Annotated in this window: 19 protein-coding genes and 1 pseudogene (1 of these 20 cut by a window edge); 14 read left to right on the top strand and 6 right to left on the bottom strand. The window is 74.2% G+C overall.

The window, feature by feature from the left end; genetic code table 11:
* Together C7C46_RS35985 and C7C46_RS24300 are read left to right on the top strand one after the other, a co-directional pair.
* A pseudogene (locus tag C7C46_RS35985) lies at nucleotides 1-181 on the top strand (hypothetical protein); the annotation flags it as partial.
* A gap of 24 nt (nucleotides 182-205) precedes the next feature.
* The gene (locus tag C7C46_RS24300; RefSeq protein ID WP_110672034.1) at nucleotides 206-1,042 is read left to right on the top strand and encodes an ATP-grasp domain-containing protein; all 837 of its coding nucleotides are present in this window, start codon (nucleotides 206-208) and stop codon (nucleotides 1,040-1,042) included.
* Nucleotides 1,043-1,159: 117 nt separating this feature from the next.
* Here C7C46_RS24300 and C7C46_RS24295 read toward each other — a convergent pair whose 3' ends face one another.
* From C7C46_RS24295 to C7C46_RS24285, 3 genes are read right to left on the bottom strand one after another with little or no spacing between them, the layout of a single operon-like run.
* The gene (locus C7C46_RS24295) at nucleotides 1,160-1,489 is read right to left on the bottom strand and encodes an STAS domain-containing protein (protein ID WP_110672033.1); all 330 of its coding nucleotides are present in this window, start codon (nucleotides 1,487-1,489) and stop codon (nucleotides 1,160-1,162) included.
* Complete coding sequence (locus tag C7C46_RS24290; RefSeq protein WP_110672032.1) at nucleotides 1,486-2,850, bottom strand: PP2C family protein-serine/threonine phosphatase; 1,365 nt, start codon at nucleotides 2,848-2,850, stop codon at nucleotides 1,486-1,488. The genes C7C46_RS24295 and C7C46_RS24290 overlap by 4 nt, the downstream gene beginning before the upstream one ends.
* Nucleotides 2,850-3,653: an alpha/beta fold hydrolase gene (locus tag C7C46_RS24285; RefSeq protein WP_110672031.1), complete on the bottom strand. Its 804-nt coding sequence runs from the start codon at nucleotides 3,651-3,653 to the stop codon at nucleotides 2,850-2,852. Before C7C46_RS24285 ends, C7C46_RS24290 begins: the two co-directional genes overlap by 1 nt.
* A gap of 136 nt (nucleotides 3,654-3,789) precedes the next feature.
* Here C7C46_RS24285 and C7C46_RS24280 point away from each other — a divergent pair, with 136 nt between their 5' ends.
* The 12 genes from C7C46_RS24280 (at nucleotide 3,790) to C7C46_RS24220 (ending at nucleotide 55,831) form a co-directional block, all read left to right on the top strand.
* A complete protein-coding gene (locus tag C7C46_RS24280) occupies nucleotides 3,790-3,960 on the top strand; it encodes a hydrophobic protein (protein ID WP_110672044.1) in 171 nt (56 codons plus the stop codon).
* Between the two features lie 781 nt (nucleotides 3,961-4,741).
* On the top strand, nucleotides 4,742-5,950 hold the full coding sequence (locus tag C7C46_RS24275; RefSeq protein WP_110672030.1) for a cytochrome P450: 1,209 nt from the start codon (nucleotides 4,742-4,744) through the stop codon (nucleotides 5,948-5,950).
* Nucleotides 5,951-6,055: 105 nt separating this feature from the next.
* Nucleotides 6,056-7,399 (top strand): serine hydrolase domain-containing protein, encoded by a 1,344-nt coding sequence (locus tag C7C46_RS24270; protein ID WP_110672029.1) that lies wholly within the window; start codon nucleotides 6,056-6,058, stop codon nucleotides 7,397-7,399.
* 131 nt (nucleotides 7,400-7,530) lie between these two features.
* Complete coding sequence (locus tag C7C46_RS24265; protein WP_110672028.1) at nucleotides 7,531-24,729, top strand: non-ribosomal peptide synthetase; 17,199 nt, start codon at nucleotides 7,531-7,533, stop codon at nucleotides 24,727-24,729.
* A gap of 13 nt (nucleotides 24,730-24,742) precedes the next feature.
* Entirely contained in the window at nucleotides 24,743-44,743 is a 20,001-nt protein-coding gene (locus C7C46_RS24260; RefSeq protein WP_110672027.1) for a non-ribosomal peptide synthase/polyketide synthase, read from the top strand.
* A gap of 92 nt (nucleotides 44,744-44,835) precedes the next feature.
* Nucleotides 44,836-45,039: an MbtH family protein gene (locus C7C46_RS24255; protein WP_110672026.1), complete on the top strand. Its 204-nt coding sequence runs from the start codon at nucleotides 44,836-44,838 to the stop codon at nucleotides 45,037-45,039.
* Nucleotides 45,040-45,131: 92 nt separating this feature from the next.
* Nucleotides 45,132-45,644 carry a GNAT family N-acetyltransferase gene (locus tag C7C46_RS24250; protein ID WP_110672025.1) on the top strand — a complete coding sequence of 171 codons (513 nt, stop codon included), beginning with the start codon at nucleotides 45,132-45,134 and terminating at the stop codon, nucleotides 45,642-45,644.
* The gene (locus C7C46_RS24245; protein WP_110672024.1) at nucleotides 45,641-46,906 is read left to right on the top strand and encodes an MFS transporter; all 1,266 of its coding nucleotides are present in this window, start codon (nucleotides 45,641-45,643) and stop codon (nucleotides 46,904-46,906) included. The genes C7C46_RS24250 and C7C46_RS24245 overlap by 4 nt, the downstream gene beginning before the upstream one ends.
* A 634-nt stretch (nucleotides 46,907-47,540) precedes the next feature.
* Nucleotides 47,541-52,127, top strand: coding sequence for a HAMP domain-containing protein (locus tag C7C46_RS24235; RefSeq protein WP_110672023.1), 4,587 nt, complete (start codon nucleotides 47,541-47,543; stop codon nucleotides 52,125-52,127).
* Nucleotides 52,128-52,357: 230 nt separating this feature from the next.
* On the top strand, nucleotides 52,358-54,688 hold the full coding sequence (locus tag C7C46_RS24230) for a SpoIIE family protein phosphatase (RefSeq protein ID WP_245984784.1): 2,331 nt from the start codon (nucleotides 52,358-52,360) through the stop codon (nucleotides 54,686-54,688).
* Nucleotides 54,689-54,796: 108 nt separating this feature from the next.
* Entirely contained in the window at nucleotides 54,797-55,204 is a 408-nt protein-coding gene (locus C7C46_RS24225; RefSeq protein WP_110672021.1) for an STAS domain-containing protein, read from the top strand.
* Nucleotides 55,205-55,360: 156 nt separating this feature from the next.
* Complete coding sequence (locus C7C46_RS24220) at nucleotides 55,361-55,831, top strand: ATP-binding protein (protein ID WP_146259195.1); 471 nt, start codon at nucleotides 55,361-55,363, stop codon at nucleotides 55,829-55,831.
* A gap of 66 nt (nucleotides 55,832-55,897) precedes the next feature.
* Here C7C46_RS24220 and C7C46_RS24215 read toward each other — a convergent pair whose 3' ends face one another.
* The 3 genes from C7C46_RS24215 to C7C46_RS24205 form a co-directional block, all read right to left on the bottom strand.
* Nucleotides 55,898-56,917, bottom strand: coding sequence for a YdcF family protein (locus C7C46_RS24215; protein ID WP_110672019.1), 1,020 nt, complete (start codon nucleotides 56,915-56,917; stop codon nucleotides 55,898-55,900).
* A 181-nt stretch (nucleotides 56,918-57,098) separates the two neighbouring features.
* Nucleotides 57,099-57,272, bottom strand: a complete 174-nt coding sequence (locus tag C7C46_RS24210) for a CsbD family protein (protein WP_110672018.1) — start codon at nucleotides 57,270-57,272, stop codon at nucleotides 57,099-57,101.
* Nucleotides 57,273-57,394: 122 nt separating this feature from the next.
* Nucleotides 57,395-57,397 carry the 3' end of a catalase gene (locus C7C46_RS24205; RefSeq protein WP_110672017.1) on the bottom strand. Its footprint extends 2,265 nt past the window's final position, so the window shows 3 of its 2,268 coding nt (coding positions 2,266-2,268); its start codon lies beyond the right edge, outside the window; its stop codon occupies nucleotides 57,395-57,397.

Raw genomic sequence — 57,397 nt, 5'->3', positions numbered from 1 at the left:
ACTCCGCCCGGGCATACGGGTCTCCCTCGCGGAGGCCCGCCGCCTGTTCAACCTCATCGGCCGCCCCATCCGCGAGATCCAGAACGCCTTGCGCTGGTCGACATTCCGCCGCCGTCACCAAGTTGAGGCCAGAAGGCACCACTTCCGCAGGCGCATGCGCCGCCAGATGATGCAGATCTAGCCCTGTAGTACTAGGAGATGCTCCGTGCCCGGCCGCCCCCGCGTCTTGTTCGTGACCGATCTCGCCTACGAGGCCCGGGGGCGGCGCTACTGCGACGAGGACATCTTCCTGTCGTCGCGGCTACGGAACGACTTCGACCTAGCCTTGTGTCATCCGCTGGATGCCGCCGCTCTGATGGACGCCTTCGACGCGGTCGTGGTCCGTAACAGCGGCCCCGTGCTGCACTACCAGAAGGAGTACGACGCCTTCCGGGACCAGGCCGCAGCGCGCGGCACCCGGGTCTACAACCCGCTGTCCGGCCGGGCCGACATGGCCGGCAAGCAGTACCTGCTGGACCTGACCGCAGCCGGATACCCGGTCATCCCCACCATCGACCGGCCCCGGGATCTCGGCCGCCTGCCCGAGGCCGACCAGTACGTGGTCAAGCCGAAGGCAGGGGCGGACTCCATCGGCCTCAGCTTCGTGCCTCAGGAGCAACTGGCCGGCCTCGCCTACGGCGACATCCTGGTTCAGCCCCGCATCGATTTCCGCTACGAGGTGTCCTTCTACTACGTGGACGATGCCTTCCAGTACGCCCTTCACGCCCCTGACCCCGAACGGCGCTGGGTCCTTGCGCCCTACCAGCCCACCGAGGCCGACCTTGACTTCGCCCGCCGCTTCATCGACTGGAACACCCTCGATCACGGCATCCAGCGCGTGGACGCCTGCCGCACCCCGGAGGGTGACCTGCTGCTGGTCGAGCTGGAAGACCTGAACCCCTACCTGTCCCTGGACCACCTCGACGACCCGACCCGGGACACATTCGTCACCAGCATGACGGCCTCCCTCCACCGGTTCCTGAGCGCCCCACCCCGCCGCTGAGCAGCGCGGTGCGGGACCGCCGCACCGCTCTTCTGTGTCCAGGACCCGCGCATCGTGGCGCACCCCGACATGCCGCGTCAGTTCCCGTCTGAGCAGGCGCCCGTACCGAGCGCCTGCTCAGACGGTGCCGCTGCCGGGGTGGATGGTGAAGACCTGGTCCAGCCCGACGATTGCCAGGATGCGCAGGGTGTTGGCGGGGACGTGGGCGAGGACGAGGGCGGCGCCTGCGGCCTGGGTGTGGCGGCGGGCGGCGAGGAGGGCGGTGATGCCGCTGGAGTCGCAGAACTGGAGGTCGGACAGGTCGACGGTCAGGCACTGGCCAGGAGTGAGGACGACCCGTTCGACGTGCTCGCGCAGGGCGGGGGCGTGCTCGTAGTCGAGGTCGCCGCCCACCCGCAGGACGGGGCCGGTGGCAGTGGCGTGGTGAGTGGTAGTCAGTGGGCTCATCGTGGTGTGTTCGTCGCCGTCGTGGTGGTCGGTTGGGTCTCGGGTACGCCGATGGCGAGCAGCGCGGTGTCGTCGTCCAGGCCGTCGCCGAAGCTCTGCAGGAGGCCGGTCAGGGCAGTGACCAGTTCTTGGGGGCCGGCGGGTCTGCGGTCGGTGATGAAGGCGTGCAGGGCGTCGTCGCCGAACAGGCTGGTGCGGGTGGGGCCGGTGCGGGCCTCGGTGAGGCCGTCGGTGTAGAGCAGCAGGGTGTCGCCGGGAGCGAGGGTGGTGTGGGCGGTGGTGAACGGGGCGTCGGGCAGGATACCGACCAGCAGGCCGCCCGGGGTAGGGACGAAGTCGGCTTTTCCGCCGGCGCGTATGAGCAGCGCCGGGGGATGGCCGCCGGAGGCGATCCGGATCCGGCGGTGGTCGGGGGCGGCGTCGGCCCGGGCTTCGATGATGCCGAACACGGCGGTGCAGTACCGGGGGTCCCCGGCAGCTGTGTACTGCTCGTGCAGAACGGTGTTCAGCGTGGCCAGGGCGTGGGCGGGCTCCGGGTCGTGCAGCGCCGCGGCCCGCAGCGTGTAGCGGGTCAGCGAGGTGAGGGCGGCGGCCGCGGGGCCTTTGCCGCACACGTCGCCCAGGAAGAATGCCCACCTGTCCTCGTCGATGGGGAAGAAGTCGTAGAAGTCGCCGCCAAGCCGGTCGGGGGAGGCGGTGTGGTAGTACACCGCGGACTCCAGCCCGGGGGCGGCCGGCAGTGCGGACGGTACGAGGGACCGTTGGAGGGCGGCGATGGCGTCGGTGAGGCGGGCCCGGTCGGCCTCGGCCTGCCGCAGCGCCTGCTCGGCCCGCTCACGCTCCCGCTCGGCCTCGGCGCGTGCCTGCTCGGCCTCGGCGCGTGCGCGCTCGGCTTCCTTGCGCCGGCGCAGGAGTTCACTCTCGTAGGCGCGCCGGTCGGAGGCGTCGAAGACGGTGGTGCGGATCAACAGCGGCTCGCCGCCGCTGCCGTGCTTGACGGTCGAGGAGACCAGTACCGGGAGCCGGTCGCCGGACGCGGCTCTCATCTCCAGGGCGATGCCGCGCAGTTGGCCCTGCATCCGCAGCAGGGGCGCGAAGTGCGTTTCGTGGTACAGCTTGCCGCCGACGGTCAGCAGATCGGCGAAGCGGGTGCGGCCGATCACGGTCTCGCGGTCGAGGCCGAGCCAGTTCAGCAGCGTGGCGTTGATCTTGGCTACCGTGCCGTCCATCAGCGTCGACAGGTAGCCGCACGGCGCCTGCTCGTAGAGCTCCTCGGGGCTGTCCTCCAGCAGGGCACTGAACGCGGCGTCCGTGGCGCGGTCGGTGCCGGGGTCGGGTTCCTCGTCGGTGCGGCGGCACATCACTGTCGCTCCTGGAGGAAGGCGAGAATTGCCTCGCCGGTGGCCTCGGGCGCGCTGAGTTGCGGGCAGTGCCCGGTGGCGTCCAGGGTGACCAGGCGGGAGGTGGCGATCGCGGCGTGCACGTAGGCGCCGACCTCGCGGGGCGCGATCACGTCCTGGGCACACTCCAGCACCAGCGTGGGCACCGTCACTGCCTTCAGGTCCTCGCGGCTGTCCGACAGGAAGGTGGTGCGGGCGAACACTCGGGCGATGTCCGGGTCGGTCGCGCAGAAGCTGTTCGTCAGCTCCTGGCCGAGCTCCGGGCGCTCCGGATTGCCCATGATCACCGGCGCCATCGCGGCGGACCAGCCCAGGTAGTTCAACTCCAGCGAGCCCAGCAGCTCTTCGATGTCCTCCTCGCTGAACCCGCCGCGGTAGCCCTCGTCATCGATGTAGCGCGGCGAGGGCGCCACCATCACCAACGCCCCGATCCGCTCCGGCGCCGCCTGCGCGGCCAGCACGCCCACCATCGCACTGACCGAGTGGCCTACGAACACCACTTGCTCCAGGCCGAGCTCCTCGCAGACCTCCACCACGTCCTGGGCGTAGCCGTCCAGGGAGGAGTAGCGCTCCTCACTGAAGGCTGACAGGTCGGAGCCGCCGGAGCCGACGAAGTCGAACAGCACCACCCGGTGCCGGGCCGCCAGCGCCGGAACGATCAGCCGCCACATGTTCTGGTCGCAGCCGAACCCGTGCGCGAGGACCACCACCGGGCCGCCGATGGGGCCGGTGAGGTTCACGTTGTTCCTGCGACGAATGTCCATGTCAGCCATCCTGTCATGCCGACCGATCGCCACCGCGAGCCGAAGACGCCGGGGCAGTGGCCTTCGCGGTGCGTTCAACCCTTGCAGACATGGGATCGACCGAAGCGGGCATACGGGGGTCAGGAGGTTGATGACCATGGGTGCACTGCTGTTGGTTCTTCTGCTGGCCGTGATCCTGGCCGGCGTCGGGTTCGCGATCCACCTGCTGTGGTGGGTGGCGGTCGTGGTGTTCGTACTCTGGCTGCTGGGCTTCGTGTTCCGCGGCGCCGGAGCGGGCGGCTCACGCGGACGCTGGTACCGGTGGTGAGGTAGGAGACCGGCGTGCAGCAGGCGCCCGATCCGGTGCCCTGTCCCACCGCACGTGCGCCGAAGTGAAGCAGGACGAACAGATCGAGGAAGTTGTCACCGCCCCGGCGCCTGCGCCGGGGCGCAGTGCGGAGAGGCGGGCGGCCTCCCCCGGCACGGCCGCCTCGACGCCGTTCAGTCGCTGACCGGCCGCGGAGCCGACGGCCGCCACAACGGCCTTGCCTCCGTGGTCGGTTCGGCGTGCCTCCGCGCGGTTGCCGCCTGAAACCTTCACCGGCTGGGCTTCCTCCCCAACGGCGAAAGAGCACGCCGCCCAGCGCGGGCGGTGACGACGCAGGGTTCCTTCCCGTTCAACCTCGGGGGGTTGCGGTGGAGTGACACACCGTGAAGACTATGGCGAGTTCGCGGGGGAGCGAATCAGCTCGCTGTGCTGTCCTGTGCAGCCGTTGCATGAAGAGAGCCGGGAGGGGAATGCGATGCCAAGCTGCTCCACCGTGCGAGTCGGGACGCACGAAGGCGGCCGGCTGCTGAGGGCCGCCGGGCTGCGACGGGTATCTCGGTCGCCTCGCCTCGGCTCGACGCCAGAACCCCGGTAGCCAGAACCCCGGTAGGGGGCCACCCCAAGCTTCGCCCGTCCGGGACGTTACCAGCGGCATGCCCGGCGAGAGCCGTGCCCCACCGGGAGTCGCGGTGCGGCCCGATGACGCATGTCTGCTGCGCGCGACCCGGCGCATCCTGTCCAGACCCCGCCATGCTCGTGAGTCCTGACTCAAGGAGAAAAGGTGACTAGTCGTCAGTTAGGCAGCCCGGCATTACTGTTGGAGGAGATATCCAACCGCTGGTCGGCTGATCGCGAGGCCGGTGCGGTTCGGTACGAGGAGAGTCAGGGCCTGTGGCAGGTTCTGGACTACGGGACGGTGGCCGCTGTGCTCGCCGATCCGTTGACCTACTCCTCGGATCTCTCCTCCCTCGCCCCCACTCAGGAGGACTTCGAGACCTTCCGGCAGGGCAACTTCGTCGGCATGGATCCGCCGGACCACCGAAGACTGCGCGCGCTGGTGAGCCAGGCGTTCACCCCGCGGGTCGTGCAGGGGCTGGCGCCCCGGATCGAGGCCCTGTGCGCGCGACTGCTGGACGCCGTCGCGGACCAGGACCGGTTCGACCTGGTCGACGCGTTGGCGTATCCGCTGCCCATCATCGTCATCGCTGAACTGCTCGGCGTACCGGCCGACGAGCACCGGCTCTTCCAGGACTGGGCGAGCATCCTGTTCAGCGGAGACCAGCTCGGCGAAGCACCCGACATGGCGGACCTGTCACGGGCGTTGGAGGCCATCGCCCCCACTGTCCGCGAGATGAACGGGTACATGCTGGAGCACATCCGTGCCCGCCGAGCGCATCCGGGGGACGACCTCACCAGCAGGCTGATCGCCGCCGAGGTGGACGGGGTCCGCCTGGAGGACCAGCAGATGGTCGGGTTCGTCGCCCTGCTGCTGGTCGCCGGGCACGTCACCACGACCGCGCTGCTGGGCAATGCCGTGCTGACCTTCGACCGGTACCCCGGCACGAACGCCGCGCTACGCGCCGACCCCGGACTGCTCCCGTCGGCAATCGAGGAAGTGCTGCGCTGGCTGCCCCCGTTCGCCGAGCTGGGACGCCGCGTCGCCCGGCCCGTGGTACTCGGCGGTCACGAACTTCCGGCCGACTCCATGCTGATCGCCCATCTCGGTGCCGCCAACCGCGACCCGGCCCGCTTCCACGCGCCCGAGGTCTTCGATGTGACCCGCCACCCCAACCCTCACCTGACCTTCGGTCACGGCATCCACTTCTGTTTCGGTGCGCCGCTGGCCCGGTTGGAGGCGATGATCGCTCTGCGTCTGTTGCAAGAACGATTCCGCTCGCTGGTGGTCCCCTCCTACGAAGACGTGGTGTACCAGAACCCGGCCGTGATCCTCGGCGTACGGCAGCTGCCGGTCGAGGTCGCCAGGCCGTAGGTCGGACCCGCTCGCACCGTCGCCCGCTCCCCTGTCGGCCCGCGCTCACCCGCGGCCGGCTGTTCGGACCTGCACGCGAGAGCCACCCCACGGGAGTCCCTTCTCATGCTGTACAACACCGCCGCGGCCCGCGGACGCGTGCCGTCCCCGGCGCGCCAGGAGCTGCGGCACCGCCTCGAGACCCTCGCCCGCCTGCACCGGGTGCCCGGTGCCCAACTCGTTCTGGACACCGGCTCGGAGGTCGTCTCCTTGCACACCGGTACGGCCGACGCCGGCACCGGTGCCCCCTTCACCGAGGAGACCGCCGTCCCGCTGGGCTCTCTCACCAAGCCCTACACGGCCGCGCTGGTGCTGCTGCTCGCCGAGGACGGCGACCTCGACCCGGACGACCCGGTCGCCGAGTACGTCCCCGAACTCCGCGACCTCCCGCAGCTGACGATCCGTCAACTCCTGAGCCACACCGGCGGTCTGCCTACCGGGCCCGACTCCGACGCGGCCGCGCGGACCACCGCGGCGCACTACCTGTCGTCGGTGTGCACGGCTCAGGACGCGCTCTTCGCGCCCGGGACCGACTTCTCCTACTCCAACGCCGGTTATGTCGCCGCCGGGCGGCTGGTGGAGTCGGTGACCGGCATGCCGTGGTGCGAGGCCATGGAGGCCCTGCTCCTCGAACCCCTGGGCACCGTGCCCGCGTTCCTGGGATCGGCCACCGTCCGCCCCGTCGCGGCCGGTCACGCCCTCAACACCGCGACGGGCCAGGTCCGCCCGGTCCGGCAGAACCTCGCTCCGCTGGAGGCGCCGGCCGGCGCCCTGCTGGCGAGTGCCGAGGACCTCGCCGCGTTCGGCGGCGCCCTGGTCGGCCGGACCGCGGCCCTGCCACCCGTGGTCGCCAAGGAGTTGCGCCACGCGGAACTCGCCGCCGACCCGGGGGCGCTCGCCGACGGCTGGGGGCTGGGGCTGGCCCTGTTCCGGCAGGACGAGAAGCTGTGGTGCGGCCACGACGGCAACGCCCAGGGCACCTCCTGTCACCTGCGGGTCGAACCGGACACCGGCACGGTGGTCGCCTTCACGGGCAACGCCGGTGCGGCGACGGCGCTCTGGCGGGAGCTGGCCGACGACCTGGAGCGGATCGCGGGCGTGCGGGTGCCCACCGTGGTCGAGCCCGCCGACGCGGGCGAGCCGGTGGCGCTGCCCGATTGCGCGGGCAGCTACGCCAACGGCGGCACCCGGTACCGCGTCGCGTCCGGGCCCGGTGGCCCGCCGACGCTGTCCGTGGACGGCGACGTGCCGATACCCCTGCGCTGCTACCCCGACCTGTCGTTCGACCTGGTCGACCCGGGGACCGGCCGTCGGGAGTCCGGGGGGCGGTTCCACCGCGACTCGCGCACCGGCGTGATCGACCGCGTGCAGATATCGGGGCGGACCGCCCGCCGCACCGGCCACGCCTGAGCCGGTAGCTCGTCAGCTCGTCACCCTGTCAGTCCTTGGTGCCGGAGTGCGCGTCGGGCGTACCCGGCCGCACTCCGCTGCCCACAACCGCTCGCGCCGCCTCCCTCCCCACCCGGAAGGACCTCATCTCCATGGCCGACCAGCCCGACCGTCTCGTCCCCGCGCCCACCCCGCCGCAGGCCGGTGAAGCCGTCGGGGTGCCCGAGTGCGAGGAGCCCCCGGTGGACGGCTGTGCGACGCTCGGTGGGCTGTTCGCCGCCTGGGTGGCCCGCACGCCCGACGCGCCTGCGCTGACCGACGGCCGGCGCACCTGGAGCTACCGGGAGTTGGCGGCACGGGTCGACCTGCTGGCCGGGCACCTGGTCCGGCGCGGGGCCGGACCGGAGCGGACGGTGGCACTGGTCCTGCCGCGCTCCATGGAGCTGATCGCGGCGGAGTTGGCCGCCGCGAGAGCGGGCGCCGCCTTCCTGCCGGTGGATCCCGGCTATCCCGCCGAGCGGCGGGCCCTGATGCTTGCCGACGCGGCGCCCGCGGTGACCCTGGACGATCCGGGCTTCGTGAGCGCGGTGCTGGACGCGGCGGACGGGGCAGGCAGCGGCCTGCCAAGTCCGGTGGTCGGCGCCGACCACCTCGCGTACGTGATCTACACGTCGGGCTCCACCGGGACGCCGAAGGGCGTGGCGGTCACCCATCGCGGCATCGCCGGGTTCACCGCGGCCGCCATCGAGCGGTACGCGGTGCGGCCCGGTGACCGGGTGCTGCAGTTCTCCTCGCCGAGCTTCGACGCCTCCGTCCTGGAGCTCTTCATCTCGGTGCTGTCCGGGGCCACCCTCGTGGTGCCCCCGGGCGGCCCCTGGCTGGGCGACGAACTCGCCGCCGTCCTGGACGAGCACGGCATCACGCACGCCCTGATCCCGCCGGCCGCGCTGGCGACCCTGCCCGCCCCGGCGGCGGGCGCCGCCCACGGGCTGCGCACCCTGATCGTCGGGGCCGAGGCCTGTCCGCCCGCGCTCGTCGACCGCTGGGCACCCGGCCGACGCATGATCAACTCCTATGGTCCGACCGAGACCACCATCGTCGCCACCTGGACCGGGCCGCTGTCGGCCGGTGCCGGTACGCCGACGATCGGCGGGGCCCTGCCGCACACCCGGGTGTACGTCCTGGACGCGGCGATGCGTCCGCAACCGGCGTCCGGGGAAGGCGAGTTGTACATCGGTGGGGAATCGGTGGCGCGCGGCTACCTGAACCGTGCCGGGCTGACCGCCGCCCGCTTCGTGGCCGACCCGTTCGGAGAGCCGGGCGCCCGGCTCTACCGCACCGGCGACCGCGTGCGCTGGAACGCCGAGGGAGAACTGGAGTTCCTCGGTCGGCTCGACCGGCAGGTCAAGCTCCGCGGCTTCCGGATCGAACCGGGCGAGATCGAGGCGGCCCTGCGGCGGGACACCGCCGTCGGCGAGGCCGTCGTCATGGTCCGCGAGGACGAGCCGGGCCGGGAACGCCTGGTCGGCTACGTCACCCCCGCCGACCCGGAGCGGGCCCCCGACCCGGCGGAGCTGCGCGCGAACCTGGCCGCCGCGCTGCCGGCCCAACTGGTGCCGGCCGTTGTCGTCGTGCTGGCGGCGATGCCGCTCACGCCGCAGAACAAGATCGACCGGCGAGCGCTGCCCGCGCCCGTCCGCCCGGCGGCCGCCGGGCGGACGGCACCTCTCACCGCGCCGGAGCGCACCCTGGCCGCCATCTGGGCGGAGGTGCTGGGTGTCGACACGGTCGGAGCGACGGACGACTTCTTCGAGCTGGGCGGCGACTCGATCCTCGCCGCCCGGACCCTGGCCCGGGTCCGGGACGAGCTGGGCGCCCGGCTCACCCTGCGGGACGTCTTCACCGCACGCTCCGTCGCGGCCCTGGCCCCGCTGCTGGACGGGCGCCGCGACGCGGCGCCGCCCGAGCCGATCCCGCCCGCCCCGCGCGGGGTGCCGCTGCCGCTGTCCAACGCCCAGCGACGGCTCTGGTTCCTCGACGACCTGACAGCCGGCGGGACGGAGTACAACACCGGCGTGGCCCTGCGGCTGCACGGCGCGGCGGACCCCGAGGCGCTGAGCCGGGCCCTGCGTCGCCTGGTCGCCCGGCACGCCTCGCTGCGCACCACGTTCGGCACGGTCGACGGGCAGGGCGTGCAGCGGATCGCGGAGCAGGCCGCTCTGCCGCTGCGCACGGCCGACCTCGGCGAGCTGCCCGCGGTGCGGCGCGCCGAGGCCGCCGAGCAGTTGCTCACCGAGGAGCTGAGCCGCCCCTACGACCTGACGGGCGGCCCGCTGGCCCGGGCGTTGCTGGTGCGCCTGGCCACCGACGAGCACCTGCTGCTGCTGGGGCAGCACCACATCATCACCGACGGGTGGTCGGTGGGCGTCCTGGTCCGCGAGCTGGCCGCGCTCTACCACGCGGAGGTGTCCGGCGAACCGGACGCGCTGCCCGTGCCGGCTCTCCAGTACCCCGACTTCGCCGTCTGGGAGCAGCGGCGACAGGCCTCGAACGCGCAGGCCCCGGCGGATGCCGGGGACCTCGCGTACTGGAAGCGCCGCCTGTCCGGGCTGCAGCACCTGCAACTGCCCACGGACCGGCCGCGGCCCGCGCTGCGCACCACCTCCGGCGCCGCACACCGCCACCACCTGCCGGCGGAACTGGTGGCCCGGCTGCGGCAGCTCGCCACCGGACGCGGAACGACGCTGTTCACCCTGTTCGCCGGGGCCTCCGCGCTGCTGTTCAGCCGCTACTCCGGCCAGCGGGACGTGGCCTTCGGCACCGTCACCAACGGGCGTGAGCGCCGCGAGCTGGAAGAGGTGACGGGCTTCTTCGCGAACACGGTCGTGCTGCGCGGTGACGTGGACGAGACGCTCACCGTCGACCGGTTCGTCGAGAACATGCGCACGACCGTGCTGGACGCCTTCGTCCACGCCGGGGTGCCCTTCGACCGGGTGGTCGAGGAGCTGGCCCCGCCCCGGGACCCCAGCCGCACCCCGCTGGTGCAGGTGCTCGTCGTCCAGCAGACCGCCGTCGTGCCGCCGAGCGCCGGCGGCCTGCGCTTCGAAGAACACCCGCTGCCGCGGCCCGCCGCGCGCTTCGACCTGGTCCTGGAGTTCTCCCCGGACGCCGAGGGCGGCTGCGTCCTGACCGTCGAGTACAACACCGACCTGTTCGACCCCCCGACCGTGGCCCGGATCTCCCGTCACCTGCACCGACTGCTGGAGGGAATGGCGGACGGCCCGCAGCACCGGCTGGCCGAACTGCCGATGCTCTCGGAGCAGGAGCAGCGCACCCTGACCGACTCCTGGAACCCGCCCGCGCGCCGCGGGCAGGCTGTCCCGGCGGTCGCCCTGCCCGAGCTGTTCCAGGCGCAGGTGGCCCGCACCCCCGACCGGACCGCCGTGGTCTGCGGCGCGGAGCGACTGGACTACGCGCAGGTGAACCGGCGCGCCAACCGCCTCGCCCGGCTGCTGGTCTCCCGGGGCGCGGGACCGGAGAAGCTGGTCGGACTCTGCCTGCCCCGCTCCGCCGAGCTGCCCTCGGCGCTCTGGGCGGTGCTGAAGTCGGGCGCTGGGTACCTCCCGCTGGACCCGGGCTATCCGGCCGAGCGCATCCGGCTGATGCTGGACGACGCCGAGCCGGTGCTCGTCGTCGCCACCCGGCAGACGGCCGCCGCGCTGCCGGACGGGTGCGTGCCGCTGATCCTCGACGACCTCGCCGACCTCCCGGGCGGGGACGAAGCCGATCCGACCGATGCCGACCGGCTCGGGCCGCTGGCGCCGGACCACCCGGCCTACGTCATCTACACCTCGGGGTCCACCGGCCGCCCCAAGGGTGTGGTGGTCACCCACCGCACGGTCGCCGCCCTCGCCGGCTGGGCGGGGGAGCAGTTCGGTGCGGGCCGCCTGGACCACGTGATCGCCGCCACCTCGCTCAACTTCGACGTGTCGGTCTTCGAACTGCTCTGCCCCCTGCTGGCGGGCGGGAGCGTCGAGGTGGTCGCCGACCTGCCCGCCCTCGCCGACGCGCCCGGCCGGCGGCAGGTCGGGCTGGTCAGCGGCGTGCCCTCGGTGATCTCCCGGCTCTTCGCCGACGGCGCAGCCCCGGTGGACGCGCGGACCGTCGTGCTGGCCGGTGAGGCCCTCCCGGCCCAGGTGGTGCGCGACCTGCGGGACGCCATGCCCGGCTGCGAGATCGCCAACGTCTACGGCCCCACCGAGGCCACCGTGTACGCCGCCGCCTGGTTCGCGGGCGACGGGCTGCCGGAGCAGGCGCCGCCGATCGGCAGGCCGCTGGCGCTGACCCGCGGCTATGTCCTCGACTACGCGTTGCGCCCGCAACCACCGGGCGTGGTAGGCGAGTTGTACCTCGGTGGCGGTGGCCTGGCGCGCGGCTACCTCGGTCGCCCGGGCCTGACCGCCGCCCGGTTCGTGGCCGACCCGTACGGTGCGCCGGGGGAGCGGATGTACCGCACCGGGGACCTGGTCCGCTGGAGTCCCGAGGGCGAGCTGGAGTACGTCGGCCGGATCGACCAACAGGTCAAGGTCCGCGGCTTCCGGATCGAACTGGGCGAGGTGGAGGAGGTGTTGCGCAGCTGCGCGGGCGTGGCGCAGGCAGCCGCCACCGTCCACGACAGCGACGGCAACCGGCGCCTGGTCGGCTACGTCGTCCCCGTCCCGGGAGGCCGGGCGGAGCCCGAAGCCGTACGCCGGGAACTCGCTCTCACCCTGCCCGACTACCTGGTCCCCTCGGCCGTCCTGGTGCTGCCGGCCCTCCCGCTCAACCCCAACGGCAAGCTCGACCGCAGCCGGCTGCCCGCTCCGGGACCGGCCCTGCCCGCGGTACGCCACGTCGAGCCCCGCACCCCCACCGAGCGGGCCTTCGCCGACATCTGGGCGAACATCCTGCGGGTGGAGCGGGTCGGCGCGGACGACAACTTCTTCCAGCTCGGCGGCGACTCCATCCTCAGCATCCAGGTGGTCGCCCGCGCCCGGCAGGCGGGTCTGCCGGTGACCTCCCGGGACATCTACCGGTACCAGACGGTCGCCGCCCTCGCCCGCTGCGCGGACGCCGCCCGCCGGTCGCAACCGACCGCCCCCGCCGTGGTCGCCGCCACCGGCGAGAGCCCCCTGACGCCCATCCAGCACTGGTGGTTCGACGCGGGCGCCGAACGCGTCGGCCACTTCGCCCAGGCGCTCTCCGTCCGGCTGCCCGAGGACCTGGACCCGGCGGCGCTGGAGGACGCGCTGAACGACCTGGTCGCCCACCACGACGCCCTGCGCTCGTCCTTCCGGGCCGCCGACGGCGCGGACGTGCGCTGGCAGATCGACGAGCACACCCGCCGGGTCGCGCTGGGCCGCCACAGCGGCCCGGACACCGACACCCCGCACTTCGGCCCCTTCGACCTGCGCCACGGGCCGCAACTGCGCGCCGTGCTGCACGAGCGCGGGGCGGGACGCCCGCCCGTCCTGCACCTGGCCGTGCACCACCTGGTGGTGGACGGCGTCTCCTGGCGGGTGCTGCTGGAGGACCTCGACCGGGCCTACCGCGCCCGCCGCGACGGCGGCGACGGAGCGCAGGCGCTGCCCGCCAAGTCCTCGCCGCTGCGGCAGTGGGCCCAGCGGCTGCACGCGCACGCCGCCGACGGCGGCTTCGACGACGAGCGGGGCTACTGGACGCAGGCCGTCCCCGACCGCGCGGACCCGCTCCCGGCCGACCTGGCGGGCGCCGACACCTACGCCTCGGCCCGCTCGGTGACCGTGCGCCTGAGCGCCGCCGACACCGCCGTCCTGCTGCGCACCCTGCCCGAGACCTACCGCACCCAGGTCAACGACGTGCTGCTGAGCGCGCTCGGCCGGGCGCTGTGCGGGTGGACCGGGCAGGACCGGGTGGTGGTGGACGTCGAGGGGCACGGGCGCGAGGAACTCTTCACCGACCTCGACATCAGCCGGACCGTCGGCTGGTTCACCACCCGGCACCCCGTCGCCCTCGCCGTGCCGGCGCAGGCGGAGTGGGACGCGGTCCTCAAGCAGGTCAAGGAGCAGCTGCGGGCCGTTCCCCGGCACGGCCTGGGCCACGACGTGCTGCGCCGGCTGGGCCGGATCGGGACGGCGGCACAGGGCCCGGTGGCGCAGGTCAGCTTCAACTACCTGGGGCGGATCGCGTTCCCGGACGCCCCGGACGGCCTGTACCGGGGCACCTTCCGCCCGCTGGAGCTGGACGCCGACCCCCTGGTCGAGCGCCCGCACGCGCTGGAGGTCGTCGGACATCTCGACGGTGACGCGCTGGAGTTCAGCTGGTCCTACTCCGACCAGCGGTACCTGCCCGCCACCGTCGAGGCGCTGGCCGGACGGTTCGCCGACACGCTGGCCGACCTCGCCCGGCACGCGGCCCGGCCGGGCGCGGGCGGGCGCACGCCGTCCGACTTCCCGCTCGCCCGGCTCGACCAGGCCGCCGTGGACCGCGTCGTGGGAGCCGAGCCGGGCGCCGTGGAGGACGTCCTGCCGCTGACGCCGACCCAGACCGGCATGCTCTTCCACGCCCTCTCCCAGGACGGCAGCGCCGCCTACTTCCAGCAGCTGACCTTCGTCCTGGAGGGCGTACCCGACCCGGACCGGCTGGCCGCGGCCTGGCAGCGGGTGACCGGGCAGCACGCGGTGCTGCGCGGCCGTGTCCGGTGGCACGACGTGCCCGAGCCGCTGCTGGTGGTCGAACGCCACGCCCCCGTACCGGTCACCGAGCTGGACTGGCGCGGACTGACCGAGGACGATCGCCGCGAGGGGCTGGCCGACCTGCTGGACCGTGACCGCGCGACCGGCATCGACCTTGCCGAGGCACCGCTCCAACGCCTGGTGCTCGCCAGGGTGTCCGAGACCGGTGTGCGCGTTGTCTGGTCCTTCCACCACCTGATCCTGGACGGCTGGAGCCTGTTCCAGGTGCTGTCGGACGTCTTCGCCTGCCACGCGGCGCTCTGCGCGTCCGGGCCGGAGGTCCCGAACGGCCCGGAGGTTCGGGATGTCCTGGACGTCCCGGACGGGACGGCGCAGCGCCCTCCCTACCGCGACTACCTGGCCTGGCTGAGCGAGCGCGACTGGCACCAGGCCGAGCAGCACTGGCGGGCGCGCCTCAGCGGCCTGACCGAGGCAACGCCGCTGCCCTGGGACCGCGAGCCGCACGAGAGCCACCACGCGGAGTCCAGCCAGGCCGTGCGGGTGAGCCTGCCCGCGTCCGCCACCCGGGCCCTGGAGGACTTCGCGAAGGCCGCCGGCCTCACCCTGAACACCCTGGTCCAGGGCGCCTGGGCGCTGCTGCTGGGCCGTCAGGCGGGCCGTGGCGAGGTGGTGTTCGGCACCACCGTGTCCGGCCGGCCGGCCGAACTGCCCGGCGCCGAGGCGATGACCGGTCTCTTCATCGCGACCCTGCCCACCCGCGCCGCGGTGCCGGCCGACGGCACCCTCGTCGACTGGCTGCGCCGGCTCCAGTGGGAGCAGAACGAGGACCGGCGCTTCGACTACGTTCCGCTGACCCGGATGCGGACGTTCACCGGCCTTCCCGAGCGGACCGCCCTGTTCGACAGCATCGTCGTCTTCGAGAACTACCCGGTGGACGACGAACTCGCCGCCGCCCACGGCCTGCGCCTGAGCGGCCTGGAGGGTGTCGAGACCACCAACTACCCCTTGAGCCTGGTGGCCTACCCGGGCCCCGAGCTGGCGCTGCGGCTCTGTTACGACCCGGAGCTGTTCGACGCCGCCACGGCTCGGCGGACGGCCGAGTACCTCACCGTCCTGCTGGCGGGCATGCCCGAGGGCGCCCAGCGCCCGCCGGCCCGGCTGCCGCTGCTGAGCGCGGAGCGCCGCGCCCAGGTGCTCCAGGCCTGGAACGACACCGCCACCGACCTGCCCGGGCGCAGCGTCGCCGAGCTGTTCGCCGAGCAGGTGCGCCGCACGCCCGACGCCGTCGCGCTGGAGGCCGGCGAGGAGCGCCTCAGCTACCGGGAGCTCGACGCCCGCGCCGCCGCCCTGGCGGGCCGGCTGGCCGCGCTCGGCGTCCGGGCCGAACGCCCGGTCGCCGTGCTGATGAACCGTTCGGCGGGGCTGATCGTCGCCCAACTGGCCCTGGTCCGCACCGGCGGGGTGTACGTGCCGCTGGACGGGCGGGCGCCGCGCGAGCGGCTGCGCCGGATGCTGGAGGAGGCCGGCGCCGAGCTGGTGCTCACAGACTCCGACTGGGAGCCGACGGCCCGTGACCTGTGCCCCGGCGACGGCGTCCTGCGCCTGGACGAGCCGGCGCACGACGCGGCCGCCGAGGGCCGGCCCGAGCAGGAGGGCCCGGCGGTCCACCCCGACAACATCCAGTACCTGATGTTCACCTCCGGCTCGACGGGCACGCCCAAGGGCGTCGCCGTGCGCCAGCGCGACGTAGCCGCGCTCGCGCTGGACCGTGCCTTCACCGGCCACGACCGGGTGCTCGTGCACTCCCCGCACGCGTTCGACGCCTCCACCTACGAGGTGTGGGTGCCGTTGCTGCGCGGCGGCACGGCCGTGCTGGCCCCGCCGACGGGTCTGGACGCGGCCGTGGTCCGGCGCGCCGTCACCGAGCAGGGCGTGCGCCACCTCTGGCTGACCGCCGGCCTCTTCCGCCTCCTCGCCCAGGAGGACCCGGGCTGTCTGCGCGGCGCCCGGGAGGTGTGGACCGGCGGCGAGGCCGTGCCGGGCGCGGTGGTCCGCCGGGTCCTGCAGGCGTGCCCCGACCTCACCGTGGTCGACGGCTACGGTCCGACCGAGACGACCACCTTCGCCACCCGCCGGGTCTTCCGCACCGGCGACCCGCTGCCCGCCGTACTGCCCATCGGACGCCCGCTGGACAACACCCGCGTCTACCTGCTCGACGACGCGCTCCAGCTGCAACCGCCAGGCGTAACAGGGGAGTTGTACATCGCCGGCGCCGGAGTCGCCCGGGGCTACGCCGGCCGGCCCGGTGAGACCGCCGCCCGCTACCTGGCCGACCCGTTCGGGCCGCCCGGGGAGCGGATGTACCGCACCGGCGACACCGCGCGCTGGAGCGACGACGGCGAACTGCACTTCGTGGGCCGGGCGGACGACCAGATCAAGATCCGCGGGTTCCGCGTCGAACCCGCCGAGATCGAGGCCCGGCTGACCGCCCACCCGGACGTCGCCGAGGCGGTCGTCTCGCTCTACCAGGACGGCGGCCGCAGGCGGTTGGCTGCCCACCTGGTGCCGGCCGAGGGCGCCGTCGCGCCGTCCGCCACCGCCCTGCGCAGCCACCTGGCAGCCGACCTGCCCGACTACATGCTGCCCGCCGCGTTCGTCACGGTGCCCGAGCTGCCCCTGACGGCCAACGGCAAGGTCGACCGGCGCCGGCTGCCCGCCCCCGACTGGGCGGCGTCCGGCGACAGCGCCTACCGGGCTCCGGTCACCGCGACCGAGCAGGTGCTCGCCGCGATCTGGGCGGAGCTGCTCGGGGTGGACCGGGTCGGCGTCGACGACAACTTCTTCATGCTGGGCGGCGACTCGATCCTGAGCATCCAGGTCGTCTCGCGGGCCCGGGCCGCAGGGCTCGCGCTCACCCCGCGCGACCTGTTCCGGCGTCCCACCATCGCCGCACTGGCCGTCATCACCGGCACGGCAGGGTCCGTCACCGGCACCGAGCCGGTGAGCGGCGAGGTCGCCCTCGCGCCGATCCAGCACTGGTTCCTCGACCCCCGCCCGCCGCAGGCCGGCTTCTTCAACCAGTGCGTGGTGGTGGAGACCCCCGGCGAGGTCGATCCGGACGTGCTGCGCCGCGCGCTGACGGCCCTGTGGGCACACCACGACGCGCTGCGGTCGCGGTTCACCGCCGAGCCGGACGGCGGTGTCCGCCAGCTTTGCGCCCCGGCGGACGCCCCCGCGCCCGGACTGCTCGAAGTCTGCGACCTGGCCGGCCTGGACCCGGGCGCGGCCGAGCGGGCCGAGGCGCTGGCCACCGCGGCGGCGCACGCCGGGTTCCGGCTGGAGACCGGCCCGCTGCTGACCGCCCGGCTGTTCACCACCGGCGGCACCGGGCCTGCCCGGCTGCTGCTGGCCGTGCACCACCTGGTGGTCGACGGCGTCTCCTGGCGGGTGCTGCTGGAGGACCTGGAGACCGCCTACCGTCAGGCCGCGGCCGGCCGGCCGCTGCGCCTGCCCGCCCGGACCACCTCGTTCCAGGAGTGGACGCGCCGGTTGCGCGAGCACACGGCGAGCGGCGGGTTCGCCGGCCAGCGCGCTCACTGGACGGCGGTCGCCCGGCACAGCGCGGCGCCGCTGCCGGTGGACGGCGAGGGCGGCAACACCGCTGCCGACGTGCGTGCGGTGACGGTCCGGCTGGACCGGGAGCGCACCGACGAGCTGCTGCGCAAGGTCCCCGGGGTGTACCGGACCCGGATCGACGACGTCCTGCTCACCGCGCTCGGCCGGGTCGTCGCGCGGTGGACCGGGCGGGACACCGTCGCCGTCGGGCTGGAGGGACACGGCCGCGAGGACCAGTTCTTCGAGGAGATCGACCTGTCCCGCACGGTCGGCTGGTTCACCACGCTCTTCCCCGTCGCCCTCCGGATCCCGGAGGGGGACTGGGGCACCGCGCTCAAGTCCGTGAAGGAGCAGCTGCGCGCGGTGCCCGACCGGGGTCTGGGCCACGGCGCGCTGCGCTACCTCGCCCAGGACGCCCAGCTCGTCGGTGCGGCGGCTCCCGGCATCAGTTTCAACTACCTGGGCCGGTTCGACTGGTCGGACGAGGGCGCCGCCCTGGTCCGCGCGGTCCCCGGCGGGCTCGACGGCGCGCAGGCGCCCGGCGCGGCGCGCCCGCACCTGATCGACGTGGTGGCCCGCGTCCAGGACGACCAGCTGGAGATCAGCTGGTACTACAGCGCCGGCCGCCACCACGAGCAGACCGTTGCCGCGCTGGCGGACGGCATGCTGGGCGCGCTGGAAGGCATCGTCGCCCACTGCGCCGCCCCGGATGCCGGCGGGCGCACCCCTGCGGACTTCCCGCTGGCCCGCCTGGACCAGGCGGCCGTCGACCGGATCGTCGGGGACGGGCGCGCCGTGGCGGACGTCTACCCGCTGACGCCGATGCAGGCGGGAATGCTCTTCCACAGCCTGCTCGAACCGGACGGGCGCACCTACCTCAACCAGGTGCAGCTGGTGCTGTCCGGGGTCACCGACCCGCACGCCCTGGCCGAGGCATGGCAGCGGACCGCGGACGCCAACCCGATCCTGCGCACCCGGCTGACCTGGGAGGAGAGCGCCGAGCCGCTCCAGGTCGTCCAGCAGCGGGCCGCGGTGCCGGTGGCCCACCACGACTGGGCGCACTGGCCGGTTGACCGGATCGAGCGCGAGACGGCCCGTCTGCTCGCCGAGGACCGGCAGGCCGGCCTCGACCTGCGCACGGCGCCGCTGATGCGGCTCGCCCTGATCCGGCTGTCACCGACCCGGGTGCGGATGGTGTGGACCTTCCACCACGTCCTGCTGGACGGGTGGAGCGCGGCCCAGGTCTTCGACGAGGTGTGTGAGCGGTACGCCGCCCTCACCACCGGGCGCCCGCCGGTGCCCCCCGAGCGGGCTCCCTTCGGCGACTACCTGGGCTGGCTGGCCGGGCAGGACCTGGCCCGGGCCGAGCGGCACTGGCGCGAGGCCCTCGCCGGATTCCCGGCCGCCACCTCGCTGCCCCAGGACCGGCGGCCCGCCGAAGCCCACCGCGCCTCCTCCAGCGCCTCGGTGCGGGTGGCGCTCGACAGCGACCTGTCCCAGCGACTGCGCGAGACGGCGCAACAGGCGGGGCTGACCGTCAACACCGTGCTGCAGGGCGCCTGGGCGCTGCTGCTCTCGCGCTGCGGTGGCGGCGACGACGTGGTGTTCGGCACCATCGTCTCCGGTCGGCCCGCCGAACTCCCGGGCGTGACCTCGATGGTGGGGCTGTTCATCAACACGCTGCCCACCCGGGTGCGGATCGAGGGCCAGCGCCCGCTGCGGGAGTGGCTGCGTGCGCTGCAAGCCGCCCAGTCGGAGGACCGGCGCCACGGGTACGTCTCGCTGGCGCAGTTGCAGACCTGGAGCGAGGTGCCCGGCGGCACCAGCCTGTTCGACAGCATCGTGGTCTTCGAGAACTACCCGTTCGACGAGGACGCGGTGAGCCGCTACGGCCTGGCCGTCGAGGCCGAACGCGACGTGGAGCCCACCAACTACCCGCTCTGCGTGGTGGTGGTGCCCGGCGAGACGCTGTCGGTCAGCCTCGACTACGACCCGGCCGCCTTCGACGCGCCGACCGTCGAGGCGCTCGGGGCGAGCCTGGCGACGCTGCTGGCGGCGATCGCGGCCGACCTCGAACGCTCGTTGGCCGAGGTGCCGTTGCCGGAACCGCCGCGCGGACGTGCGGCCCTGGAACGGCTCGCGGCGGCGCCGGCCCCGGCGCCGGAGGGCACCGTGGCTGAGCCGCTGCGGGCCACCCCGGCCGCGGTCGGCGACCGGTGCTCGCGTACCGACACCGAGCGGCTGCTCGCCGCGATCTGGTCCGAGGTCCTCGGCGTGCCCGAAGTGAGCCCGGACGACAACTACTTCGCGCTCGGCGGCGACTCGATCCTGGGGATCCAGATCGTCTCGGCCGCCCGCCGGGCCGGGCTCGCGCTGACCCCCCGGCACCTGTTCTCCCACCAGACGCTGGCCGAACTCGCCCTGGCCGCCGAGGAGGCGCCGGTCGCCGCGGTGGTCGCCGAGCAGGGCGCGGTGGTGGGCGAGGTTCCGCTCACCCCCGTCCAGCACTGGCTGTTCGACACTCTGGGCGGTGACGCCCGCTTCACCCAGGGGGTCTCCTACCAGCTCGTGGCGGACGCCGACGAGACCCTGCTGCGCGCGGCCCTGACCGCCGTGGTGGCCCACCACGACGCGCTGAGCCTTCGGTTCGAGCCGACCGGCCCCGGCCGGTGGCGCCAGTACGGCGCCGCCCCCGGGAGCGCGCCGGTCGGCCTGCGCGTGCACCACCTGCCCGGCGGTGAGCCGGCGGTGCTCGCGGCGGCGCTGCGCGAGGCCGCCGCCGACCTGGCGGACGGCTTCGACCTGGGCAGCGGGCCGCTGCTGCGCGCGGCGCTGTGCCGCTTCGACGGTGCGGCGCATCCGGTCCTGCTGCTGGTCGCGCACCACCTGGTGGTGGACGCGGTCTCCTGGCGGCTGATCCTGGAGGACCTGGAGAGCGCCTATCGCGCCCTGGGCGCGGGCCGGGCGCCCGAACTGGCGGCCAAGAGCACCTCGTTCCGGGCCTGGGCCCGCCGCCTCGCCGCGCACACCGCGGCCGGCGGCTTCGACGACGAACTCGCCCACTGGCAGGACCTCGACGAAGCGGACAGCGCGATCGCGCTGCCGACCGACCTCGACGGCGCCAACACGGCCGCGGTCGAGGAGGCGCTGACCGTCGGCCTGGACGCCGAGGAGACCCGCCGGCTGCTCCAGGACGTGCCGGAGGTCTACCGGACCCGGGTCAACGACGTCCTGCTCTGCGCCCTGGGCCGCGTGCTGTCCCGCTGGACCGGGCGGGACCGGGTGGCGGTCACCCTGGAGGGCCACGGCCGGGAGGAGCTGTTCGACGACGTCGACCTCGCCCGGACCGTCGGCTGGTTCACCACGATGTACCCCGTCGCCCTGGAGGTGCCCCGGGACGCGGACACCGGCGGCGCGCTGAAGGCGGTCAAGGAGAGCCTGCGCGCGGTGCCGCGCGGCGGACTCGGCTACGGCGCGCTGCGCCACCTGCGGCCCGCCGGCGCCTCGCCGCTGCCGGAGCTGCCGCAGATCGGCTTCAACTACCTGGGGCGCCAGGACCGGAACCACACACCCGGCGGCCTGCTGCACGCACCGTTCGGCCCGCTCCTCGGCGGCATGGACCCCTCGGCCGAGCGGCCGCACCTGCTCGACGTCCTCGGCCAGGTGAGCGAGGGGCGGTTGGGATTCACCTGGTCGTACTCCCGTGAGGTGCACCGGCGGGAGACCATCGCCCGGCTGGCGGGCGAACTGACCGACGAACTGCGGGCGATCATCCGCCACTGCGCCGAGCCCGAGGCCGGGGGCCGCACGCCGTCCGACTTCCCGTTCGCGCCGCTGGACCAGCCGACCGTCGACCGGCTGGCGGGCACCGGGCGGGAGGTGGTGGACATCTACCCGCTCACGCCGACCCAGACCGGCATGGTCCTGCACGGCCTGGACGAGGCCGGAAACGGCCTCTATGTCGAGCAGTTGACGTTCGTGCTGGACGGCGCCCGCGACCTGCGACTGCTGGCCGCCGCCTGGCAGCACGTGGTCGACCGCACACCGGTGCTGCGCTCCTCCGTGGTGCTGCACGACGTGCCCGTGCCTCTTCAGGTGGTGCACCGGCAGGCGACCCTGCCGGTCGCCGAGCACGACTGGAGCGCCCTGCCGGCCGAGCGGCTCGAGGCGGAGCTGGAACTGTTCCTCACCGAGCGGCGGAGCCGCCCGCTGGGCCTGGACCGGGCCCCGCTGCTGCGGCTCGACCTGGTCCGGCTCGGCCCGGACGCGGTGCGCGTGGTGTGGACCTTCCACCACGTCCTGCTGGACGGGTGGAGCGTCTTCCAGGTCCTGTCGGACGTGCTGGCCGCCCACGCGGCGCTGGCCCGCGGCGAGCAGCCGAGCCTGCCCGAGCGCCGACCCTTCGCGGACTACGCGGCCTGGCTGGCCAGCCGTGACACCAGCCGGGCGGCGGACCACTGGCGGGGCGCCCTGGCGGACCTCGCCACGCCCACCGCGCTGCCCTACGACCGCAGGCCCGGCCAGGACGCCACGGCCTGCTCCGGGGCCTGGCTCTCGCAGCTTCTCGGCGAGGCCGAGACCCACCGGCTCCAGGAGTTCGCCCGTCGCCACCGCCTCACCCTGAACACCCTGGTCCAGGGGGCCTGGGCGCTGCTGCTCTCGCGCTGGAGCGGCCAGTCGCAGGTGTGCTTCGGCACCACCGTCTCCGGGCGGCCGGCCGACCTGGTCGGCGCGGACACCGTCATCGGCCTCTTCATCACCACGCTGCCCGCCTGCGTCACCGTCGACGGCGGCGCGAGCTGCGACGGGTGGCTGCGCGCGGTGCAGGAGGCCCGCGCCGAGGACCGCCGGTTCGACCACCTGCCGCTGACCGAGATCCAGGCCCTGAGCGCACTGCCGCCCGGGACACCGATGTTCGACAGCCTGATCGTCTTCGAGAACTACCCGGTGGCCGATGCGACGGCCGGCGCGCACGGCCTGCTGATCCGTGATCTGGAGGCCCGGGAGGCCACCAACTACCCGCTCACCGTGGTGGTGTCACCCGGCGACCGGCTCAGCGTCGAACTCGGCTACGACCCGCGGTACTTCGATCCCGCCACGGCCGGCTCGCTGGCCGCCCAGCTGCTGCACACGCTGTCCGCGCTGGCCGCCTCGGACGGCACCGGCCGACTGGACGACATCGACGTGCTGCCGGCCGGGGAGCGGACCCGGCTGCTGCACGGGCCGGCGCGACCGGCGCTCGACCCGGCCCCCTGGGCCACGCTGCCCGCCCTGGTGGAGGCCGCCGTGGACCGCCGGCCGGACGCACCGGCGCTGGGCGCCCCCGGCCTGGAGCTGTCCTTCGCCGAGGTCGAGGCGCACGCCAACCGGCTGGCGCACCGGCTCATCGCGCGCGGCGCCGGTCCCGGCGAGCTGGTGGCGCTGCTGCTGCCGCGCTCGGCGGACATGGTGCTGGCCCAGCTGGCGGTGGCGAAGACCGGCGCCGCGTTCCTGCCGGTCGACCCCAGCTATCCGGACGAACGGGTCGAGCTGATGCTGCGCGACGCGGCTCCCGCGCTCACCCTCGACGCCAAGGAGGTGGCCGGCCTGCTGGCCGCGCCGGCCGACGGCACCCCCGACCGCCGGCCCACCGACTCCGACCGCAGCCGACCGCTGGACCTGGACGACCCGGCCTACGTGATCTACACCTCCGGCTCCACCGGCACCCCCAAGGGTGTGGTCCTCACCCACCGCGGGCTCGCGGCGTTCGCCGCGGCCGAGGCCGAGCACTACCAGGTGGCCCCCGGCGACCGGGTGCTGGCCTTCGCCACCCCCAGCTTCGACGCCTCCGTGCTCGAACTGTGCATGTCCCTTCCGCACGGGGCCCGGCTGGTGGTCCCCGCTCCCGGTCCGCTGCTCGGCGCCGCACTGGCCCAGGTGCTGCGGGAGGAGGGGATCACCCACACCCTGCTGCCCCCGGCCGCCCTGGCCACCCTGCCTGCCGGCACCCCCGGCACGCTGCCGGCCCTCAAGACGCTGGTGGTCGGCGCCGACGCGTGCAGCGCCGAACTGGTGGCCCGGTGGGCCCCGAAGCACCGCATGGTCAACTCCTACGGGCCCACCGAGGCCACCGTCGTCGCCACCTGGTCCGCGCCGCTGGAGCCGGACGGCGCCGCGCCGCCGATCGGCCGCCCGCTGCCCGCCACCGGGGCCTACGTCCTGGACGCGCGGCTGCGGCCGGTGGCCGACGGCGTACCGGGTGAACTGTGGCTGAGCGGACCGGCCCTGGCCCGCGGCTACCTGGGCCGGCCGGGGCTGACCGCGGCGCGGTTCACCGCCGACCCGTTCGGTCCGCCCGGCACCCGGATGTACCGCACCGGCGACCGGGTGCGCCGCGACCGCCGTGGCGAGCTGCACTACCTGGGCCGTACCGACCACCAGCTCAAGCTGCGCGGATACCGGATCGAGGCGGGCGAGGTCGAGGCGGTCCTGGTGCGCCACCCATCCGTACTGGACGCCGTGGTGAGCGTGCGGGAGGACGAGCCGGGGCAGCCGCGCCTGGTCGCCCACCTGCTCGCGGCCCCCGGCAGCGAGACGCCGTCCGGCGCGGAGCTGCGCGCGCTGGCTGCCCGCTCCCTGCCGGGCCACATGGTCCCCTCGGCGTTCGCGGTCCTGGACGCCTTCCCGCTCACCGAGAGCGGCAAGACCGACCGGGCGGCCCTGCCCGTGCCCGCCCCCGTCGAGCGGGAGCAGGCCGACCAGGTGGCGCCCCGCACGCCGACCGAGGAGGCGGTGGCGGCCATCTGGGAGGAGACCCTCCGGACGGCCGTGGGCGTGGAGGACGACTACTTCCTGCTGGGCGGCGACTCGATGCGCGCGCTGCTGATCGCCTCCCGCGCCAACGACGCCTTCGGCGTCACGCTCACCCCCCGCGACGTCCTGGTCTCCCGCACCGTGGCCGCCCTGGCGGAGCTGGTGGAGGAGCAGGTGCTGAGCGAGCTCGAAGACGCCGTGTACGGCGGCCCCGACGATGACGAACGGTGAGGACCCGACGACCATGACGCCTTCGAAGCGAGACCGCGCCGCCGCCCTGCCCGCGGACCTGCGGGAAGCGCTGCGCCGCCGGCTGGCCGGACAGGCCGGCAGTGAGGGGACCGGGGCCGGGCGGACCGTCCCGCGTGCCGACCGCAGCCGCCCGCTGCCCCTCTCGTTCGTCCAGCAGCGACTGTGGTTCCTGGACCGCCTGCGGCCCGGCGACCACCGCTACAACAGCGCCCTCGCGGTGCGCTTCACCGGGCCGCTGGAGCGCGAGGCGCTGGCCCGGGCGCTGGCCGCCGTGGTGGCACGTCACGAGAGCCTGCGGACCACCTTCGAGGAGACCGACGGCCAACTGGCGCAGACCGTGCGGCCGGCCGGGCCGGTGCCGCTGCCGGTTCGCGAGCCGACCCCGGCGGACACCCTCGACGCGATCCTGCTGGCGGAGTACTCCCGCCCGTTCGACCTGCGCCAGGGCCCACCGCTGCGGGCCCTGCTGGTGCGCGAGTCGGACGCCGCGCACGTCCTGCTGCTGACCGCGCACCACATCGTCACCGACGGCTGGTCGATGGGCGTGGTCCTGGACGAGCTGTGCACCGCCTACGCCGCCCTAGTGCGGGGCGCCGCCCCTCAGCTGCCCCCGGTGGCCACGCAGTACCCCGACTTCGCCGTGTGGCAGCGCGAGCAGCTCTCCGGCACCCGACTCGAAAAGCACCTCGCTTACTGGAAGGGCCAGTTGGCCGGCGCGGTGGCCCCCGAGCTGCCGCTGGACCGGCCGCGGCGCGGCGAGGAGGCCGGCGCGGGCGCGATCCACACCTTCACCGTCCCCGCGCGGCTGACAGCCCGGCTGCGCGAGCTGGTGGCCGAGCAGCACAGCACGCTCTACACCGCCCTGGTCGCCGCCACCCAGGCGCTGCTGGCCCGCTGGTCCGGCCAGGACGACATCACCGTGGGCTCCCTGACCTCCGGGCGCTCCCGCACCGACCTGGAACGGGCCGTCGGCTGCTTCGTCAACACGGTGGTGCTGCGCACCCCGGTGGAGCGGTCCTGGTCCTTCCGCGACCTGCTGACCGCCGCCACCACCACCGTCAACGACTCCTTCGTCCACGGTGACACGCCCTTCGAGCGCCTCGTGGAGGCGGTCGGCGCCCCCCGCGAGGCCGGCCGCAACCCGCTCTTCGACGTGATGGTCCTGCTGCACCCCGCCCCGCCCGCGGCCGCGGCCGCGCACGGGCTGGACGTCTCCCTGGTCGACGTGCCCCGGCAGGCCGCCACCTTCGACCTGAGCGTGGAGTTCGTGCCGGACGGGGAGGGGCTGACCGGTCTGCTGGAGTACCGCAGCGACCTGTTCGACGAGCCCACCGCGCGGCGGATGGCCGACCAGCTGCTGCGGCTGCTGGAGGGCGCCGCCGCCGAACCGGACCGGCCGCTGGGCACCCTGCCGCTGCTCTCCGCCGAGGAGATCCGCCAGGTGACGCGGGAGTGGAACGGCACCCGCCTGCCCGTCGACGACGCCTGCTACCCCGAACTCCTGGAGCGTCGGGCCGCCCTGACCCCGGCGGCCCCCGCCCTAATCGCCGGGGACGAGCGGCTGGACTACGCGACGCTCAACAGCCGGGCCAACCGGCTCGCCCACCACCTGATATCCCTCGGGGCCGGCCCCGAACGGCTGGTCGCGCTGATGCTGCCGCGCACCGCGGACATGATCGTGGCGATCCTCGCCGTCTGGAAGTCCGGTGCCGGCTACCTGCCGATCGACCCCGCCCTGCCCGCGGAGCGCGTCCGCTACCTGCTGGAGGACGCCCGGCCGGCGTTGGTCCTGGACGAGGACGCGTTGCGCGCCGCCCCGGCCACCGGCCGGGACCGCGACCCCGTCGACGCCGACCGGCTCGCCCCGCTGCGCCCGGCGAACACCGCGTACGTCATCTACACCTCGGGCTCCACCGGCCGCCCCAAGGGCGTCGTGGTGGCACACCGCGCGGTGACGCACCTGCTGGCCGCCCACCGGGCGGGCTTCGTCGCCGACGCGGGCGGCGGCCCGCTGCGGGTGGCGCTCACCGCCTCGTTCTCCTTCGACACCTCCTTGGAGGGGGTGCTGCTGATGGCCGACGGCCACCCGCTGCACCTGGTCGACGAGGTGACCCGGAGGGATCCGGCCGCCCTGGTCGAGTACGTGGTCCAGCACCGCGTCGACTTCCTCGACGTGACCCCCTCCTACCTCGGTCAGCTGCTGCCCGCCGGGCTGCTCACCGATCCGCGGCACCGCCCGCGGGTGCTGATGCTCGGCGGCGAGGCGGTCGGCGCCGCCCTCTGGCGCGAGCTGGCCGCGCACCCCGAGGTGGCCGCCTACAACTTCTACGGGCCGACGGAGTGCACGGTCGACGCACTGGCCTGCCGGATCGCGGACGGCGACCGGGCGCTGGTGGGCCGCCCGCTGCCGAACGTGCGGGCCTACGTGCTGGACGACCGGCGCCGGCCGGTACCGCCCGGCGTCGGCGGCGAGCTGTACCTGGCGGGCGAGCAGCTCGCCCGCGGCTACGCGCACCGTCCCGGGCTGACCGCGGCGCGGTTCACGGCCGACCCGTTCGGGCCGCCCGGTGCCCGGATGTACCGCACCGGAGACCTGGCCCGCTGGACCGCCGACGGGCGCCTGGACTACCTCGGGCGGGCCGACGACCAGGTCAAGGTGCGCGGCCACCGCATCGAACCGGGTGAGGTGGAGGCGGCGCTGCTGGAGCTGCCCGCCGTCGCCGCGGCCGCGGTCGTGGCCGCGCCCGACGTACACGGCCACGCCCGGCTGGCGGCCTACCTGGTGCCCGCCACCGGATGCGCCGTCCCGCCCGCCGCCGACCTGCGGGCGGCGCTGCGGCAGGTGCTGCCCGACCACCTGGTGCCGTCCTCCTTCACCGCGCTCGACGCGCTGCCGCTCACCACCAGCGGCAAGCTCGACCGCCGCGCCCTGCCCGCCCCCGACCTCGAAGTGGACCGGCAGCAGAAGGAGTTCGTCGCCCCGCGGACCGGGGACGAGGAGCTTCTGGCCGGCATCTGGGCCGAGGTGCTCGGCCTGGCCGGGGTGGGCGTCACGGACAACTTCTTCGAGCTGGGCGGCGACTCGATCCTCAGCATCCAGGCCGTCTCCCGGGCCCGCGCCGCGGGCCTGCGGCTCAGTTCGAGCGACGTCTTCCGCCACCAGACCATTGCCGACCTCGCCGCCGCGGCGGCCCGCCGCCCGCTCACCCCGGCGACGGCGCGGCGACCGCACGAGGACGGGCCCGCGCCGCTGACCCCGGTGCAGGAGTGGTTCTTCGCCACCCACGGCCCGCTGCGCCACTTCAGCATGTCGATGCTGCTCGACCTGCCGCGCGACCTGGACGAACGGGCGCTGGAGCTGGCGCTCGAAGCGGTGGTGGCCGCGCACCCGGCGCTGCGCACCCGGTTCACCCGCACCGGCGACAGCTGGCACCAGCACCCCGGAGCCGGCCCGGCCGGCGGCCTGCTGACCCGCCACGACCCGGCCGCCCTCGCCGCCGACGCCGAGGGCGAGCAGGCCGCCCGGCGCCGCGCGGCCGACGCGGCCCGCGCGGCCCTCGACCCGGCCACCGGTGCGCTGCTGCGCGCGGCCCTGCTGCGGGCCGCCGCCGACGGCCGGCCCCAGCTGTTCGTGACGGCCCATCACCTGGCCGTGGACAGCGTCTCCTGGCGGGTGCTGCTGGCCGACCTCGCCCTGGCCTACCGGCAGGCGGCCGCCGGCGAGCCGGTCCGGCTGGACCCCGAGCAGACCCCGTTCACCGACTGGGCGCACCACTTCGCCGAGCGTGTTCGGGCCGGGGAACTCGACGGCGACCTGCCGTACTGGACGGAGGAGGCCTCGGCCGCGCCGGCCCCGCTGCCCGTCGACCACCCTGGCACCCCGCTGGCCGGCTCCGTCCGTACTGTTCGGACCAGGGTGGACCGCGCCACCACCGAGGCGCTGCTGCGCCAGGTCCCCGCGGTCTACCGCACCCAGGTCAACGACGTGCTGCTGAGCGCGCTGGGCCGGGTGCTCGCCGACTGGACAGGTGCCGAGCGGGTGGCCGTCGCCCTGGAGGGGCACGGCCGCGAGGAACTCGGCGCCCCGGCCGGCCACGAGCTCGACCTCTCCCGCACGGTCGGCTGGTTCACCACCCAGTACCCCGTCACCCTCGCCCCGGTGGGACCGGCCGGCGCCCCGGACTGGGCCGCCACCCTGAAGGCGGTCAAGGAGCGCCTGCGGGCCGTCCCCCGGCGCGGCCTGAGCTACGAGGCGCTGGCCCGCCTCGGCTCGCCCGACCCGGCCGCGGAAGCCCTGCGGGCGGTGCCGCTGCCCCAGGTGTCCTTCAACTACCACGGCCAGTGGGCGGCCGCCGAGGGCGGCGACTTCGCCCCGGCCGGTGAGGCGCCCGGCCGGGACACCGCCCCCGACATGCCGCTGGACCACCTGCTCGACGTCTCCGCGGTGGTGGCCGAGGGCGAGTTGGAGGTCGTCTGGCACTACAGCGACCAGGTGCACGAGGCGGCCACCGTCCAGCGCCTGGCCGCCGCGCTGACCGCCGCGCTGGGCGCCATCGCCGCGCACTGCGCCCGCCCCGACGCCGGCGGCCGCACCCCGTCCGACTTCCCGTTCGCCCGGCTGGACCAGGCCGGGGTCGACCGGCTGGTCGGCGACGGCCGGGCGGTGGAGGACCTGCTGCCGCTCACCCCGCTCCAGGAGGGCATGCTCTTCCACCGGCTGGTCGGCGGGCCGGACGACGTGTACGTCGACCAGGCCGCGCTGCTCCTGGACGGCGTGAGCGACCCCGACGCCTTCGCCGCCGCCTGGCAGCGGGTGGCCGACCGCACGCCCGCCCTGCGCACCTCGGTGGTGTGGGAGGGCGTCCCCGTCCCGCTTCAGGTCGTGCACCGCTCGGCCCGGATACCGGTGACCCAGCTGGACCTGCGCGCGGCGGCCCCGCAGGAGCGGGCCGACCGGGTGGCCGCCGTGCGCGCGGAGGACCTGGCGCGCGGCGTGGACATCGCCGTGGCACCGCTGATGCGGCTCACCCTGATCCGGCTGCCCGACGCGCGCCTGCACCTGCTGTGGACCTCCCACCACCTGATCCTGGACGGCTGGAGCCTGGCCCAGGTGCTCACCGACGTGTTCGAGGAGTACGCGGCGCTCAGCACCGGCGCCGAACCGCGACCGGCCGCGCGCCGGCCCTTCGGCGACTACGTGCGCTGGCTGGCCGGGCAGGACGCCGAGGCCGCCCGCGCCCACTGGCGGGGCGTCCTGGACGGGTTCGCCACCCCGACCCCGCTGCCCGTCGACCGCGTCCGGCGCGGGGTCCACCAGGCCCGCTCGGCGGGCGTGCACCCGGCCGGGCTGTCCGAGGAGGTGTCGCAGCGGCTGGCCCGCACCGCCCGGCAGGCCGGGCTGACCATGGGCACCGTGGTCCAGGGCGCCTGGGCGCTGCTGCTGTCGCGCTACAGCGCCGAGCGGGACGTGCTGTTCGGGACCACCGTCTCCGGCCGCCCCGACGACCTGCCCGGCGTCGAGTCGATGATCGGGATGTTCATCAACACCCTGCCCACCCGGGTCCGGGTGGACGGCGGGCGCACCGCCGCGGACTGGCTGCGGGACCTCCAGGAGGCGCAGGCCGAGGCCCGGCGCTTCGCCGCGGTCTCGCTGGCCGAGCTGACCGGCATGAGCGACGTGCCCTCCGGCAGCACGCTCTTCGACAGCATGGTCGCCTTCGAGAACTACCCTTTCGACGAGGCCCGGACGGCGGGCTCCGGCGTGCGACTGGCCGACGTCTCCTCCCGTGACGCCACCAACTTCCCGCTGGTGCTGCGGGCCTACCAGGGGGAGCGGTTCGGCTTCGACCTCGCCTACGACCCGGAGCTGTTCGACGCCGGGACCGCGCGCACCCTGGCCGACCGCCTCTGCCTGCTGCTCACCGAGCTGGCCGGCGGCCTGGACCGCCCGCTGCGTGCCCTGGCCTGGACGACCGCCGAGGAACGGCGGCGGATGCTGGTCGACTGGAACGGGGCCGCGCAGGGCCGGCCGGACCGGACCCTGGTGGACCTCTTCGAGGCGCAGGCCGCCCGGACCCCGCACGCCGAGGCCGTGAGCTACGGCGACGACCGCCTCGACTACGCCACGCTGGACGCGCGGGCCAACCGGCTCGCCCACCGGCTGGCCGAACTCCACGCCTCGGCCGAGCACTTCGTGGCCCTCGCGCTGCCGCGCTCGGTCGACCTGGTGGTGGCGGTCCTCGCCGTCCTCAAGACCGGCGCGGCCTACCTGCCGCTCGACCCGGCGCTGCCGCCCGAGCGCCTGGCCCAACTGCTGCGCGACGTCCAGCCGGTGGCGCTGGTGACGCTCACCGGGGAGGCCGCCGCGCCGGTGCACACCGAGGTGCCCGTGCTGGCGCTGGGCGACGCCGACGTGCGCGCCGACCTGGCGCGGCGCCCGGCCGACGGGCTCGCCCCGCGGTGCCGTCCGCTGCCCGAGAGCCCGGCCTACGCCATCTTCACCTCGGGATCCACCGGCCGCCCCAAGGGAGTCGTGATCCCGCACGCCAACGTGGTGCGGCTCTTCGACCGCACCGAGGAGTGGTTCGGCTTCGGCGCCGAGGACGTCTGGACGCTCTTCCACTCCTACACCTTCGACTTCTCGGTGTGGGAGCTCTGGGGACCGCTGCTGCACGGCGGCCGGCTCGTCGTGGTTCCCGAGGACACCGCCCGCTCCCCGGAGGACTTCCTGCGCCTGCTGGCCGACGAGCAGGTCACCGTCCTCAGCCAGACCCCGTCAGCGTTCTACCCGCTGATCCGTGCCGACGCCGAAAACCCGGCTCTGGCAGACCGGTTGGCGCTGCGCACGGTGGTCTTCGGCGGCGAGGCGCTGGACGTGACGCGGCTGGCCGACTGGTACGACCGCCACCCGGACACCGCGCCCCGCCTGGTCAACATGTACGGCATCACCGAGACGACCGTGCACGTCACCTACGCCCCGCTGGACCGCGCCACGGCCCGCGCCGGGGGCCCCGGACCGATCGGCGCCGGCATCCCCGACCTGCGGGTGTACCTGCTGGACGCCGACCTGGCGCCGGTCCCCCCGGGCGCGGTGGGCGAGTTGTTCGTCGCGGGGGAGGGCCTGGCCCGCGGCTACCTGAACCGGCCGGGCCTGACCGCCGCCCGCTTCGTCGCCGACCCGTTCGGGCCTCCCGGCGCCCGGATGTACCGCACCGGCGACCGGGCCCGCTGGCGGGCCGACGCCACTCTGGAGTACCTGGGCCGCGCCGACCAGCAGGTGAAGATCCGCGGCTACCGGATCGAGCCCGGCGAGATCGAGACCGCCCTGCACGCCCATCCGCGGGTGGGCGCCGCCACGGTGGGCGTGTACGAGGACAGCGCCGGCACCCGCCGCCTGGTGGCCCACGTGGTCGGCGGCGGTGAGCGCGCCGAGGCCCCGCCGTCCGCCGCCGAGCTGCGTGCGCACCTGGAGCGGCTGCTGCCCCCCTACATGGTGCCCGCCGCCTACGTCCCGATGGCGGCCCTGCCGCTCACCGTCAACGGCAAGCTCGACCGGCGGGCGCTGCCCGCGCCGGGCCCGGACGGCTTCGCGGCCGGCGACGACCGCACCGCGCCCCGCACCCGGGCCGAACGGCTGGTCGCCGCGGCCTGGGCGGACGTCCTGGCCGTCGACGAGGTCGGTGTGGACGACGACTTCTTCGCACTCGGCGGCGACTCCATCCTCGCCATCCGGGTCACCTCCCGGCTGCGCGCGGCGTTCGGCGCGGACGTCTCGCCCCGGCTGCTGTTCAGCCACGCCGGACTGGCCGACCTGGCCGCCGCCCTCGGCGAGCCGGCCGCCGAAGGGAGCCCGTCGGCCGAAGCGATCCCCGCCGCGGACCCGGCCGTCGAGCCGCCGTTGTCCTACGCCCAGCAGCGGCTCTGGTTCCTCGACCGCTTCGAGCCGGACGGCACCGAGTACACCACCCTGTCCGTGCTGCGCCTGCGCGGAGAGCTCGACGAGGGCGCGCTGCGCACCGCGCTGGACGCCCTGGTGGCCCGGCACGAGGCGCTGCGCACCACCTTCACCGAGCAGGACGGGCGCGCCCGGCAGGTCGTGCGCCCGGCGCAGCCGGTCGAGCTGCCGGTGGACGACCTCGTCGGGCAGCCCCCGGCGGTCCTGGAGGCGCTGCTGGAACGCGTCGCCGCCACCCCCTTCGACCTGGCCGTCGGGCCGCTGCTGCGGGCCCGGTTGGTGCGGACGGCCGAGGACGAGCACGTCCTCGTGCTGGCCGTGCACCACATCGCCACCGACGGCTGGTCGGTGGCCGTCCTCGGCCGCGACCTGGGCGAGCTGTACGCGGCCGCCCTGGAGCGCCGCCGCCCCGAGCTGCCCGAGCTGCCCGTGCGGTACACCGACTACGCCGTCTGGCAGCGCGCCCGCACCGACCGCGCCGAGGCGGATCTCGCCCACTGGCGCCAGGCCCTGGAGGGCTTGGAGCCGCTGGACCTGCCCACCGACCGGCCGCGCCCCGCCGTCCGCACCCGCGACGGCGCCCTGCTGACCTTCACCCTGCCCGCCGCACTGACCGCACGGCTGCGCGAGCGCGGCAGGGAGGCCGACGCCACCCTCTACATGACCCTGCTGACGGCGTGCCAGGTGCTGCTCGCCCGCTGGGCCGGCCAGCAGGACGTCGCCGTGGGCACCGTGGCCTCGGGCCGGGAGCGGCCCGAACTCCACGACGTGGTGGGCATGTTCGTCAACACCCTGGTGCTGCGCGCCCAGGTGCGCCCGGAGCTGTCGTTCCACGAGCTGCTGGGCCGGTCGAGGGAGACCGTCCTGGCGGCGTTCGCCCACCAGGAGGTGCCGTTCGAGCGGCTGGTGGACACGCTCCAGCCGGAGCGCGACACCAGCCGCACGCCGCTGTTCCAGGTGATGGTGGCCCTGCACAACCTGGGCACCGAGGCCCCACGGCTGCCGGGCCTGGAGGTGGCACCGCTGGCGCCGCCGATCCGCAGCGCCGCCTTCGACCTCGCCTTCGACTTCGTCGAGCGCGACGGCGGCCTGACCGGCTACCTGGAGTACAGCACCGGCCTGTTCGACGAGGCCACCGCCGAGCGGCTGGCCGGCTGGCTGCGAACCCTGCTGGAGGCGGTGGCCGAGGACCCGGCCGGCGCCGTCTCCACCCTGCCGCTGATGACCGCCGACGAACGCCGGCAGGTGCTCCGGACGGGGCAGGGCGAGCCGCTGGCCGTGCCGGACACCACCTTCCCGGCCCTGTTCGAGGCGCAGGCCGCCCGTACCCCGCACGCCACCGCCCTGGTGGCCAGGGACGCCACCCTCGACTTCGCCGCCCTCAACGGGCGGGCCAACCGCCTCGCCCGCCACCTCGTCTCCCGGGGCGCCGGCCCGGAGCAGGTGGTTGCGGTCCGCCTGCCGCGCACCTCGGAGGTGCTGGTGGCCCTGCTCGCGGTGCTCAAGGCGGGTGCCACCCTGCTCTGCCTGGACCCCGGACTCCCCGAGGAGCGGGTCGCCTTCCTGCTCGCCGACGCCCGTCCCCAGACGCTGCTGACGGAGCGGGAGCTGCACGAGGTGCCGTGGGACCGGCTGCCCGCCCACGACCTCACCGACGCCGACCGCAGCCACCCGCTGCTGCCGCAGCACACGGCCTACCTCATCTACACCTCCGGCTCCACCGGCCGACCCAAGGGTGTCGCCGTGGAGCACCGCCAGTTGGTCAACCTCTGCCAGGACCACCGCGCGGGACTGCTCCCGCCGCACCTGACGGACGGACGCCGACTTCGGATGGCGCTCAGCGCCTCGTTCTCCTTCGACACCAGCTGGGAGGGCCCGCTGCTGCTCGCGTTCGGACACGAGGTGCACCTCGTCGACGAGGACGTCCGGCTCGACCCGGAGGCCTTCTGCGCCCAGATCGCCGACCGCCGCCTGGACGTGGTCAACGTCACCCCCTCCTACCTGCGTGAACTCACCGCCGCCGGGCTGTTCGCAGCGGGCCGCCACCACCCGGGCCTGCTGCTGGTCGGCGGCGAGGCGATCTCGCCCGCCGCCTGGCAGGAGCTGTGCGCGGCGCAGCAGGATCTCGGCGTCACCGCCTACAACGTCTACGGGCCCACCGAGTGCACCGTCGACGCCCTCTACGGCCGGTGCGCGGATCGCCCCGAGCGCCCGGTCGTCGGCCGCCCCGGCCGCAACCTGCGGGCCTACGTGCTCGACGACGCCCTGCGGCCGGTGCCGCCGGGCATGGCGGGGGAGCTGTACCTGGCCGGAGCACAGGTGGCGCGCGGCTACCTGAACCGTCCGGGCCTGACCGCCGCCCGCTTCCTGGCCGACCCGTTCGGCGCGCCGGGGGAGCGCATGTACCGCACCGGCGACCGGGCCCGCTGGGACGCCCAGGGCCTGCTGGAGTTCCTCGGCCGGGTCGACGAGCAGGTCAAGATCCGGGGGTTCCGGATCGAGCCCGGCGAGGTGGAGGCCGCCCTGCTCGACCACCCGGACGTCGCCGAGGCGGTGGTCACCGCCCGCGAGCACGCCGGCCGGCTGATGCTCGTCGGCTACCTGGTGCCCGCCGGAGACCGGATCCCGCCCGCCGAGGAGCTGCGGGTCCGGCTGCGGCGGACGCTGCCCGACCACATGGTGCCCGCCGCCTTCGTCCCGCTGGAGCGGATCCCGCGCAACTCCAGCGGCAAGACCGACCGCCGCGCCCTGCCCGCGCCGCCCGCCCAGCCCGACAGCGGCAACGCGTTCGTGGCGCCGCGGCCCGGGACCGAGGAGCGGTTGGCCGCGATCTGGGCCGAGGTGCTGGGTGTGGCCCGGGTCGGCGCGCACGACAACTTCTTCGCGCTCGGCGGCGACTCCATCCTCAGCATCCAGATCGTCTCCCGGGCCCGGGCCGCCGGGCTCGCGCTGGCCACCAAGGACGTCTTCCGGTACCAGAGCGTCGCCGAACTCGCCCTGGCGGCCGGTGAGGTGGCCGCGCGCCCGGAGGCCGGGGGCGACCCCTCGCCCACCGAGGCGCCGCTCACCCCGATCCAGCACTGGTACCTCGACGGCCGCCGCCCCGGCGACCCGATGCGCTTCACGATGACCCAGCGGGTGGAACTGGCCCCCGGCACGGAGCCGTCGGCCCTGGACCAGGCCGCCGCGGCCCTGGTGCACTGCCACGCGGCCCTGCGCACCCGGCTGCGCCACACCGGCACCGGCTGGCGCCAGGAGGTGCTCGCCGAGGCGCCGCGGGGCGTCTTCACCCGGCACGAGGTGGCCGGCCTCGACCCCGAGGCCCTGGAAGCGGCGGTGCAGGACACCACGCTCCTGGCCCAGGCCGAACTGGACCCGACCGAGGGCCGGATGGTCCGCGTGCTCTTCTTCGACCGCGGCGCCCGGCAGCCGGGCCAGCTCGTCGTCACCGTCCACCACCTGGCCGTGGACGGCGTCTCCTGGCGCATCCTGTTGTCCGACCTCGAAGCGGCCTACCGGGCGGTCGCTGCCGGCCGCAGCGCCGAACTGCCCCCGGCGGGAACCTCCTACGGCCACTGGGCGACCCGGCTGGAGCAGCACACCCGCTCCGGCGCGCTGGCCGCCGACGCCGCCTACTGGGCGCGGACCGCCGCGGCCCCGGCCGACCTGCCCGCCGGCCGGCCCGGTCCCAACACCCACGGCGGCGCCGCCACCGTCACCGTGACGCTGGACGTGGAGACGACCGAACTGCTGCTGCGCCAGGTCCCCGAGGCCTACCGCACCCAGGTCAACGACGTGCTGCTCAGCGCCCTGGGCCGCACCCTGTCGCGCTGGTGCGGCCGCGAGAGCGTGCTGGTGGGCGTGGAAGGGCACGGCCGGGAGGACCTCTTCGACGACCTGGACCTGTCCCGGACGGTGGGCTGGTTCACCGCCGAGTTCCCGCTCGCCCTGAACGTCGCCCCCGACGCCGGATGGCACGAGACGCTGCGCTCGGTCAAGGAGCAGCTGCGCGCCGTCCCGCTGCACGGGCTGAGCCACGGTGCCCTGCGCCACCTGCTGCCGGGCAGTGCGCCGGCCGATGCGCCGGCCCCGCAGATCGGCTTCAACTACCACGGCCGGTGGGACGCAGGCAGCGCCGGCGCCGATGGTCTCTACCGCGACTCGCTGCCCCCGGCCGGCCGCGACACCGACCCGGACGAAACCCGCCCCTACCTCCTGGACGTCACCGGGGTGGTCGAGCACGGACACCTCGAACTGGGCTGGACCTACCCGGCGGCCGTCTACGACGAGGCTGAGGTCCGCGGCCTGGCCGAGGAGATGTGCTCCGCCCTGCGCGAGATCGCGGCACACTGCACCCGCCCCGGGGCCGGCGGCCGCACCCCCTCCGACTTCCCGCTCGCCGGCCTGACCCAGGACCAGCTGGACCGGCTGGTCGGCGACGGGCGCCAGGTCGCCGACGTGCTGCCGCTGACACCGCTCCAGTCCGGGATGCTCTTCCACGGGCTGGTCGACACCGAGGGCGCCTACTTCGACCGGATCGCGGTGCGGCTGGCCGGAGTGGCCGACCCGCGCGCGTTCGCCGAGGCCTGGCAGCTGCTGGCCGACCGCACGCCTGCGTTGCGCACCGGCGTGCACTGGCGGGGCCTGCCGCATCCCGTCCAACTGGTCCTCACGCGAGCCGAGTTGCCCGTCACCTTGGTGGACTGGCGGCAGCTGCCCGCAGACCGGCAGGAGGCCGAGACCGAGCGGCTGCTCGCCGCGGATCGCGCCGCGGGCATGGACCTCAGCACCGCGCCGCTCACCCGCCTCACGCTGGCCGCGCTGCCCGGTGACGAGGTGCTGCTGCTCTGGTCGACCCACCACCTGATCCTGGACGGCTGGAGCAGCGGGCAGTTGCTGACCGAGGTCTGCGAGCAGTACGCCGCGCTGACCGGTGGCGCTGTGCAGCCGCCCCGCCCGCCGCGGCGTCCGTTCGCGGACTTCCTGCACTGGCTGGCCGAGCAGGACGGGCAGGCGGCCGAGCGCCACTGGGCCGACGCCCTGGCCGGCTTCACCGCACGCAACCCGCTGCCGTACGACCGGGTGCCCGGCCAGGCGCACCGCGCCCGTTCCGCCGCGACCGTCCACCACGAGCTGGACCAGGACCTGTCCCAGCGGCTGCGGGAGCGGGCCGCCCACGCCGGACTGACCGTCAACACCGTGATCCAGGGCGCCTGGGCCCTGCTGCTGGCGCGCTACGGCGGCAGCGACGACGTGGTCTTCGGCACCACCGTCTCCGGCCGGCCGGCCGAGCTGCCCGGCGTCGAGTCGATGATCGGCATGTTCATCAACACCGTGCCGACCCGGGTACGGGTACCCGCCACCGGCGGCGTGCTGCCCTGGCTGCGCGAACTCCAGGCGCGGCAGAGCGACGGGCGCCCCTTCGACCACCTGGCCCTCACCCGGATCCAGGCGCTGAGCGAGGTGCCGGCCGGCGAGGCGCTCTTCGACAGCATGGTGGTGTTCGAGAACTACCCCGTCGACGAGTCCGTCGCAGCCAGGACCGGCGTGCGGGTCACGGAGGTACGTGCCGACGACGCCACCACCTTCCCGTGGTGCCTGCGCGCCTACCAGGCCGAGCGGCTCGGCTTCGACCTGGCCTACGACCCCGCGCTGTTCGACCGGCCCACGGTGGAGCGCGCGGTCCAGCGCCTGGCCGTGCTGCTCACCGCCCTCGCCGACGCAGTGGACGGTGAGGTGGGCGAGCTGGAGCTGCTGACCCCGGCCGATCGGGAGCTGCTGGCGTCCTGGCGGAGCACGGCCCGCCCGGCGGTGCCGCAGAGCCCGGTGGTGCTCTTCGCCGAGCAGGCCCGCCGCACACCCGAGGCGGTCGCGCTGCGGCACGGCGAGAACGACCTGACCTACCGTCAGCTCGACCGGTGGTCGGACCGGCTGGCCGCCCGCCTGCTGGCCGACGGCCTGGCGGTCGAGGGACGGGTGGCGCTGGCGATGGACCGCTCGGTCGAACTCGTCGTCGCCCAGCTGGCCGTCCTCAAGGCGGGCGGTGCCTATGTCCCGCTGGACACCCGGGCGTCCGAGGACCGCCGCCGCGCGCTGCTCGCGCGGGCCGGCGCCACCGTCGAACTCACCGCCGACCAGGTCGCCGCCGCCCGTACCGAGGCGACCGGGCTCCCGGCCCTGCCCGAGCCGCCGGCCGACCCCGACCGGCTGGCCTACGTGATGTTCACCTCCGGCTCCACCGGCGAGCCCAAGGCGGTGGCGGTCCGGCACCGCGACGTGGCCTCGCTGGCCACCGACAGCCGCTTCACCGACGGCAGTTGCGAGCAGGTGCTACTGCACTCCCCGGTGGCCTTCGACGCCAGCACCTTCGAGGTCTGGGCACCGCTGCTCAACGGCGGCCGGGTGGTCGTCGCCCCCGACGGGCCGGTGGACGCCGCGCTGCTGCGGCGGCTGACCTCCGGCGGGCTGACGGCGCTGTGGCTCACCGCCGGGCTCTTCCGCCTGCTGGCCCAGGACGCGCCGGACTGCTTCACGGGCCTGCGCCGGCTGTGGACCGGCGGCGACGTGGTGCCCGCCGCCGCCGTGCGCCGGGTCCTCGCCGCCTGCCCCGGCCTGTGCGTGGTGGACGGCTACGGACCCACCGAAACCACCGTCTTCGCGACCTCCTTCGCCCTCGCGGACCCCGCGGCGGTGCCCGACACCGTGCCCGTCGGCCACCCCCTGGACGACAAGCGGGTGTACGTCCTCGACCGCCGCCTGCGGCCCGTGCCGCCCGGCTGCGCGGGCGAGCTGTTCGTGGCCGGCGGGGGCCTGGCGCGCGGCTACCTGGGCCGGCCCGGCGAGAGCGCGGCACGCTTCCTGGCCGACCCGTTCGGCGCGCCGGGGGAGCGGATGTACCGCACCGGCGACCTGGCCAGGCGGCGGCCGGACGGCGCCGTGGAGTTCCTGGGCCGCACCGACGACCAGGTGAAGATCCGCGGCTTCCGGGTCGAACCCGGCGAGGTGGCGGCCGCGCTGGCCGCGCACCCGGGGGTCGCCGACATCGCCGTGGTCGCCCGCGAGGACCGGCCCGGTGCCAGGCGGCTGGTGGCGTACGTCGTCGGCCCCGCCGGCGGTGACCTGGCGCAGCTGAGGGACTTCGCCGCCCGCCTGCTGCCCGACTACCTCGTCCCCACCGCCTTCGTCCCGCTCGCCGCCCTTCCGCTGAGCCGCAACGGCAAGCTCGACCGGGCGGCACTGCCGGCGCCGGACGCCGACCACGGCGCCGGGCCCCGCGAGCGCCTCGCGCCGCGCACCGAGGCCGAACGCCGCACGGCGGAGGTCTTCGGGGAGGTGCTGGGCATGGCGCCGCCCGGCGTGGAGGACGGCTTCTTCGAGCTGGGCGGGGACTCCATCCTCAGCATCCGGCTCGCCACCCGACTGGCCGAGGCGTTCGGCACCGACCTGACGCCCCGCGCGGTCTTCACCCACCCCACCCCGGCCGGGCTGGCCCGGCTGCTGACCCAGGAGCAGCACCGCTCCGGCGGGAGCCCCGCCATCGTCCCGGTCGCCCGGGACGCTGCGCCGCCGATGTCCTACGCCCAGCAACGCCTCTGGTTCCTCGAGGAGTTCGCACCCGGCGGCGCCGAGTACGTCACCGCGCTCGCGCTGCGCCTGCGCGGCGCGCTGGACCTCGGCGCCCTCGGCGCGGCCCTGACCGCGCTGGTGGCGCGCCACGAGTCGCTGCGCACCACCTTCGACAGCGTCGACGGGCGAGGCGTCCAGCTCGTCCATCAGCCGCGGGAGGTGCCGCTGCCGCTCCACGACCTGTCGGAACTGCCCGAGCAGGGGCGGCAGCCGGCCCTGCGCGAGCTGCTCGCCGAAGAGCGCGGCCGGCCCTTCGACCTGCGCCGGGGTCCGCTGCTGCGGGTCGCCCTGGTCCGGCTGGCCGAGGGTGACCACGTGCTGTCCCTCACCCTGCACCACATCGTCACCGACGGCTGGTCGACCTCCGTCCTGCTCACCGACCTGGCCCACCTCTACCGCGCCGAACTGGGCTCCGCCGAAGGCCAGTTGCCGCCGCTACCAGTGCAGTACGCCGACTATGCGCACTGGCAGCGCACGGCCGGCGCCGCCGGCACCGAGGATCAGCTCGGCTACTGGAAGAAGCAGTTGACGGGCGCCGAGCCGCTCCAACTGCCCACCGACCGGCCGCGGCCCGCGGTGCGCACCAGCAACGGAGCCACCGCCCGCCTGGAGGTGCCCGCCCCGACCGCCCGCCGGCTGGCCCGAGTCGGCCGGGAGCAGGGCGCGACCCTGTTCACCACGCTGGTCGCCGCCGCCCAGGCCTATCTCGCCCGGCTCAGCGGGGCCGCAGACATCGCGGTCGGCACCGTCACCTCCGGCCGCGACCGGGCCGAGACACAGAACCTCGTCGGGTTCTTCGTCAACACCCTGGTCCTGCGCTCCCGGGTCGAGGCGGGGCAGCCCTTCACCGAGTTCCTCGACGGCGTGCGGCACACGGTGCTGGACGCCTTCGCGCACCAGGAGGTGCCGTTCGAACGGGTGGTGGACGAGGTGCAACCGGTCCGCGACACCAGCCGCAGCCCGCTCTTCCAGGTCATGGTCGTCCTGCAGAACACCCCGGCCGCCGACCTGGAACTGCCCGGCCTCGCCGTCACCGACGTGGAGACCGAGCTGGAACAGGCGCCGTTCGACCTCACCCTGGAGTTCGCCGAGACGGACTCCGGAGCGCTGCGCGGCCTGATCAGCTACAACACCGACCTGTTCGACGCGGTGACCGCCGAGCGGATGGCCGAGCAGCTCGGCACCCTGCTGGCCGCCGTCGCAGAGGACCCCGAACGCCCGGTCGGCGCGCTGCCGCTGGCCTCCGACGACGAGCTGAAGGCCCTGCTCGACCAGGCCCGGGGGACGTTCCGGCCGGTGCCCGAGGCGACCCTGCCGGAGCTGTTCGAACGGCAGGTTGCCCGCACTCCCGATGCGGTGGCGGTGCTGGACGGCGAGCGCGAACTGACCTACGCGGAGCTGGACCGGGCGGCCAACCGGCTGTCCCACCGGCTGATGCGCCAGGGCGTGGGGCCGGAGCGGGTGGTGGCCCTGGTGCTACCGCGCGCGGTCGAGACGGTGGTGGCGCAGCTCGCCGTGAGCAAGGCCGGCGGCGCCTTCCTCCCGGTCGACCCCGGCTACCCGACGCAGCGAAAGGAGTTCATGGTGCGCGACGCGGGCGCCTTCCTGGTGCTCGACGACCCGGCCGAGGTGTGGACGGCGGACGGACCGCCGACGCCGCCCACGGACGCCGACCGTGCCACCGCACTCCGCACCGACCACCCCGCCTACGTCATCTACACCTCGGGATCGACCGGGACGCCCAAGGGTGTGGTGGTCACCCACCGCGGACTGGCCGGCTTCGCCGCGGCCGCCGCCGAGCAGTACGCGGCCGGTGCCGGCGACCGGGTACTCCAGTTCGCCTCGCCCAGCTTCGACGCCTCGGTGCTGGAGCTGTGCGTCTCGCTGCTCAGCGGGGCCGCGCTGGTCACCGGCGAGGAGGGTCCGCTGGTCGGCGAGCGGCTGGCCGAGGTGCTCGCCGAGCGGCGGATCAGCCACACGCTGATCCCGCCGGCGGCGCTGGCCACCGTGGACCCGGCGGCGGCCGGCGCGCTGCCCGCGCTGCGCACCCTGATCGTCGGTGCCGAAGCCTGCCCGGCCGACCTGGTCGACACCTGGGCCCCCGGGCGGCGGATGGTCAACTCGTACGGGCCCACCGAGGCCACGGTGGTCGCCAGCTGGACCGGCCCGCTGGCGGCCGGCGCGGGCACACCGCCGATCGGCCGCCCCGCCGGTCCGACCAGTGTCTACGTGCTGGACGCCGCGCTGCGGCCGGTCCCGCCCGGCGTGACCGGGGAACTGTACGTGGCCGGACCCGGTCTGGCCCGCGGCTACCTGAACCGCCCGGGCCTGACCGCCGCCCGGTTCGTGGCCGACCCGTTCGGCGCGCCGGGGGAGCGGATGTACCGCACCGGCGACCTCGCGCGCCGGCACGGCGACGGCGAACTGCGCTTCGCCGGCCGGATGGACGACCAGGTCAAGCTGCGCGGCTTCCGGATCGAGCCGGGGGAGGTGGAGAGTGCGCTGCGCCGCAGCGCACTGGTGCGGGACGCGGTCGTCACCGTACGCACCGAGGGACCCGCGGACGGCCCGGGCGCCGGCCCCGCCCGGCTGGTGGCCTACGTCGTCCTCGCGAACGCCTCCGCCGATCCCCTGGCGGACCAGGTGCCCGTCGCGGAGCTGCGCGCGCACCTGGCCGAGCTGCTGCCCCCGCACATGGTCCCCTCCCTCTTCGTGCCACTGGACCGGCTGCCGCTCACTCCGAGCGGCAAGACCGACCGCCGGGCGCTGCCCGACCCCGGGCCCGCCCAGGCCGCCGCCGGGCCGCGGGTCGCGCCGCGCACCGACACCGAACGCCGGATCGCCCGGATCTGGTCCGACGTGCTGGGCATCGAGGAGATCGGCGCCGAGGACAACTTCTTCGTCCTCGGCGGCGACTCCATCCTGAGCATGCAGGTGGTCTCGCGGCTGCGCCGGGACGGCCTGCACCTGGCGACCCGGGACCTGTTCAGCCATCAGACCCTGGCGGAGCTGGCCACCGTCGTGCGCGACGCCCCGCAGCGCGGCGGCGACGGCCCGGTGACCGGCGAGGTGCCGCTCACGCCCATCCAGGAGTGGTTCCTCAGTACCCCGCGCGCCGCCCACCACCACTTCAACCAGTCGACCCTGCTGGAACTCGCCGCCGCCCCCGACCCGCAGGCGCTGCGCGCGGCCCTGCACGCCCTGCTGGAGCACCACGACGCGCTGCGCATGCGGTTCACCCGGGACGAGGCGGGCTGGCACCAGTTCAACCCGCCGCCGGCGCCCGCCGAGGACCTCGTGGAGTACCACGACCTGACCGGGCAGTCGCCCGAGCAGGCCGACGCGGCCATCGCGCGGGCCGCTGACGAGTTGCACGCCGGATTCGACCTGGCCCGCGGTCCGCTGCTGCGGGCGGCGCTGTTCAGCGGCGATCCCGGCCGACCGGTCCTGCTGCTCCTGGTCGCCCACCACCTGGTCGTCGACGCCGTCTCCTGGCGCGTCCTGCGCGACGACCTGGAGAGCGCCTACCGGCAGGCCGAGCGGGGCGAGCCGGTCACGCTCGGCGAGCGCGGCACCTCCTTCCGGGAGTGGGCGCTGGGGCTCGCCGCCCACGTGGCCGCGGGCGGCCTGGACGACGAACTGCCCTACTGGGAGCAGGCGGTGTCCGCCGGCTCCGCCCGCCCGGCCGGCCTCGCCGAGGCCGGGTCCGGGGCCGGCGAGCAGGCGACGGTGACCGTGGAACTGGACGAGGCGGACACCACGGCCCTGCTGCGGGCCGCGCCGACGGCGTACCGCACCCGTGTCAACGACGTCCTGCTGGCCGCGCTCGCCCTGGCGCTGGCCCGCTGGACCGGGAACGAGCAGGTCCGTCTGGACCTGGAGGGACACGGCCGCGAGGACGTGCTGGACGGTGTCGACCTCTCGCGGACGGTCGGCTGGTTCACCACCGTCTACCCGGTCGCCTTCCAGGTGCCCGCGCCCGAGGAGTTCGGCCCCGACCGTGACTGGCGGTCCCTGGTGAAGTCGGTGCGCCGCCAGCTGCGCGCGGTGCCGGGGAACGGACTCGGCTTCGGTGCGCTGCGCACCTTCGGCTCGCCCGAGGTCCGCGAGCGGCTCGCCGCCGGCGCCCAGGGCGAGGTGGTCTTCAACTACCTCGGCCAGTGGGACTCCCGCCCGGAGACCTCCGGCCGCGGCCTGGTGCGCGCCGAGCGCGGCTCGTTCGGGCAGGACCACGACCCCCGGGACGGCGGCTCCCATCCGGTGGAGGTGGTGGGCGCGGTGCAGGACGGCCGCCTCGCCTTCAGCTGGCACCACCGCCCCGCCGTCCACGACACGGCGAGCGTGCGCACGGTGGCCGAGGAGTTCGGCGAGGCCCTGCGCCACATCGCCCGGCACGCCCGAGCAGGCCGATGACGGCGCCGTACCCGTCGGCGGGCCGCGGACCCCCGTGCGCCCGCCCGACCATCACCGCCGACGAATCCCCAGCGACGACCAAGGAACGTGACATGGACGAGAACACCCGCTACCAGGTGCTGCGCAACGACGAGGAGCAGTACTCGCTCTGGCCGGCCGACATCGAGGTGCCCGCAGGCTGGCAGACCGTCGGCAAGGAGGGCACCGAGGCGGAGTGCACCGCCTACGTCGACGAGGTCTGGACCGACATGCGTCCGCGCAGTCTGCGCGAGCGCATGGCGAACACCGAGTCCTGACCGGCCGCGTGACGGGGCGCCGGCCGCGCAGCGGCTTCCGGCGCCCCGTCACCCTGCTGCCGCCACCGCGCCCACACCGATCGGAGCTCGCCATGACCCCTGCCCTGCGCACCGAGCGCCTCGACTTCCTCCCCTACCGGCCCGAGGACGAGGACGCCTTCGTCGCCCTGCTGCGCATCGAGGAGGTGTGCCACTGGATGGGCCAGGAACGCGCCCCCGAGTCGGAGCTGCGGGTGCTGTTCCGCGCGATCCGGACCGACGTGTACCCCAAGGACCTGTTCGACGTGTGGGGCCTGTGGCAGGACGGGAAGTACGTGGGTCACGCGGAGCTGAAGAAGACCGGCAACGTCGACGGCTACGAACTGATCACCGCGCTCGCCCCCGAGTTCTGGGGCCGGGGACTGGGCAGCGAGGTGGTCCGCGGTCTGCTGCGCCACGCCGCGGACCACCTCGGAATCGAGGAGGCGTACGGAATGGTGGGCGCGGAGAACACCGCGAGCCTGGAGATGTGCCGCCGGCTGGGCTTCCGGCACCTGCGCGATGTCGTCGGCGAGGACGGCTCGGTGACGAAGCTGCTGGTCGTCTCCACGGCGGCTCCGGCGTGACGGGACCGGTCACCGAGGACGCCGCCGACGTCCGGGAGACCGGCCGGCCGCCGAGTCTGTGGCGCAACCGCGATTTCAACCTGCTGTGGACCGGGCAGTGCCTCTCGGACGTGGGCAGCGCCATGTCCGACCTGGCGCTGCCCCTCCTGGTGTTCCAGCTGACCGGCTCCCCGACGCAGGCCGGCCTGGTCGGCACGGCGGGTCTCGTCGTCGCGACGGCCTGCCGGCTTCCGGCCGGCGTCCTGGTCGACCGCTTCGACCGGCGCCGGCTGATGATCCTGTGCGACGTCGTCCGGCTGGCCGCGTACGCGGCCCTCGCCTGCGCGGTCGTCGCCGGACGGGCCGGCCCGGCCCTGATCCTGGTGGTGGTGGCCGCCGGCGCCGCCGCCTCGGTGGTCTTCACCACCGCCGAGTTCGCGGCGGTCCGCAGCCTGGTGCCTCCGGACCAGATCGTCACCGCTGTCGCCCGCAACGAGGCGCGATCGTACGGAAGTTCGCTGGCGGGGCCGCCCCTGGGCGGCCTGCTGTTCGGACTGGGCAGGGCGCTGCCGTTCCTCGGCAACGCCCTGAGCTTCCTGCTCTCGCTGACGGCCCTGCTGTGCATCCGCCGGCCCCTCCAGCAGCCCCGGCCCGACCCGGCCCTGAGCCCGGCCCCGGCGCGGGGCGGTGCCGGACGGCAGGGGCTGCGGTTCGTGCTGGGCGACCCCTTCCTGCGGTCGCTGATCGTGATCGCGGCCCCGCTCAACATGGCCTTCACCGGCATGGTCTTCGCGATGACCATCTCGCTGCGGCGCTCGGGACTGCCGCCGGTCCTGGTCGGCCTGGTCACCATGACCATCGGGGTGGGCGGCCTGCTCGGCGCCTTCACGGCGCCGGCCCTGCAACGGCGGCTGCGTCTGCCCACGCTGATCGCGGTGATCTGCTGGTCCGCCGCCGTGCTGATGGCGCTCAGCGTGCTGCTCTCCACCGGCATCGTGGCCGCGGTTCCGCTGGCCGTAGCGGTCTTCCTCGGCCCCGCCGCCAACGCCGCCCTCTTCGGCTACCAGGCAGCCGTCACCCCGGACCACCTCCAGGGCCGGGTGGTCAGCGTGATCCTGCTCGCCGCCACCTCGGCCACCGCCCTGGCGCCCGCCCTCGCGGGAGTCCTGCTGACCCACGTCGCCGGCCGCACGGCGATGCTGGCCTTCCCCCTGCTGGTGGTCGCCGCCGCGGCGGTCGCCACGTTCAGTACCGGCATCAGATCCATGTCCCACCAGCCGTGAGGCATCCCGGCCCGCGGTCTCCCGCCTCCGCTTCGCTGCGTGCGCCGTGCCGGCCGGCGCGAAATCCCCGGCCGCGACGGCGGGAGCGGGCAGCCGAGTACCTACGCGGCGGTGATCCGCACCAGGGCGTCCTGGAGTCGGCGGACGGCCTCCTCCGGCGAGTGTCTCCCGCAGGTGCTCGAGCCGGTCGATCTTCGGCAGCGCCTCCTGGACGTCGGGCGGACCGACGGCCTCCCGCAAGCCCGCCTCGGCCTCACGAGCGAGCGCGCGGTCGCTCGGCGCCAACTCCCACACCCCGTCCTGGACCTGCTGCTCGGCCTCCTCCGCCAGCACCGCCACAATCCTCCGCATGTCCATACGGCCCACTCTGAACGGGCACCACAGCCCGATACAGGTGCGGGCGACCAAGATCGCCGACGGCGTTCTGGCGAGGCGGTGGGGCCGCCGGTGCCTGCCTCCTCCCGGTGCCGGGCAGTCCTGCGGGCCGGCAGGCCCCGGCAGCGGGTCGCGCCTGATGAGCGGGCTGGGGTAGCCTCCTGGCCGGTGCGTCACATATCGGGCGGCGTCGCCCGGGGCTGGTACCCGCGCACCGCGGTGGCATCAGGGCTCGGCGATTCTACGGAGGCGACGTTCGATGGCTGGCGCGACGAAGTCCACTACCGTCCCGCAGCGGCGGAGCCCGCAGGGTCCGGGACCGGCCCAGGTGGGCGAGCCGGAACTGCGCCAGCTGCTGGCGGGACTCACGGCGGTGCGCGACGGGGACTTCGGCACCCGGCTGCCGGGGGATGCCGACGGCCTGCTGGGCGAGATCGCCACCGTGTTCAACGGGATGGTCGACCAGCTCGCGCTCTTCACCTCGGAGGTGACCCGCGTCGCCCGCGAGGTCGGCACCGAGGGCCAGTTGGGCGGTCAGGCCGAGGTGCCCGGGGTCTCGGGGACCTGGAAGGACCTGACCGACTCGGTCAACGCGATGGCCGGCAACCTGACCAGCCAGGTCCGTGACATCGCCCAGGTCGCCACCGCGGTCGCCAAGGGCGACCTGTCGCAGAAGATCAACGTGACGGCGCGCGGCGAGATCCTGGAGCTGAAGAACACCGTCAACACGATGGTCGACCAGCTCTCCGCCTTCGCCGGCGAGGTGACCCGGGTCGCCCGCGAGGTCGGCAGCGAGGGCCGGCTCGGCGGTCAGGCCCAGGTACCCGGTGTCGCGGGTACCTGGCGCGACCTCACCGACTCGGTCAACTTCATGGCCGGCAACCTCACCGACCAGGTCCGCAACATCGCCCAGGTCACCACGGCCGTCGCCAAGGGCGACCTGTCCCAGAAGATCACCGTCGACGCGCGCGGTGAGATCCTGGAGCTGAAGAACACCGTCAACACCATGGTCGACCAGCTCTCCGCCTTCGCCGACGAGGTGACCCGGATGGCGCGCGAGGTCGGCACCGAGGGCATCCTGGGCGGTCAGGCGGACGTCAAGGGCGTCTCCGGGACCTGGCGCGACCTGACCGACTCGGTCAACTTCATGGCGGGCAACCTGACGGCGCAGGTGCGCTCGATCGCCCAGGTCGCCACCGCGGTCGCCAAGGGCGACCTCTCCCAGAAGATCAACGTGACGGCGCGCGGCGAGATCCTGGAGCTGAAGGACACCATCAACACGATGGTCGACCAGCTGTCCGCGTTCGCCGGCGAGGTGACCCGGGTTGCGCGCGAGGTCGGCACCGAGGGGCGCCTCGGCGGCCAGGCGGACGTGCGGGACGTGTCGGGCACCTGGCGGGACCTGACCGAGTCCGTCAACGTCATGGCGGACAACCTGACCGCGCAGGTGCGCTCGATCGCCCAGGTGACCACCGCGGTCGCCAAGGGCGACCTGTCGCAGAAGATCCGGGTGGACGCCCGCGGGGAGATCCTCGAGCTGAAGGAGACCATCAACACGATGGTCGACCAGCTCGGCGCGTTCGCCGACGAGGTCACCCGAGTGGCCCGCGAGGTCGGCACCGAGGGCAACCTCGGCGGCCAGGCCACCGTGCGCGGCGTCTCGGGCACCTGGAAGGACCTGACCGACAACGTCAACGTGATGGCGTCCAACCTGACCGGCCAGGTGCGCTCGATCGCCCAGGTGGCCACCGCGGTCGCCAAGGGCGACCTGTCCCAGAAGATCAACGTCGAGGCCAAGGGCGAGGTCGCGGCGCTGGCCGGGGTGATCAACACCATGGTCGACACGCTGTCGGCGTTCGCCGACGAGGTGACCCGGGTGGCGCGCGAGGTCGGCACCGAGGGCACGCTGGGCGGCCAGGCCCGGGTGCCCAACGTGGCGGGCACCTGGAAGGACCTGACCGACAACGTCAACTTCATGGCGCACAACCTGACCAGTCAGGTCCGCAACATCGCCCAGGTCACCACCGCGGTGGCCAACGGCGACCTGACCCGCAAGATCGACGTGGACGCCCGCGGCGAGATCCTCGAACTCAAGACCACCATCAACACCATGGTCGACCAGCTCTCCTCCTTTGCCGCCGAGGTCACCCGCGTCGCCCGCGAGGTCGGCAGCGAGGGGCGCCTGGGCGGGCAGGCCGAGGTCGAGGGCGTCTCCGGCACCTGGAAGCGGCTGACCGAGAACGTCAACGAGCTGGCCGGCAACCTGACCCGCCAGGTCCGCGCCATCGCCGAGGTCGCCAGTGCGGTGGCCGCCGGCGACCTGACCCGCTCGATCACCGTGGACGCCTCCGGCGAGGTCGCCGACCTCAAGGACAACATCAACTTCATGGTCGAGTCCCTGCGCGAGACCACCCAGGCCAACGAGGAACAGGACTGGCTCAAGTCCAACCTCGCCCGCATCTCCGGCCTCATGCAGGGCCGACGAGACCTGGCGGTGGTCGCCGAGCTGATCATGGACGAACTCACGCCGCTCGTCTCCGCGCAGTACGGCGCCTTCTACCTCGCCGAGGACACCGACAACGGCACGTACCTGAACCTGATCAGCTCCTACGCCCACCCCGACGAGGCGGCGGGGAAGCGCTTCAAGCTCGGCCAGTCCCTGGTCGGCCAGGCAGCCCGCAGCAAGCGCACCATCGCCATCGACAAGCTGCCCGCCGACTACGTGAAGGTCGCCTCCGGCCTCGGGCGCACCGAGGCGTTGAACCTGGTCGCCCTGCCCATCGTGGTGGAGGAGCAGGTCCTGGGCGTCATCGAACTCGCCACCGTCCACGCCTTCACCCAGGTGCACCGGGACTTCCTCGAGCAGTTGCGGGAGGCGATCGGCGTCAACGTGAACACCATCGTCGCCAACGCCCGCACCGACGAGCTGCTGGGTGAGTCGCAGCGCCTGACCGCCGAACTGCGGGCCCGCTCCGAGGAGTTGCAGGCCCGGCAGGAGGAACTGCAGTCCTCCAACGCCGAGCTGGAGGACAAGGCCGAGCTGCTCGCCGCCCAGAACCGCGACATCGAGACCAAGAACCTGGAGATCGAACAGGCCCGCCAGGAACTCGAGGACCGCGCCCACCAGCTCTCGCTCGCCTCGAAGTACAAGTCGGAGTTCCTGGCGAACATGAGCCACGAACTGCGCACCCCGCTCAACAGCCTGCTGATCCTGGCCCAGTTGCTCGCTCAGAACCCGACCCGGAACCTGACGGCCAAGCAGGTCGAGTACGCCGGCATCATCCACTCCGCCGGCTCCGACCTGCTGCAGCTGATCAACGACATCCTCGACCTGTCCAAGGTCGAAGCCGGCAAGATGGACATCAACCCCGAACCCATCCCGCTGCGCAAGCTGCTGGACTACGTCGAGGCCACGTTCCGCCCGATGACGAGCCAGAAGAGCCTGACCTTCGGCGTCCGCACCGGCGAGGGAGTGCCCGTCGAACTCCTCACCGACGAGTACCGGCTGCGCCAGGTGCTGCGCAACCTGCTCTCCAACGCCGTCAAGTTCACCGAGAAGGGCAGCGTCGAACTGCTCATCGAAAGGGTCGAGGAGTCACAGGCGCCGGAGGAGGCCCGGCGTGGCGGCCCCGTCGTGGCGTTCCGCGTGGTGGACACCGGGATCGGCATCGCCCCGCAGCACCTGGAGACCGTCTTCGGCGCCTTCCAGCAGGCCGACGGCACCACCAGCCGCAAGTACGGCGGCACCGGGCTCGGCCTGTCGATCAGCCGTGAGATCGCCTTCCTGCTCGGCGGCATCATCACCGCCGAAAGCACTCCCGGTCACGGCAGCACCTTCACGCTCTACCTGCCCGTGGCCCGGCCCGACTTCGCGGAGATGAGCGCCCAGAGCACCCGCCCCGTAGCGGAGTTGGGCTCCGCCGAACACGCGTCGGATCTGGAGCTCCCGCAACGGCCCGCTGCCCCGGCCACGCCCGACATCGCGCAGCCCAAGCGGTTGCTGGTGATCGAGGAACGGCCCCGCGGGCTGCTGTCCCTGGTCGCCGAGAGCGCCGTGGCAGACCTGGCCGGCCACTCCGGAATCGGCGACCCCCGCACACCGGTGGAGATCATCACGACCTTCGGGGCCTCGGAAGCCGCAGCGGCGATGGCGACCACCCCGTGCCACTGCGTCGTCCTCGAACTCGACCTGCCCGACGGCGCCGCGCTGCGTTTCCTGGACGAGATGGAGCAGGACCCGGCGCTGCAGACGGTGCCGGTCCTGGCGCACAACAACCGCCGGCTCGGCGCCGAGCAGGAGCGGGTGCTGCAGGCACGCGCCACCAGCCACCCCCTGGAACTGATCTCCAGCCTCGACGAGCTGCGGGAGCGCGTCGCGCTGCACCTGAGCGCCGACCAGCCCGGCGACGTGCTGCCCTTGGTGCGTGGCGAGGAGCCCCTGGCCGCCGCCGGCCAGGACGTCGACGGCTCACTCGCGGGCCGCACCGTGCTGGTGGTCGACGACGACGACCGCAACCTCTACGCCCTGACGGGAATCCTCGAACTGCACGGAGTCCGGGTGCTGCAGGCCGAGAACGGCCGGGCGGCGCTGGACGCGCTGGCCGAGCACGCGGAGATCGACGTGATCCTGATGGACGTGATGATGCCGGAGATGGACGGGTATGCGGCCACAGCCGCCATCCGCGCCATGCCCGAGCACGCCGCCCTTCCGATCATCGCCGTCACCGCCAAGGCGATGATCGGCGACCGCGAGAAGAGCCTGGCCTCCGGCGCCTCCGACTACGTCACCAAGCCCGTGGACGCCGGCGACCTGATCGCCCGGATCAAGGGACAGCTCGCCTCATGACCGACTCCGCACCCGCTACCGACCGGCACCAGCTCCCGCAGGAGGCGGACCAGGGGCACGGTCACCAGGGCGAGCCCGACGAAGGGGGCCGTCCCCGTGGCGACGGTCCCCGGTCCGTGACGACCCAGGGGCCCACGGCGACGGCCGAGAGCGGGACGCGGTTTCCGCGCCCCGCCGGACCGCAGCTCGGGGAGGGTGAGCAAATCCCTGCTCAGCCTGGTACGGCCGCCATGGGACGGCTCGCCGGTGCCGTCGAGCGCCTGCAGCGCGAGCTTCAGCACGCTCACCTGCAGGCCGAGGGCCGGGCACTGATCGACCTGGCCAAGGGCATCCTCGTGGAGCGGCTCGGGTGCAGCCCCGCCGAAGCCGGCCGGCAACTGGACACGCTGGCCGACCAGGCCGGTCTGCAGGTCCTCGAACTCGCCGCGGATCTGGTCAACCAGGCCTCGCGCGACCGGATCGCCGAGCTGGCCCGCGACTTCGTCGCCACGACCACCGACCCCGCCTCCCCTTCGACGGGGCTGCGGCTGCGCAGCGCGGAAGCCGGAGCCCTGGCGGGAGACGACGCCGATGCCGTCGCGCAGTCCATTCTGGACAACGCCCTGCGGCCGCTGGGCGCCAGAGCGGTCGCGATCTGGGCCGCCCATTCGAACCAGTCCCTGACCCTCGCCGGCAGCGCGGGCTTCTCCGAACACGAACCAGACCGCTGGCGGTACGTACCGCCCGGTGTCCCGACGCCCGCCCGCCGCGCCCTCGACCACCGCGACACCAGCGGCTTCGACACCCTCGCCGGCGCGGCGCTGTCCTCGATCGGCCAACTCGAGCTGCCCGGTGGGCGCCTCGTCGTTCCGGCCGGAACGGGTGGCCGGATCACCGGAGCGATGGAAATCTGCTGGGCCGAGCCGCTGCCCGAGCAGTCCCAGGCGCTGCTAAGGCAGTTCGAGGTCCTCGCCACGCTGTGTGCCACGGTCCTGGAGACCCGGCCCGCCGCGGACGACCGGACCGTCGGGAAGGACGATCCGCGGTTCACCGAGCTGCTGGACCTCGTCGACGGGCTGGACGAGGCCTGCATGGTCCTGCAGCCGCTGCTCGACGACGCCGGCACCCCGGTCGGGTTTCGCATCCGCCACGTCAACCTGGGCTTCGTGGACTTCGCCGGCCGGCCGCGCAACCTCATCGTCGGCTCCCGGCTCCTGGAGGCCTACCCCCTGGCCGCCGAGCCCGGCGGACTGTTCGAGAAGGTGGAGCACGTCGTCGCCACCGGCGAGCCGTTCCGCGCCGACCGGATGTACCTGGCGGCCCTGGTCGACGGTGTCCCGCTGGGCACCGAGGCCAGGGTGGCCATCAGCCGCTCGGGCGACCACGTCGTGGTCACCTGGCGGCTGGACGACGGCACTCCGAGGGTCGCCAGCCTCCTCCAGCACGCCCAGCGTCTGGGCCGCATCGGTGGATTCGAGGAGGACCTCCTCACCGGCGAGATCGCCTGGAACGACACCCTCTACGACCTGCACGGGCTGCCGCCGACCGCGCCGCCCATCGCCCTGGAGCAACTGCCCGCCCACGTCCACCCCGACGACGAACACGCCATCGGCCGGTTCCTGCGCACCCTCCTGCACCACCAACGCCCCGCCTCCACCGCCTTCCGCCTCCAGCGCGCCGACGGCATCGCCCGCCACATCCGGGTCGTCGCCGAACCAGTGCTCGACGACACCGGACGCATCACCGCCGTCCGAGGCGCCTACCAGGACGTTTCCGCCCAGCACTGGACCGAGGTCGCGCTGGCCGCCACCCGCGACCAACTCGTCCACACCGAGCAGCACGCCGCCGAACGCAGCCGCCTCGCCCTCCAGCTCCAGCACGCCATCATGCCGCCCAGCCGCGGCACCCAGCACCTGCACAACCTCAGCGTCGCCGTCCGCTACCGCCCCGCCGAGAAGGACCACCTGGTCGGCGGCGACTGGTACGACGCCGTCGCACTCCCGCACGGCCAGATCCTGCTGTGCGTCGGCGACGTGGCCGGCCACGGCATCGAAGCCGCCACCGGCATGGTCGCCCTGCGCAACGCACTTCGCGGCCTCGCCGCCACCGGTGCCGGACCCGCCCAGCTGCTCGCCTGGCTCAACTCCGTCACCCACCACCTCACCGACAACGTCACCGCCACCGCCGTCTGCGGCCTGTACCAGCCCGAGACCCGGCGCCTGCACTGGGCCCGGGCCGGCCACCTGCCGCCCGTCCTGCTGCGCGACGGCAAGGCGACCACCCTGCCGACGATCGGCGGCCTGCTGCTCGGCGCCCTCGACCACACCGAGTACCAGGAGGACGAGGTCCAGCTGCAGCCCGGCGACACCCTCATGATGTACACCGACGGGCTGATCGAACGCCGCGACCGCTCCGTCGCCGACTCCCTCGACAACCTGCTCACCATCGCCCAGATGCCCGTAGCGATGCCCGCAGGCCCGCAGGAGCCGACCGATCTGGAACGACGGCTCGACCTCCTGCTGCGCTACACCAATGCGGACACCGACGACGACACCTGCCTCATCGGCGTCCGCGTCGGCTGACCGCACTGACGCCTCACCCTGCTGCCGCAGGCAGACCCGTACGGTCGTCCCGGTAAACTGCGCGGCGGACGCGCGGGTGACCACCGCCTGTTCGAGCGAAGGAGTGCGATGCGCGACAGTGACCCCACCAGCACGGAGCCGACCCCCCTCTCGGACCTCTCGGCCCCCGAGCCCGTGGACGCCCGACTGACCGTGGACCTGGTCTTCGACGACGGCACGGTCATCGTCTCCCCCGTCGGGGAGCTCGACTACGACAGCGTGCACGTCCTACGAGGACGGCTTCGCGAGGCCCTCGACCGGTCCGCCGAACGCGTGGTCGTGGACTGCCGCGGTATCGCGTTCTGCGACTCCACCGGACTCAACCTGCTGCTGACCACCCGGCTCGAGGCACTGAGAGCGCAGCGCACCCTGGTGCTCGCCCGGGTGGCCTCGCCGATGGCCAGGCTCCTGGAACTCACCGGCACGGACGCGGTCTTCGACATCCGCCCCGACCTCACGGCGCCGGCGGCCTGCTGACGCGCCACGCCCCGACCTCCGTCAGGAGCCCTCGCCAGAAAAGCCGATGGCAGCTGGTTCGGCGGAGTCCATCGCGGCGCAGGGGGCAGACGGATACCAACGGTCGGGGTGAAGGCAGGCAGAATCCAGTGCGGACCGGTATCGAAGCGAGGTCAGATGAGCACGAGTGAGTACACGATGACGGCCCCGGCCCCGCTGCCCGGCCTGCCCCCCGCAGGCCAGACCCGCCGCTTCGCCGTAGCGTCCGGTGCGGGGGCTGTCGGCCGCTGCCGCGAGCAGGTGCGGACGGCTCTGCACGAGTGGGGCTGGCTGCGGTCGCCCGACCCGCGGCAGCAGGCGCAGGCGGAGGACATCGTGCTGGTGGTCTCCGAACTGGCCACCAACGCGTGTCAGCACGCCGGCGGCGTGGAGCTGCTCGTTCTGTCCGCCACCAGCAGCGTCCTGCGGATCGAGGTCCTGGACCGGGCCGACACCCTTCCCAGGCCCCGGCTGCCGCACAGCCCCAGCCGGCCGGGCGGGCACGGGCTGCGCGCGATCGCGCTGCTCGCCAGCCGTTGGGGTCACGCGCCTCGCGCCGGCGCGCCGGGGAAGTCGGTGTGGGCGGAGTTCGACCTCCCCGGAAGGTGAGCGTGAGCGGCGCGAGTTCTCGCACCGCTCACCGCGCCGGTCGCCGTGCCGGTCGCCGTGCCCGGCTCAGCCGTGCCAGCCCGCCCACACCCCGGCTGCACAGACCAGGCCCCCTGCCCCCAGATTCGTCAGCGGATAGGTGGCCAGTACGGCGGCGAACTCCCGCAGCGTCGCGCTGGGCCAGTAGTACGCCGCCGTCGGCGAGCCCGCGGCTTCGCCCCGCACGCCGGCCCGGCGCGCGAGGACGGCCGCGCGAAACGCGTGGAAGTCGTTCGTCACGATGACGCAGCTGGAGCCCGGCCGCAGCCGCTCCATCAGCTCCCGGCTGAACTTCAGGTTCTCCTCGGTGCTGGTCGAGGCGCACTCCTGCACGAGGTGACTGTCCGGGACTCCCCGGCGCCTGAGGTAGTCGGCCATCGCCTCGGCCTCCGGAACCTGTTCGTCCGAGCCCTTGCCGCCGGAGACCAGCAGGTCGGGGGACCGCCCTCGTGCCCGCTGGTGCCGGTACAGGGCGAGCGCCCGGTCCAGCCGCGAGGCCAGCAGTGGTGGGACGGCGGATCCGTCCGTCAGCCCGGCGCCGAGGACGACGACGAAGTCGACCGGGCGGCGCACCGCGACCTGCTGGTAGAGGGCGGCGTAGCCGACGAAGCAGGCGAAGAGGAAGCAGAGGTAGCCGGCCAGGAACAGCACGGTGGTGGCCACCGCGCGCAGGAGTCCGCTGTCGACCTGTGCGGCGGCAGCCAGCAGACCGAGCGTCCCCAGGATCGCCGCACCCGCCAGCAGCGAGAGCAGGTTGGCCGGGCGGCCGCCTTCCGTACGGATCATCCGGATCCCGTTGGCCAGCAGGAATCCCGCGATGGCCATCGCACCCACGGCGGTCCCCACGGCGACGCCCGCGGCTACCGTCCGGGTCACCGGCCGGTGCAGGTGGGAGAGCGCGACGAACGAACCGGCCAACAGGAGAAGCGAGCACAGGCCCAGAAGGACCGCGTTGCCGAAACGGCGCCGGTCACCGTCGTAACGCCGTAGGAAGATCAGCAGGACCAGAGCGGCCGCCGCAAGACACGCGGAGAAGGAAATGGTCATCGTTGGTCTCTCGCAACGGCCCCACGGCCGTGGGCGGCTCGCTGGGGGTGGCCAACCATCGGGCGGGCGCCACTGGCTACTGGATTCTCACTCCGCCCGGAGCGGTGCCGTGCGGTGCGCCGGGCGGCAAGCGACCCGTTGGCGGGCGATGCCCTCGTCATCGCCCGCCAACGGGTGCCGGTCAGTGCTTGAAGGCGTCCTTCAGGTGCTCGACGGCCTGCTTGAGGTCGCCCTTCACCTGGTCGCCCTTGCCTTCGGCTTCCATGCGTTCGTTGCCGAGGGCCTTGCCCGTCGTCTCCTTGATCTTCCCCTCGATCTTGTCGCCGGTGTTCTCGATTTTGTTTTCGGCGCTCATCGCAGCCCTCCAAGATCAGCGGTGTCTCGTTCTCGCTTCGCGTGCCCCGCGTTCCCGCGCTCATGCACGCGGAATGTCGGCGGACCGGCCGTCCGGGTGATCCGGGCTTGACCGACCAGGCGCTA

It is taken from the genome of Streptomyces tateyamensis, from assembly GCF_003205575.1.
Taxonomy (GTDB): Bacteria; Actinomycetota; Actinomycetes; order Streptomycetales; family Streptomycetaceae; genus Kitasatospora; species Kitasatospora tateyamensis.
This window is presented reverse-complemented; position numbering and strand designations above follow the sequence as displayed.

Bases quoted from the DNA above. Each gene is read 5' to 3' on its own strand.
- C7C46_RS24295 (WP_110672033.1), bottom strand. From the start codon at position 1,489: ATGAGCCCACTGACTACCACTCACCACGCCACTGCCACCGGCCCCGTC.
- C7C46_RS24290 (WP_110672032.1), bottom strand. From the start codon at position 2,850: ATGTGCCGCCGCACCGACGAGGAACCCGACCCCGGCACCGACCGCGCC.
- C7C46_RS24285 (WP_110672031.1), bottom strand. From the start codon at position 3,653: ATGGACATTCGTCGCAGGAACAACGTGAACCTCACCGGCCCCATCGGC.
- C7C46_RS24280 (WP_110672044.1), top strand. From the start codon at position 3,790: ATGGGTGCACTGCTGTTGGTTCTTCTGCTGGCCGTGATCCTGGCCGGC.
- C7C46_RS24270 (WP_110672029.1), top strand. From the start codon at position 6,056: ATGCTGTACAACACCGCCGCGGCCCGCGGACGCGTGCCGTCCCCGGCG.
- C7C46_RS24265 (WP_110672028.1), top strand. From the start codon at position 7,531: ATGGCCGACCAGCCCGACCGTCTCGTCCCCGCGCCCACCCCGCCGCAG.
- C7C46_RS24260 (WP_110672027.1), top strand. From the start codon at position 24,743: ATGACGCCTTCGAAGCGAGACCGCGCCGCCGCCCTGCCCGCGGACCTG.
- C7C46_RS24255 (WP_110672026.1), top strand. From the start codon at position 44,836: ATGGACGAGAACACCCGCTACCAGGTGCTGCGCAACGACGAGGAGCAG.
- C7C46_RS24250 (WP_110672025.1), top strand. From the start codon at position 45,132: ATGACCCCTGCCCTGCGCACCGAGCGCCTCGACTTCCTCCCCTACCGG.
- C7C46_RS24235 (WP_110672023.1), top strand. From the start codon at position 47,541: ATGGCTGGCGCGACGAAGTCCACTACCGTCCCGCAGCGGCGGAGCCCG.
- C7C46_RS24230 (WP_245984784.1), top strand. From the start codon at position 52,358: ATGGGACGGCTCGCCGGTGCCGTCGAGCGCCTGCAGCGCGAGCTTCAG.
- C7C46_RS24225 (WP_110672021.1), top strand. From the start codon at position 54,797: ATGCGCGACAGTGACCCCACCAGCACGGAGCCGACCCCCCTCTCGGAC.
- C7C46_RS24220 (WP_146259195.1), top strand. From the start codon at position 55,361: ATGAGCACGAGTGAGTACACGATGACGGCCCCGGCCCCGCTGCCCGGC.
- C7C46_RS24215 (WP_110672019.1), bottom strand. From the start codon at position 56,917: ATGACCATTTCCTTCTCCGCGTGTCTTGCGGCGGCCGCTCTGGTCCTG.
- C7C46_RS24210 (WP_110672018.1), bottom strand. From the start codon at position 57,272: ATGAGCGCCGAAAACAAAATCGAGAACACCGGCGACAAGATCGAGGGG.